Source organism: Streptomyces sp. NPDC091376 (assembly GCF_044757085.1).
Taxonomy (GTDB): Bacteria; Actinomycetota; Actinomycetes; order Streptomycetales; family Streptomycetaceae; genus Streptomyces; species Streptomyces pratisoli.
The window spans coordinates 57,672-113,290 of sequence record NZ_JBIVUF010000009.1 but is presented as its reverse complement, the minus strand read 5'-3'; the positions used below and the strand labels follow the sequence as shown (position 1 = coordinate 113,290).

Annotated in this window: 54 protein-coding genes, 1 tRNA gene and 1 riboswitch (2 of these 56 cut by a window edge); of the genes, 31 read left to right on the top strand and 24 right to left on the bottom strand. The window is 71.2% G+C overall.

The genetic code is table 11. The annotated features are described in order from the left end of the window. A riboswitch (cyclic di-AMP (ydaO/yuaA leader) is annotated at positions 1 to 37 on the top strand (it extends 128 nt beyond the left edge of the window). Between the two features lie 3 nt (positions 38 to 40). From ACIQMR_RS20865 to ACIQMR_RS20835, 7 genes are all read left to right on the top strand, one after another. Then, positions 41 to 694: a transglycosylase family protein gene (locus tag ACIQMR_RS20865; RefSeq protein WP_401389162.1), complete on the top strand. Its 654-nt coding sequence runs from the start codon at positions 41 to 43 to the stop codon at positions 692 to 694. A 222-nt stretch (positions 695 to 916) separates the two neighbouring features. After that, on the top strand, positions 917 to 2,203 hold the full coding sequence (eno, locus tag ACIQMR_RS20860; protein WP_401389159.1) for a phosphopyruvate hydratase: 1,287 nt from the start codon (positions 917 to 919) through the stop codon (positions 2,201 to 2,203). Between the two features lie 86 nt (positions 2,204 to 2,289). After that, the gene (locus ACIQMR_RS20855; protein WP_401389156.1) at positions 2,290 to 2,754 is read left to right on the top strand and encodes a septum formation initiator family protein; all 465 of its coding nucleotides are present in this window, start codon (positions 2,290 to 2,292) and stop codon (positions 2,752 to 2,754) included. A gap of 47 nt (positions 2,755 to 2,801) precedes the next feature. After that, positions 2,802 to 3,380: a DUF501 domain-containing protein gene (locus tag ACIQMR_RS20850; protein WP_401389153.1), complete on the top strand. Its 579-nt coding sequence runs from the start codon at positions 2,802 to 2,804 to the stop codon at positions 3,378 to 3,380. After that, positions 3,377 to 4,291 (top strand): exopolyphosphatase, encoded by a 915-nt coding sequence (locus tag ACIQMR_RS20845; RefSeq protein ID WP_401389150.1) that lies wholly within the window; start codon positions 3,377 to 3,379, stop codon positions 4,289 to 4,291. Before ACIQMR_RS20850 ends, ACIQMR_RS20845 begins: the two co-directional genes overlap by 4 nt. 409 nt (positions 4,292 to 4,700) lie before the next feature. After that, positions 4,701 to 6,080: an NAD(P)/FAD-dependent oxidoreductase gene (locus ACIQMR_RS20840; RefSeq protein WP_401389147.1), complete on the top strand. Its 1,380-nt coding sequence runs from the start codon at positions 4,701 to 4,703 to the stop codon at positions 6,078 to 6,080. A 209-nt stretch (positions 6,081 to 6,289) separates the two neighbouring features. Beyond that, positions 6,290 to 7,603 carry a class I SAM-dependent methyltransferase gene (locus ACIQMR_RS20835; protein ID WP_401389144.1) on the top strand — a complete coding sequence of 438 codons (1,314 nt, stop codon included), beginning with the start codon at positions 6,290 to 6,292 and terminating at the stop codon, positions 7,601 to 7,603. Positions 7,604 to 7,669: 66 nt separating this feature from the next. Here the strand turns inward: ACIQMR_RS20835 and ACIQMR_RS20830 are convergent, their stop codons facing one another. Both ACIQMR_RS20830 and ACIQMR_RS20825 read right to left on the bottom strand, forming a co-directional pair. Next, positions 7,670 to 10,201: an ABC transporter permease gene (locus ACIQMR_RS20830; protein WP_401389141.1), complete on the bottom strand. Its 2,532-nt coding sequence runs from the start codon at positions 10,199 to 10,201 to the stop codon at positions 7,670 to 7,672. 53 nt (positions 10,202 to 10,254) lie between these two features. After that, the gene (locus ACIQMR_RS20825; RefSeq protein WP_401389139.1) at positions 10,255 to 11,025 is read right to left on the bottom strand and encodes an ABC transporter ATP-binding protein; all 771 of its coding nucleotides are present in this window, start codon (positions 11,023 to 11,025) and stop codon (positions 10,255 to 10,257) included. A gap of 414 nt (positions 11,026 to 11,439) precedes the next feature. Between ACIQMR_RS20825 and ACIQMR_RS20820 the strand changes: the two genes are divergently transcribed. Then, positions 11,440 to 11,521 (top strand) — tRNA-Leu (locus ACIQMR_RS20820). 347 nt (positions 11,522 to 11,868) lie between these two features. Next, a complete protein-coding gene (locus ACIQMR_RS20815; protein ID WP_401389136.1) occupies positions 11,869 to 12,756 on the top strand; it encodes a Bax inhibitor-1/YccA family protein in 888 nt (295 codons plus the stop codon). A 91-nt stretch (positions 12,757 to 12,847) separates the two neighbouring features. Here the strand turns inward: ACIQMR_RS20815 and ACIQMR_RS20810 are convergent, their stop codons facing one another. After that, a complete protein-coding gene (locus ACIQMR_RS20810; RefSeq protein ID WP_401389133.1) occupies positions 12,848 to 13,078 on the bottom strand; it encodes a DUF4287 domain-containing protein in 231 nt (76 codons plus the stop codon). Between the two features lie 99 nt (positions 13,079 to 13,177). On the opposite strand from ACIQMR_RS20810, the gene ACIQMR_RS20805 reads away from it, so the two are divergent. After that, entirely contained in the window at positions 13,178 to 13,501 is a 324-nt protein-coding gene (locus tag ACIQMR_RS20805; RefSeq protein WP_401389130.1) for a hypothetical protein, read from the top strand. Between the two features lie 18 nt (positions 13,502 to 13,519). Here the strand turns inward: ACIQMR_RS20805 and ACIQMR_RS20800 are convergent, their stop codons facing one another. The 3 genes from ACIQMR_RS20800 to ACIQMR_RS20790 form a co-directional block, all read right to left on the bottom strand. After that, positions 13,520 to 14,398: a hypothetical protein gene (locus ACIQMR_RS20800; RefSeq protein WP_401389127.1), complete on the bottom strand. Its 879-nt coding sequence runs from the start codon at positions 14,396 to 14,398 to the stop codon at positions 13,520 to 13,522. Between the two features lie 275 nt (positions 14,399 to 14,673). Further along, the gene (locus tag ACIQMR_RS20795; protein WP_401389124.1) at positions 14,674 to 15,894 is read right to left on the bottom strand and encodes an acetyl-CoA C-acetyltransferase; all 1,221 of its coding nucleotides are present in this window, start codon (positions 15,892 to 15,894) and stop codon (positions 14,674 to 14,676) included. A gap of 111 nt (positions 15,895 to 16,005) precedes the next feature. Further along, positions 16,006 to 17,046 carry an SGNH/GDSL hydrolase family protein gene (locus tag ACIQMR_RS20790; protein WP_401389121.1) on the bottom strand — a complete coding sequence of 347 codons (1,041 nt, stop codon included), beginning with the start codon at positions 17,044 to 17,046 and terminating at the stop codon, positions 16,006 to 16,008. Between the two features lie 128 nt (positions 17,047 to 17,174). Between ACIQMR_RS20790 and ACIQMR_RS20785 the strand changes: the two genes are divergently transcribed. Then, positions 17,175 to 18,563 (top strand): cystathionine beta-synthase, encoded by a 1,389-nt coding sequence (locus tag ACIQMR_RS20785; protein WP_401389118.1) that lies wholly within the window; start codon positions 17,175 to 17,177, stop codon positions 18,561 to 18,563. Between the two features lie 376 nt (positions 18,564 to 18,939). On the opposite strand, the gene ACIQMR_RS20780 is transcribed toward ACIQMR_RS20785, so the two are convergent. Genes ACIQMR_RS20780 through ACIQMR_RS20755 form a run of 6 tightly spaced genes read right to left on the bottom strand, consistent with a single transcriptional unit; the run spans position 18,940 to position 24,257 of the window. Further along, positions 18,940 to 19,356 (bottom strand): hypothetical protein, encoded by a 417-nt coding sequence (locus tag ACIQMR_RS20780; protein ID WP_401389115.1) that lies wholly within the window; start codon positions 19,354 to 19,356, stop codon positions 18,940 to 18,942. Then, positions 19,343 to 20,761, bottom strand: a complete 1,419-nt coding sequence (locus ACIQMR_RS20775) for a purine-cytosine permease family protein (RefSeq protein WP_401389112.1) — start codon at positions 20,759 to 20,761, stop codon at positions 19,343 to 19,345. Before ACIQMR_RS20775 ends, ACIQMR_RS20780 begins: the two co-directional genes overlap by 14 nt. Before the next feature lie 4 nt (positions 20,762 to 20,765). Continuing rightward, positions 20,766 to 21,707 (bottom strand): ABC transporter substrate-binding protein, encoded by a 942-nt coding sequence (locus tag ACIQMR_RS20770; RefSeq protein WP_385479074.1) that lies wholly within the window; start codon positions 21,705 to 21,707, stop codon positions 20,766 to 20,768. 9 nt (positions 21,708 to 21,716) lie between these two features. Then, entirely contained in the window at positions 21,717 to 22,418 is a 702-nt protein-coding gene (locus ACIQMR_RS20765) for an ABC transporter permease (protein ID WP_401389109.1), read from the bottom strand. 1 nt (position 22,419) lies between these two features. After that, the gene (locus ACIQMR_RS20760; RefSeq protein WP_401389106.1) at positions 22,420 to 23,061 is read right to left on the bottom strand and encodes an ABC transporter permease; all 642 of its coding nucleotides are present in this window, start codon (positions 23,059 to 23,061) and stop codon (positions 22,420 to 22,422) included. Beyond that, on the bottom strand, positions 23,058 to 24,257 hold the full coding sequence (locus tag ACIQMR_RS20755) for an ABC transporter ATP-binding protein (RefSeq protein WP_401389103.1): 1,200 nt from the start codon (positions 24,255 to 24,257) through the stop codon (positions 23,058 to 23,060). The genes ACIQMR_RS20760 and ACIQMR_RS20755 overlap by 4 nt, the downstream gene beginning before the upstream one ends. 142 nt (positions 24,258 to 24,399) lie before the next feature. Between ACIQMR_RS20755 and ACIQMR_RS20750 the strand changes: the two genes are divergently transcribed. Both ACIQMR_RS20750 and ACIQMR_RS20745 read left to right on the top strand, forming a co-directional pair. Next, complete coding sequence (locus ACIQMR_RS20750; protein WP_401389587.1) at positions 24,400 to 25,989, top strand: aromatic amino acid ammonia-lyase; 1,590 nt, start codon at positions 24,400 to 24,402, stop codon at positions 25,987 to 25,989. Then, positions 25,986 to 26,825, top strand: coding sequence for a MurR/RpiR family transcriptional regulator (locus tag ACIQMR_RS20745; RefSeq protein WP_401389100.1), 840 nt, complete (start codon positions 25,986 to 25,988; stop codon positions 26,823 to 26,825). Before ACIQMR_RS20750 ends, ACIQMR_RS20745 begins: the two co-directional genes overlap by 4 nt. Before the next feature lie 138 nt (positions 26,826 to 26,963). Here ACIQMR_RS20745 and ACIQMR_RS20740 read toward each other — a convergent pair whose 3' ends face one another. From ACIQMR_RS20740 to ACIQMR_RS20710, 7 genes are all read right to left on the bottom strand, one after another. Further along, entirely contained in the window at positions 26,964 to 27,338 is a 375-nt protein-coding gene (locus tag ACIQMR_RS20740; protein WP_401389097.1) for a hypothetical protein, read from the bottom strand. A gap of 50 nt (positions 27,339 to 27,388) precedes the next feature. After that, a complete protein-coding gene (locus tag ACIQMR_RS20735) occupies positions 27,389 to 27,772 on the bottom strand; it encodes a roadblock/LC7 domain-containing protein (RefSeq protein WP_266378592.1) in 384 nt (127 codons plus the stop codon). A 38-nt stretch (positions 27,773 to 27,810) separates the two neighbouring features. Next, positions 27,811 to 28,563 carry a transcriptional regulator gene (locus tag ACIQMR_RS20730; protein ID WP_401389585.1) on the bottom strand — a complete coding sequence of 251 codons (753 nt, stop codon included), beginning with the start codon at positions 28,561 to 28,563 and terminating at the stop codon, positions 27,811 to 27,813. Positions 28,564 to 28,574: 11 nt separating this feature from the next. Continuing rightward, positions 28,575 to 28,979, bottom strand: coding sequence for a hypothetical protein (locus ACIQMR_RS20725; protein ID WP_401389094.1), 405 nt, complete (start codon positions 28,977 to 28,979; stop codon positions 28,575 to 28,577). A gap of 167 nt (positions 28,980 to 29,146) precedes the next feature. Next, positions 29,147 to 30,514, bottom strand: coding sequence for an APC family permease (locus tag ACIQMR_RS20720; RefSeq protein WP_401389091.1), 1,368 nt, complete (start codon positions 30,512 to 30,514; stop codon positions 29,147 to 29,149). A 183-nt stretch (positions 30,515 to 30,697) separates the two neighbouring features. Then, on the bottom strand, positions 30,698 to 31,162 hold the full coding sequence (locus tag ACIQMR_RS20715; protein WP_401389088.1) for an SRPBCC family protein: 465 nt from the start codon (positions 31,160 to 31,162) through the stop codon (positions 30,698 to 30,700). A 36-nt stretch (positions 31,163 to 31,198) separates the two neighbouring features. Further along, positions 31,199 to 32,518, bottom strand: coding sequence for a diaminopimelate decarboxylase (locus ACIQMR_RS20710; RefSeq protein WP_401389085.1), 1,320 nt, complete (start codon positions 32,516 to 32,518; stop codon positions 31,199 to 31,201). A gap of 107 nt (positions 32,519 to 32,625) precedes the next feature. Between ACIQMR_RS20710 and hutU the strand changes: the two genes are divergently transcribed. The 6 genes from hutU (at position 32,626) to ACIQMR_RS20680 (ending at position 37,867) form a co-directional block, all read left to right on the top strand. Further along, a complete protein-coding gene (hutU, locus tag ACIQMR_RS20705) occupies positions 32,626 to 34,284 on the top strand; it encodes a urocanate hydratase (RefSeq protein ID WP_401389082.1) in 1,659 nt (552 codons plus the stop codon). A gap of 74 nt (positions 34,285 to 34,358) precedes the next feature. Further along, positions 34,359 to 35,576, top strand: coding sequence for an allantoate amidohydrolase (locus ACIQMR_RS20700; RefSeq protein WP_401389582.1), 1,218 nt, complete (start codon positions 34,359 to 34,361; stop codon positions 35,574 to 35,576). Then, on the top strand, positions 35,567 to 36,904 hold the full coding sequence (locus tag ACIQMR_RS20695; RefSeq protein ID WP_401389080.1) for a formimidoylglutamate deiminase: 1,338 nt from the start codon (positions 35,567 to 35,569) through the stop codon (positions 36,902 to 36,904). Before ACIQMR_RS20700 ends, ACIQMR_RS20695 begins: the two co-directional genes overlap by 10 nt. A gap of 61 nt (positions 36,905 to 36,965) precedes the next feature. Further along, on the top strand, positions 36,966 to 37,202 hold the full coding sequence (locus ACIQMR_RS20690) for a hypothetical protein (RefSeq protein WP_401389077.1): 237 nt from the start codon (positions 36,966 to 36,968) through the stop codon (positions 37,200 to 37,202). Positions 37,203 to 37,232: 30 nt separating this feature from the next. Further along, on the top strand, positions 37,233 to 37,586 hold the full coding sequence (locus tag ACIQMR_RS20685) for a DUF6247 family protein (protein ID WP_401389074.1): 354 nt from the start codon (positions 37,233 to 37,235) through the stop codon (positions 37,584 to 37,586). Then, positions 37,583 to 37,867, top strand: a complete 285-nt coding sequence (locus ACIQMR_RS20680) for a hypothetical protein (RefSeq protein WP_401389071.1) — start codon at positions 37,583 to 37,585, stop codon at positions 37,865 to 37,867. The genes ACIQMR_RS20685 and ACIQMR_RS20680 overlap by 4 nt, the downstream gene beginning before the upstream one ends. 161 nt (positions 37,868 to 38,028) lie before the next feature. Here ACIQMR_RS20680 and ACIQMR_RS20675 read toward each other — a convergent pair whose 3' ends face one another. Next, positions 38,029 to 38,397, bottom strand: coding sequence for a VOC family protein (locus ACIQMR_RS20675; RefSeq protein ID WP_401389068.1), 369 nt, complete (start codon positions 38,395 to 38,397; stop codon positions 38,029 to 38,031). Positions 38,398 to 38,558: 161 nt separating this feature from the next. Between ACIQMR_RS20675 and ACIQMR_RS20670 the strand changes: the two genes are divergently transcribed. Beyond that, a complete protein-coding gene (locus ACIQMR_RS20670) occupies positions 38,559 to 38,930 on the top strand; it encodes an STAS domain-containing protein (protein ID WP_401389065.1) in 372 nt (123 codons plus the stop codon). 50 nt (positions 38,931 to 38,980) lie between these two features. On the opposite strand, the gene ACIQMR_RS20665 is transcribed toward ACIQMR_RS20670, so the two are convergent. After that, entirely contained in the window at positions 38,981 to 39,439 is a 459-nt protein-coding gene (locus ACIQMR_RS20665) for an ATP-binding protein (RefSeq protein WP_401389062.1), read from the bottom strand. Positions 39,440 to 39,599: 160 nt separating this feature from the next. On the opposite strand from ACIQMR_RS20665, the gene ACIQMR_RS20660 reads away from it, so the two are divergent. The 10 genes from ACIQMR_RS20660 to ACIQMR_RS20615 all read left to right on the top strand — a co-directional run bounded on the left by ACIQMR_RS20660 (position 39,600) and on the right by ACIQMR_RS20615 (position 50,748). Then, positions 39,600 to 40,463 carry a helix-turn-helix domain-containing protein gene (locus ACIQMR_RS20660; protein ID WP_401389059.1) on the top strand — a complete coding sequence of 288 codons (864 nt, stop codon included), beginning with the start codon at positions 39,600 to 39,602 and terminating at the stop codon, positions 40,461 to 40,463. Next, positions 40,460 to 40,729 (top strand): DUF397 domain-containing protein, encoded by a 270-nt coding sequence (locus ACIQMR_RS20655; protein ID WP_401389056.1) that lies wholly within the window; start codon positions 40,460 to 40,462, stop codon positions 40,727 to 40,729. Before ACIQMR_RS20660 ends, ACIQMR_RS20655 begins: the two co-directional genes overlap by 4 nt. Before the next feature lie 62 nt (positions 40,730 to 40,791). After that, entirely contained in the window at positions 40,792 to 41,964 is a 1,173-nt protein-coding gene (hutI, locus tag ACIQMR_RS20650) for an imidazolonepropionase (RefSeq protein ID WP_401389053.1), read from the top strand. Positions 41,965 to 42,149: 185 nt separating this feature from the next. Then, positions 42,150 to 43,496: a hypothetical protein gene (locus ACIQMR_RS20645; RefSeq protein ID WP_401389050.1), complete on the top strand. Its 1,347-nt coding sequence runs from the start codon at positions 42,150 to 42,152 to the stop codon at positions 43,494 to 43,496. Between the two features lie 335 nt (positions 43,497 to 43,831). Then, entirely contained in the window at positions 43,832 to 44,908 is a 1,077-nt protein-coding gene (locus tag ACIQMR_RS20640) for a GNAT family N-acetyltransferase (RefSeq protein ID WP_401389047.1), read from the top strand. A gap of 77 nt (positions 44,909 to 44,985) precedes the next feature. Continuing rightward, positions 44,986 to 46,299, top strand: a complete 1,314-nt coding sequence (locus tag ACIQMR_RS20635; protein WP_401389579.1) for a glycosyltransferase — start codon at positions 44,986 to 44,988, stop codon at positions 46,297 to 46,299. After that, positions 46,296 to 47,120, top strand: coding sequence for a polysaccharide deacetylase family protein (locus ACIQMR_RS20630; protein ID WP_401389044.1), 825 nt, complete (start codon positions 46,296 to 46,298; stop codon positions 47,118 to 47,120). The genes ACIQMR_RS20635 and ACIQMR_RS20630 overlap by 4 nt, the downstream gene beginning before the upstream one ends. A 134-nt stretch (positions 47,121 to 47,254) precedes the next feature. Then, positions 47,255 to 49,168 (top strand): hypothetical protein, encoded by a 1,914-nt coding sequence (locus ACIQMR_RS20625; RefSeq protein WP_401389041.1) that lies wholly within the window; start codon positions 47,255 to 47,257, stop codon positions 49,166 to 49,168. 75 nt (positions 49,169 to 49,243) lie between these two features. Further along, on the top strand, positions 49,244 to 49,642 hold the full coding sequence (locus ACIQMR_RS20620) for a hypothetical protein (protein ID WP_266378539.1): 399 nt from the start codon (positions 49,244 to 49,246) through the stop codon (positions 49,640 to 49,642). After that, the gene (locus ACIQMR_RS20615; RefSeq protein ID WP_401389038.1) at positions 49,639 to 50,748 is read left to right on the top strand and encodes a glycosyl hydrolase; all 1,110 of its coding nucleotides are present in this window, start codon (positions 49,639 to 49,641) and stop codon (positions 50,746 to 50,748) included. Before ACIQMR_RS20620 ends, ACIQMR_RS20615 begins: the two co-directional genes overlap by 4 nt. Here ACIQMR_RS20615 and ACIQMR_RS20610 read toward each other — a convergent pair. From ACIQMR_RS20610 to ACIQMR_RS20600, 3 genes are all read right to left on the bottom strand, one after another. Continuing rightward, positions 50,723 to 52,912: a lipopolysaccharide biosynthesis protein gene (locus ACIQMR_RS20610; RefSeq protein ID WP_401389035.1), complete on the bottom strand. Its 2,190-nt coding sequence runs from the start codon at positions 52,910 to 52,912 to the stop codon at positions 50,723 to 50,725. The genes ACIQMR_RS20615 and ACIQMR_RS20610 overlap by 26 nt on opposite strands. Continuing rightward, positions 52,905 to 54,071, bottom strand: coding sequence for a DegT/DnrJ/EryC1/StrS family aminotransferase (locus ACIQMR_RS20605; RefSeq protein ID WP_401389032.1), 1,167 nt, complete (start codon positions 54,069 to 54,071; stop codon positions 52,905 to 52,907). The genes ACIQMR_RS20610 and ACIQMR_RS20605 overlap by 8 nt, the downstream gene beginning before the upstream one ends. 144 nt (positions 54,072 to 54,215) lie before the next feature. Beyond that, the gene (locus ACIQMR_RS20600; protein ID WP_401389030.1) at positions 54,216 to 55,187 is read right to left on the bottom strand and encodes an RNA polymerase sigma factor SigF; all 972 of its coding nucleotides are present in this window, start codon (positions 55,185 to 55,187) and stop codon (positions 54,216 to 54,218) included. Positions 55,188 to 55,415: 228 nt separating this feature from the next. On the opposite strand from ACIQMR_RS20600, the gene ACIQMR_RS20595 reads away from it, so the two are divergent. Continuing rightward, positions 55,416 to 55,619: the 5' portion of an STAS domain-containing protein gene (locus ACIQMR_RS20595; RefSeq protein ID WP_266378529.1), read on the top strand. Its footprint extends 165 nt past the window's final position; only the first 204 of its 369 coding nucleotides appear in the window; it begins with the start codon at positions 55,416 to 55,418; the stop codon falls past the right edge of the window.

Below are 55,619 nucleotides of genomic sequence, written 5' to 3'. Positions count from 1 at the left end.
CCGACAGCTCACCTCGCAGGCGTCGGTGAGGAGAAGTTCCATGCTGCTTTCCGGCAAGGGCAAGCACCGTCGCCCGTCCAAGGCCACTCGTATCGCCACGCTCGCCGGTGTCACCGGTGCGGCCATCGCCGCCCCGCTGATGGCCTCCGGTACGGCGTCCGCCGCCACCGCCTCCGAGTGGGACGCCGTCGCCCAGTGCGAGTCCGGCGGCAACTGGTCGATCAACACCGGCAACGGCTACTACGGCGGCCTGCAGTTCTCGGCCTCCACCTGGGCCGCGTACGGCGGCACCGCCTACGCCCAGACCGCCGCCCAGGCCTCGAAGGCCCAGCAGATCGAGATAGCCGAGAAGGTCCTCGACGGCCAGGGCAAGGGTGCCTGGCCGCACTGTGGCGTGGGCCTGTCCGACGCCGCGTACAACGGTGCCGCCCCGGCCGCCCCGAAGGCCGCCGAGCCCAAGGCCAAGGCCCCCGCCCCGAAGCGCGCCGAGGTCCCGACCACCCGCTCCGAGCGCCCCGCCGCCCCGGTCAAGAAGGGCGACGGCGAGTACACGGTCAAGGCCGGCGACACCCTCAGCAAGATCGCCGAGGCCGAGAAGGCCAAGGGCGGCTGGCAGAAGCTGTTCGAGCTGAACAAGGACATCGTCGAGGACGCGAACGTCATTCACCCCGGCCAGAAGCTCCACCTGAGCTGACGGGTCCGCACCCCCGTCCCCCCGGCTCCCCGGCCCGGCGCGCCATCCCCCGTACGCGCCGGGCCGGGGTTTCTGTCTGTTTGTTCCCCTTTTTCGTCCCACGGGGCGGGCAGCGGCAGGCCGATGCGCGTGGGGCGGTTAGGCTCTTGTCGCAAGGCCAAAGAGACCCTGCACTGACCCTGCTCCGCATGCGTCACATTCAGCGTCACATCCCAGAAGGAGATGCTCGTGCCGTCCATCGACGTCGTCGTAGCCCGGGAAATCCTGGACTCCCGAGGCAACCCCACGGTCGAGGTCGAGGTCGGCCTCGACGACGGCAGCACCGGCCGTGCTGCCGTTCCGTCCGGTGCGTCCACCGGTGCGTTCGAGGCCCTCGAGCTCCGCGACGGTGACCAGAACCGCTACATGGGCAAGGGTGTCGAGAAGGCCGTCCTCGCCGTCATCGAGCAGATCGGCCCGGAGCTCGTCGGGTACGACGCCACCGAGCAGCGCCTGATCGACCAGGCGATGTTCGACCTGGACGCCACCCCGGACAAGTCCTCCCTCGGCGCCAACGCCATCCTCGGTGTCTCCCTCGCCGTCGCGCACGCCGCGTCCGAGGCCTCCGACCTCCCGCTGTTCCGCTACCTCGGCGGCCCGAACGCGCACCTGCTGCCCGTTCCGATGATGAACATCCTGAACGGCGGCTCGCACGCCGACTCCAACGTGGACATCCAGGAGTTCATGATCGCGCCCGTCGGCGCGGAGTCCTTCTCCGAGGCCCTGCGCTGGGGCACCGAGGTCTACCACACCCTGAAGAAGGTGCTGAAGGAGAAGGGCCTGTCGACCGGCCTCGGCGACGAGGGCGGCTTCGCCCCGAACCTCGGCTCCAACCGCGAGGCCCTCGACCTCATCCTCGAGGCCATCAAGCAGGCCGGCTACGCGCCCGGCAGGGACATCGCGCTCGCGCTCGACGTCGCCGCCTCCGAGTTCTACAAGGACGGCTCCTACGAGTTCGAGGGCAAGTCCCGCTCGGCCGCGGAGATGACCGAGTACTACGAGGAGCTCGTCGCCGCCTACCCGCTGGTCTCCATCGAGGACCCGCTGTTCGAGGACGACTGGGCCGGCTGGAAGGTCATCACCGACAAGCTCGGCTCCAAGGTGCAGCTGGTCGGCGACGACCTGTTCGTCACCAACCCGGAGCGCCTCGCCCGCGGCATCGAGGACGGCGCCGCCAACGCGCTCCTGGTCAAGGTCAACCAGATCGGTTCGCTGACCGAGACCCTGGACGCCGTCGAGCTGGCCCAGCGCAGCGGCTTCAAGTGCATGATGTCCCACCGCTCCGGCGAGACCGAGGACGTCACCATCGCCGACCTGGCCGTCGCCACCAACTGCGGCCAGATCAAGACCGGCGCCCCGGCCCGCTCCGAGCGCGTCGCCAAGTACAACCAGCTGCTGCGCATCGAGGAGATCCTCGACGACGCGGCGGAGTACGCCGGCCGCAGCGCGTTCCCGCGTTTCAAGGGCTGAGCCCGCAGACCGGTAGATACGTACGTCCCCGCACGCGGTCCCGTACCGTGTGCGGGGACGTACGCACGTAATGGGGAGGCGCACACATGGCCCGGGACCGGTTCTCCACCGCGACCAGGCTGCGGCTGCTCGGCGAGCAGACCGCCGCCCGCGTCTACCGCTCGCAGACCCGTCGCCAGGCCCGGCGCTCGCGGCTCACCGGCCGGGCGGCCTTCCTCGCGCTCGTCCTCTGCTCGATGATCGTCGCGCTCGCGTATCCGATGCGGCAGTACGTGTCGCAGCAGAACGAGATCGCCGAGCAGGAGCGGCTCGCGGCCGCGGCCCGCGAGCGTGTGGAACGGCTGCGTGACGAGAGGGCCCGTCTCCGGGACGACGCGTACGTCATGCGGCTGGCCCGCGAGCACCTGCACATGGTCAGGCCGGGCGAGACCGGCTACATCGTGGTCGATCCGCGGGCCGGCCAGAAGCCCAGGACGGACGAGGACGGGGTCAGCAGGCCCTGGTACTCGAACGTCTGGGACGGTGTCGACCGGGCCGACGCGCCACGCTAGCCCAGCCCCGGCCAAGCCACAGATCGAACGAAGAGACAGACACATCCATGCAAACGCCCCCGCCGACCACCGAGCACACCCCGCCCACCGCGGCGGACATCGCCGCGTTCCAGGAGCAGCTCGGCCGCCCGCCGCGCGGTCTGCGCGCGATCGCCCACCGCTGCCCGTGCGGCAATCCGGACGTGGTGGAGACGGCGCCGCGGCTTGAGGACGGTACGCCGTTCCCGACGCTGTACTACCTGACGTGCCCGCGTGCGGCCTCGGCCATCGGCACGCTGGAGGCGAACGGCGTCATGAAGGAGATGACCGAGCGCCTGGCGGCCGACCCCGAGCTGTCGGCGGCGTACCGGGAGGCGCACGAGGACTACATCGCGCGCCGTGACGCGATCGAGGAGCTGAAGGGCTTCCCGAGCGCCGGCGGGATGCCTGACCGGGTGAAGTGCCTGCACGTCCTGGTCGGCCACTCGCTGGCGGCCGGCCCCGGGGTGAACCCGCTGGGCGACGAGGCGATCGCGATGCTGCCGGAGTGGTGGGCGAAGGGCCCCTGTGTGAGTCCGGTGACGGACGGGACGCGGGAGTCCGGTGCCGACGGCGGCTCCGGCGATGTCCGGGGGGACGAGCAGTGACCCGGGTCGCCGCCGTCGACTGCGGCACGAACTCGATCCGTCTGCTCATCGCCGACATCGACCCGTCCACTGGCGAACTGACGGAGCTGGACCGGCGGATGACCATCGTCCGGCTCGGTCAGGGCGTCGACCGCACCGGCCGCCTCGCCCCCGAGGCGCTGGAGCGCACCTTCGCCGCCTGCCGGGAGTACGCGCAGATCATGAAGACCCACGGTGTGGAGAGGATCCGCTTCGTGGCCACCTCCGCCTCCCGGGACGCCGAGAACCGCGACGACTTCGTGAACGGCGTGGTCGGCATCCTCGGGGTCGAGCCCGAGGTGATCAGCGGGGACCAGGAGGCCGGGTTCTCCTTCAACGGCGCCACCAAGGAACTGCCCGGCCACGAGGAGCGGCTGGTCGTGGACATCGGCGGCGGCTCGACCGAGTTCGTCATCGGCCATGGGCAGGTCGAGGCGGCCCGGTCGGTCGACATCGGCTGCGTACGGCTGACCGAGCGGCACGTCCGCCAGGATCCGCCGTCGCCGGACGAGATCGCGGCGATCCGCGCGGACATCGAGGCCGCGCTGGACCTCGCCGAGGAGACGGTGCCGATCCGCGAGGCGAGCACCCTGGTCGGCCTGGCCGGCTCAGTGACCACCGTGGCAGGGATCGCGCTCGGTCTCGACGCGTACGACTCCGAGGCCATCCACCACTCCCGGATCTCCCGCGACCAGGTCGCGGGGATCACCCGGCGGCTGCTCGCCTCGACGCACGACGAGCGCGCGGCGATCCCGGTGATGCATCCGGGACGCGTGGACGTGATCGCCGCCGGTGCCCTCGTGCTGCTGGCGATCATGGAGCGCGCCGGGGTCGAGGAGGTCGTCGTCTCGGAGCACGACATCCTCGACGGGATCGCCCTTTCCCTCGTCTGAAGCCCCTGATGCGCTCCTGAAGCCCGCTGAAACACCCCTGGAGCACCCCGCTGAGGGTGCGCCGCGAGAAACTTCGTGAAGTTCTTCACAAGGATTTGGGCCCGGTCGGCCGTCGAAACTGCTCTCAGACGGCCCTCCGGGCCTGTTTTTCTGCCCAACTCGGCCTGTGCATCCGCACTCCGGCAGGTTCCCGTCGCGTTACGGCCATGTGAATCGGGTCAGTGGTTCATCTTTCCGATGCAGCGTGGGGCCAGCTCAGGAGGCCTTGACAACGTCTCCCGTCACACGGTGGTTCCCTGTGTGTGTCATGACCTCGGTCACGTGGGCCGCGGAGTGTAGCAGAGGGTCCGAAGGTGCTTGTGAAGGGGCTCACGAGCGACCCCCCTGAGGGGGGTGGATACTCGATGGCATGAGCACCACGGAGCGTCCCAGGATCCTCGTAGTAGGCGGTGGGTACGTAGGCCTGTACGCAGCTCGTCGCATTCTGAAGAAGATGCGGTACGGGGAGGCGACCGTCACGGTCGTCGACCCGCGGTCGTACATGACGTACCAGCCCTTCCTCCCCGAAGCCGCCGCCGGCAGCATCTCGCCGCGGCACGTCGTCGTCCCGCTGCGACGCGTGCTGCCCAAGGCCGAGGTACTCACCGGCCGGGTCACCACCATCGATCAGGACCGCAAGGTCGCCACGGTCGCGCCGCTCGTCGGCGAGGCCTACGAGCTGCCCTTCGACTACCTGGTCATCGCGCTCGGCGCGGTCTCCCGCACCTTCCCGATCCCCGGCCTCGCCGAACAGGGCATCGGGATGAAGGGCATCGAGGAGGCCATCGGCCTGCGCAACCACGTTCTCGAGCAGCTGGACAAGGCTGACTCGACGACCGACGAGGAGGTCCGCCGCAAGGCGCTGACCTTCGTCTTCGTGGGCGGCGGCTTCGCCGGCGCGGAGACCATAGGCGAGGTCGAGGACCTGGCCCGTGACGCGGTCAAGTACTACAAGAGCGTCAAGCGCGAGGACATGCGCTTCGTCCTCGTCGACGCCGCCGACAAGATCCTTCCCGAGGTCGGCCCGAAGCTCGGCAAGTACGGCAAGGAGCACCTCGAGGCCCGGGGTATCGAGATCTACCTCAACACCTCGATGGACTCCTGCGTCGACGGCCACGTGGTGCTGAAGAACGGCCTGGAGGTCGACTCCAACACCATCGTGTGGACCGCCGGCGTGAAGCCGAACCCGGCGCTCGCCCGCTACGGTCTGCCGCTCGGCCCGCGCGGCCACGTGGACACCCAGCCGACCCTCCAGGTCCAGGGCACGGACTACATCTGGGCCGCCGGCGACAACGCCCAGGTGCCGGACCTCGCCGCGCGCAAGGCGGGCGTCGAGAACGCCTGGTGCCCGCCGAACGCCCAGCACGCGCTGCGCCAGGCCAAGCTCCTCGGCGACAACGTCATCTCCGGGATGCGCGGCTTCCCGCAGAAGGACTACGAGCACGCGAACAAGGGTGCGGTCGCCGGTCTCGGCCTGCACAAGGGCGTCGCGATGATCGTCATGGGCAAGGTCAAGATCAAGCTCAAGGGCCGGCTCGCCTGGTACATGCACCGTGGCTACCACGGCATGGCCATGCCGACCTGGAACCGCAAGATCCGCGTCTTCGCCGACTGGACGCTCGCGATGTTCCTCAAGCGCGAGGTCGTCTCGCTCGGCGCGATCGAGTCGCCGCGCGAGGAGTTCTACGAGGCCGCCAAGCCGGCCCCGGCGGCGGCCGCGCCCGCCCCGGAGAAGGCCAAGGCGTCCTGACCTCGCCGTAGTACCCGCAGTACCCCCGAAGGGGCCGTCCGCCATCCGTGGTGCGGACGGCCCCTTCGGCGTACCCGCTGCCGCCGGAGAACGGCGAAAGCGTCTGTTTTGCCGTCCATTTGCGTGTTAAGGGGACTGCTTTCGGGCGCCGAGGATGTTTACGTGGTGTTGGGCATTTCCGTCAAACCGTGATCACGGAGGTGTGCGCCATGGCCGATGCCGCTACGCGGCTCACCACTCTTGCCGAAGAACTGCTGGGAACTCCGCCTCCGGTCCGTCTCCGGGCCTGGGACGGCAGCGAGTCGGGTCCTCCCGACGGGCCCGTCGTCGTCGTCCGGCACCGACGTGCCCTGCGCAGGCTGCTCTGGAAACCGGGCGAACTCGGGCTGGCCCGCGCCTGGGTGGCCGGGGAGATCGACGTCGAGGGGGATCTGTACGAAGCCCTCGGCCGGCTCGCGGGGTTCCTCTGGGAGCGCCCCCGCGACGGCTCCGGGTCCGGCGGCCACTGGGTCCGGGACCCGCGGCTGCGCGCGGCCGCCCGGGACCTGCTCCGGCTCGCCGGCTCCCGTGCCTGGCTGGCGCCGCCGCCGCCCGCCGAGGAGGTCCGCAGACGGCACGGCCCGCTGCACACCAAGGTGCGCGACCGGCAGGCGATCAGCCATCACTACGACGTCGGCAACGACTTCTACCAGCAGGTGCTCGGCCCGTCCATGGTCTACTCGTGCGCCTACTGGGAGGCGGACGGGACCCTGGAGGACGCCCAGCGCGACAAGCTCGATCTGGTCTGCCGCAAGCTCGCCCTGCGGGCCGGCGACCGGCTGCTGGACGTGGGCTGCGGCTGGGGCTCGATGGCGATCCACGCGGCCAGTGAGTACGGCGCCCAGGTCACCGGGGTCACGCTCTCGCGCGAGCAGGCCGCGTTCGCCCGTAAGCGGATCGCCGAGGAGGGTCTGACGGACCGGATCGAGATCCGCGTCCAGGACTACCGGGACGTCAAGGACGGCCCCTACGACGCGATCTCGTCCATCGGCATGGCCGAGCACGTCGGTGCCGTGCGTTACCGGGAGTACGCCGATGTGCTGTACGGACTGCTGAAGCCCGGCGGCAGGCTGCTCAACCACCAGATCGCACGCCGCCCGGAGCAGGACGAGACGGCTTACCGGGTGGACGACTTCATCGACGCGTACGTCTTCCCCGACGGGGAGCTGGCGCCGCTCGGGTCGACCCTGTCGATCCTGGAGGAGGCCGGCTTCGAGGCCCGGGACGTCGAGTCGATCCGCGAGCACTACGCCCGCACCCTGCGCGTCTGGGTGGCGAACCTGGAGGCGGACTGGAAGCAGGCGGTACGCCGCACCTCACCGGGCCGGGCACGGATCTGGCGGCTCTACATGGCCGCGTGCGCGCTCGCCTTCGAGCGCAACAGGATCGGGGTCAACCAGATCCTCGCCGTGAAGACCCCGGAAGGCGGCGCCTCGGGGTTGCCGCTGAGGGCGCGCACATGGGTCGAGCCCGAACGGCGTTGATCCGTACGCACGAGGCCGGGCTCCCCGCCATGGGGAACCCGGCCTCTGTGTGTGTCCGCGGCGCGGCTACTCGGTCTTGATGGCGTTCAGCATGTTGAGCCTCGCGGCGCTGCGGGCCGGCCACAGCGAGGCGAGCACGCCGACCAGTCCGGCGAGCGCCAGGAAGATCCCGATCCGGTCCCAGGGCAGGACCAGCGCGTACCCGGGGATCTTGTCCCGGAAGGTCTCGCCGATCGCCCAGCCGAGGAAGGAGCCGAGGCCGATGCCGACCACCGCGCCGAAGAGGGAGATGACGACGGCTTCCAGCCGCACCATCCGCTTCACCCGGCGCCGGTCGAGACCGATCGCGCGCAGCATGCCGATCTCCTGCTGCCGTTCGAAGACGGACATCGCGAGGGTGTTGACCACACCCAGTACCGCGATGATCAGGGCCATCGCGAGCAGGCCGTACATGATGTTCAGCATGGTGTTGATCACGCCGCCGAACTCGTCACGGATGTCCTGGCGGTCCATCACCTTGATGGCGGGGTTGTCACCCAGGGCGTCGATCAGCGCCTGCTCGTTCGCCGAGGTCTGACCGCCGTCCGCCTTCACGAAGATCTGCGGGATGTACGGCTTCGCCTCGTGGGCGTTCGCGACCTTCGTGCTCACGAGCACGGGCGAGAGGAACTCGCTGTCCTTGTAGACGGCGCCGACCGTCAGGGTGCCCTTCTTCTTGTCGCTGAAGGTGACGGGGAGGCTGTCGCCGACCTTCCAGCCCTTCTTCTTCGCCGAGTTCTCGGCGACCGCGATCCGCCCCTCGGCGAGGGTGTCCAGGCTGCCGGACACGACGTCGACGGTCAGGACCTTCTCGATCGCGCCCGGCGTCACCGCCGAGGCGGACGCGTAGTCGCCCTTGACCTGGAAGTAGACGGACTGCTGGGGCGACACCGCGGAGACGCCCGGTGCCTTCTCCAGCGCGGTCAGCGCGGACTGGTCGAGGTCCCCGCCGTTCGCCATCGTGACCATGTAGTCGGCCTTGATGTTGTCCGTGGTCATCTTGTCGATGGCCGTGCCGACCGTGACACCGAGCACCGACAGACCGGTCACCAGCGTCAGTCCGATCGCCAGGGCCGAGGCCGTGGCGCCGGTACGGCGCGGATTGCGGACCGCGTTCTGCCCGGCGAGCTTGCCGGCCACCGCGAAGACACCGACGAGCAGCGGACGTACGAGCGCGATGACGGGCCGGGAGAGCTGCGGGATCAGGACGATCACACCGATCAGCGCGAGGAACGCGCCCGCGCCGATCAGCATCCGCCCCGTGTCGCCGGCGGCGCCGGCGCCCCACACGATCCCGGCCGCGCCGAGGCCGGTGAGGACGCCGCCGATGGAGTTGCGCAGCACCAGCGACTTGGTGGTGGCCACCGCGTGGACGCTGCTCATCGCCGCGACCGGCGGGATCTTGGCGGCCCGGCGGCCGGGCAGCCAGGCGGCGAACATGGTGACGAGGACACCGACGGCGAACGCGGCCACGACCGGCGTCGCCGAGATCACCAGCGGGCCGTCGGGCACCTTCATCCCGAACGCGGCCATCCCGGAGCGCAGTCCGATGGTGAGCCCGATGCCGAGGACGAAACCTACCGCGGAGGCGACCGCGCCGACGACCGCCGCCTCGATGAGCACCGAGCGGGTGATCTGCTTGCGGGAGGCGCCGACGGCGCGCATCAGCGCGAGTTCCCTCGTGCGCTGGGCGACCAGCATCGTGAAGGTGTTGGAGATCAGGAAGATGCCGACGAAGAGCGCGATGCCGGCGAAGCCCAGCAGGACCTGCTTGAGGGTGCCGAGGCCCTCCTCGATCTGCCGGGCCTGCTCGTCGGCGAGTGCCTGGCCGGTCTGTGCCTCGGCGTGCTCCGGGAGCAGCGGCTTGATCGCGTCGAGGATCTTCGCGTCGTCCGCGCCGGGCGCGGCGGTGACGGTGAGGCCCTCGAAGTAGCCCGGGGCGAGGTAGAGCTTCTGGGCGGCCGCGGTGTCGAAGAGGACGAGGCTGCCGCCGGCGTTCACGGCGCCGTCCTTGGTGCTGAAGACACCGCTGAGGGTGTACTCCTTCACCGGCCCGTTGGTGGCGACCCGGACCCGGTCGCCGACCTTGTACCTGCCCTTCTCGGCGCTGTCCCGGTCCAGGGCGATCTGCGTGTCCTTCTGCGGGCCACTGCCGTCGACGAAGGTGTAGGCGGGGTCCTTGCCGTCCTTGCCGGGGGCGAAGTTGGAGCCCTTGTTGGACCAGCCGACGCCGATCAGCTTGCCGTCGGGGTCGGCGACCCCGGCGAAGCCGTTGACCCGGCCGTACACGGCGGCGACGCCGTCCAGCGCGCCGACCTTGTCGAGGGTCTTCGCCGACAGGCCGGGCTCCTGCTCGGCGTCGTTCTCGTCCGCGTACGAGGTGACGGCGACGGCGACGTCGTCGTAGCTCTTGGCGGACTGGTTGCGGAAGGCGTTGGAGAGGGTGTCGGCGAAGACCAGGGTGCCGGAGACGAACGCCACGCCGAGCATCACGGCGAGTACGGTCATCAGCAGCCTGGCCTTGTGCGCGAGCACATTGCGCAAGGCGGTACGGAACATGGTGTGAGTCAGTCCTGAGGTGAGGGCCGGAAGTCTGCGGTGGAGCCGTCGGGTCAGCTGGTCCGGCCCTTGGCGTCGAACTCCTTCATGCGGTCCAGCACGCCGTCGGCGGTCGGGGCGATCATCTCGTCCACGACCCGCCCGTCCGCGAGGAAGACGACGCGGTCCGCGTACGAGGCGGCCACCGGGTCGTGCGTCACCATGACGACGGTCTGGCCCAGTTCCCGCACCGAGTTGCGCAGGAAGCCCAGGACCTCGGAGCCGGAGCGGGAGTCGAGGTTTCCGGTCGGCTCGTCGCCGAAGATGATCTCGGGCCGGGAGGCGAGCGCCCGGCCGACGGCGACGCGCTGCTGCTGACCGCCGGACAGCTGGGCCGGGCGGTGGCCGAGGCGTCCGGAGAGCCCCAGCATGTCGATCACCAGCTGGAGCCACTGCTTGTCGGGCTTGCGGCCCGCGATGTCCATCGGGAGGGTGATGTTCTCCAGCGCCGTCAGCGTCGGCAGCAGGTTGAACGCCTGGAAGATGAAGCCGATCTTGTCGCGGCGCAGCTGGGTCAGCTGCTTGTCCTTGAGCGAGCCGAGCTCCGTCTCGCCGATCCGCACGGAGCCGCCGCTGAAGCTGTCGAGGCCGGCGACACAGTGCATCAGCGTCGACTTGCCCGAGCCGGACGGGCCCATGATCGCGGTGAACTCTCCCTGGCGGAAGTCCACGGAGACCTGGTCGAGGGCGACCACCTGGGTCTCGCCCTGTCCGTAGACCTTGGACAGATCCAGGGCGCGGGCTGCCACCGCGGTGGCGCGGGCGGCGGTGGGTGTGGTGGTCACGAGAGGACTCTCCTGTCACGGCGTTTCGAGGACCACACCATCGTGCGGCCCGGGACCGTGCCGGATCGTCCGTCCCGATGCCCGTTCCCGGGGCCGACTCGGGTCTGACGGCGAGGCTCGCCCGTCCTCCTTTGGTATGACGCTGTCCCGGGGGTCTCCTCCGGGTCTCCTACGCCGTGCCCGTGGGCCGCCCGGACCGGTACCGGGGCGGCGACTTTCCGTCATTCCCTTGGACGGGTCCGGCTGCGCAAGGGCCGGGGCGGGGCAGGTGCAAACGGCCGCCGACCAGTGCTGACACACCCTCAAGCGTCAATAAAATAAGACAACATCGAGTCGGTGTTCCGCTGTTGGAGGGACCCGTCCGGATAGGCTCATGTGCAAACGCAGAGCCGCGTGCGCAGGACCGCGTACCCAGCCCGGATGGTGGAATGCAGACACGGCGAGCTTAAACCTCGCTGGCCTTCGGGCCGTGCCGGTTCGAGTCCGGCTCCGGGCACGTCACGCCGTCCGCGCGCGAGCGGGGAATCGTTGAACCCTTGAATGCTTGCCGCGTCTTCAGAGTGGCTCCTCCTTGCCGCCGGCGTCAACGTCGAAGCGTCGCACTGGTGCCCGTGCAGCGGCCGAGGCCCGATGGGCTCGGTGATCCGGTTGAACCGGCGCACCTCGGGAACAAATGAGTCCGTTCTCCGACTGTAGTCAGGAAATGAGCGGAAACGGCGAGGCCCGGCGGAGTGACCGATCCGTCACGATCGAGGAAAGATCCTCCCTCAGCACTAGGCCGATGTCTTTGCCCCCGCATTACTCTTGTGTCAAGGCCACGCAGGGTGGCCATGGAGGAGTGAGATGAGGAGCAGCAACCCGGTCTTCTCGCGACGGGGGTTCAGCCGCGACAACGGCTACGCGGGCTTCAACACCGCGCCGCAGGCCGGGGGCCCCGCCGTCGGAGGCAACCCCTACGCCCAGGGCACCGGCAACCCGTACGCCACCAACCCCTACGCGCCGGCGGACGCCCAGCTGGGCGCCCCGCCGCAGGCACCCGCCCGCACCAACGTGATGACGATCGACGACGTCGTGGCGCGCACCGCCATGACGCTCGGTACGGTCGTGCTCACCGCGGTCCTGTCCTGGGTGCTGCTGCCGGTCGACCAGGCCAACATCGGCAAGTCGTACGGCATCGCCATCGGCGCCGCCCTGGTGGCCCTGGTGCTGGCGCTGGTCCAGTCCTTCAAGCGCAAGGCGTCGCCCGCGCTGATCCTGTCGTACGCCGCGTTCGAGGGCGTCTTCCTCGGCGTGATCTCCAGCGCCGTCTCCACGTACATCGCGAACGGCGTGGTCGCCCAGGCCGTGCTCGGCACGATGGCGGTCTTCGCCGGTGTGCTGATCGCGTACAAGATGCGCTGGATCCGCGTCACCCGCCGTTTCTACGGCTTCGTGATGGCGGCCGCGATGGGCTTCCTGCTGCTGATGGCGGCCAACCTGCTGTTCGCCGTCTTCGGCGGCGGTGACGGTCTCGGCTTCCGCAGCGGCGGCCTCGGCATCCTGTTCGGCGTCATCGGCATCATCCTCGGTGCCTGCTTCCTCGCCCTGGACTTCAAGCAGGTCGAGGACGGCGTCACCTACGGCGCTCCGCGCGAGGAGTCCTGGCTGGCGGCCTTCGGCCTCACCATGACCCTGGTGTGGATCTACCTGGAGATGCTGCGTCTGCTGTCGATCCTGCAGGGCGACGACTGACACCCGTGACCGCGTGCACACGCGGTCACGACGAAGGGCCCGTTCCGGCATCGGCCGGGCGGGCCCTTCGGTCGTCCCAGAGCCTTTCGTCCTAGAGCAGCTTCCGCGCTGCCCGCCTCAGGTCGTACTCATGAATGATCGCTTTCGCATGTCCGTACGCGAGGTTGTGTTCGCTCCGGAGCCAGCTGACCTTCTCCTCGAATCGGAAGAGGGAGGGGCCATCCTCAACGGTGCGCAACCAGTCGGCGACTTCACGACCGGTGCAGTGGGGGATGCGGGAGAGCAGATTGCGGTGGGTCTCTTCGGAGAAGACTTGGGACATCGGCGCCTCCGGACGCTTTGCGCGTGTGGTCCTTCACGTCACCGTGCCTCAGCGTTCGCGTATTGGCAACAGTCCCGCACCGGCGCATAGGGTCGTGTTGTGCTTGATACGACACCTCTGACGGCAGCCGTGGAGCGATTCGCCGACCGGTTGAGGGCCGCCCCGCAGAGCCGGCTCCAGCGTGGCGCAGCGGCCGAAGGGCTCGCGCTGGCCAGGGAGTTGGCGAGGCGCGCGCAGCTGATCGAGACCCCGGGAGCGGAGCCGGGGATCATGCCGGACGCGGGCATCTTCGCGGTCGCGGACCAATTGTCGGTCGCGGGGACGGATTTGGCCGAAGCCATGCGCACGGGAACGGCCTCGCCGGAGGAACTGGGCGAGGCCGTGGAATGTGTCGAGGGGGCGGCTCGGCGGGCGCTGCTCTGAGCACGCCCGCCGGGAGCTTCAGAGCGAGGCGATGACGCGGTCCGCGAGGATGTAGACGTTCTCCCCGCCGCCGCAGGAGAAGGTCAGGGCGTACGCGCCGGACACACCGGAGCCGCCGAGCAGGACCGGCGTCTCGCCGGTGCGCAGCGCCTCGGCGAGCCGCTCCGCGGTCTCCCGGTGGCCGGGGGTCATGCAGAGCGTCGTGCCGTCGGCGAAGACGTACACGTCGAGGGTGCCCAGCGGGCCGGGGCGGACGTCGGTGAGGGCGGTCGCCGTCTCGGCGAGCTCCTCCAGGCGGGACACGGTGCGCTCATGGTCGGTGACGACGGGTGTCTGGACCGGGACGAAGTCGGGGTGTGAGGGGTGCCTGCGGCGGGCCGCGGCGAGTTCGGGGGAGTCGTCGGCGAACTCGGCGGGCGACTCGGTGAGTCCGGCCGTCTCCGCGAGCTCCGCGAGCTCGTCGAGCGCCTCGGCCGCCTCCAGGTCCATGGCCTCCAGCCCGACGAAGTCGGCCTGGCGGGGCACGTAGAGCGGGCCGTCCTCGCCGAGGCCGGCCAGCCCGCCGAGCATCGTCATCGGCGACTCGCCGGCGTAGTGCGGGGCGTCGGCGGCCTCACGGGCCTCCTGTGCGGCCCAGAAGGCCCGCGCCTCGGCCAGCTCGCGCTCGCGCTCCTCGGCGAGGGCCTCGGCGACGGCGGCGCGTATCTCGGTGGCGGGTGCGGTGCGGGCCTGCGGCACGGATCCGAAGGGGCCGCTGCCGTGACGGCTCGCGGCGGCCAGCTCCGTGCGCAGGGCGGTGACCTGCTTGCGCAGCCCAAGAGTGGTGTGCAGGGCAGCGGCGCCCACGGCCGTGGCGGCGGCCGTGGTCAGCAGCAGGGCGAGGGACATGGCGCTCACTGACAGACTCCCGGTTTCTGAGGATTCCCCGACTTACTACATCAGCTTGGCGTGGGTCGACGCCTGCTGTCAGTGCATTACGTCACGAAATGGACAGGACTTTGGGCCGGATGTTTCGGTGCGTGATGCACCTGACCTGGGGAAATGTATCTCCCCCAGGAGATTGGTCACATCCTGGGGGAGATTCGGTCACGGCTCGGACGCGACGCGGTTGGGAAAGCCCTTGCAGAGGGAGGGGGAGGAGCCCTTCAGGGCCCCTCCCGGCCGGCGTCGGGTCAGCTCAGGCGCTCGATGACCATGGCCATGCCCTGGCCGCCGCCCACGCACATCGTCTCCAGGCCGAACTGCTTGTCGTGGAACTGGAGCGAGTTGATCAGCGTGCCGGTGATGCGCGCGCCGGTCATGCCGAAGGGGTGGCCCACCGCGATCGCGCCGCCGTTGACGTTCAGCTTCTCCAGCGGGATGCCCAGGTCCCGGTAGGACGGGATGACCTGGGCCGCGAAGGCCTCGTTGATCTCGACCAGGTCGATGTCGTCGATGGTCAGCCCCGCGCGCCCCAGCGCCTGCCGGCTCGCCTCGACCGGGCCGTAGCCCATGATCTCGGGGGAGAGGCCGGAGACGCCGGTGGAGACGATCCGGGCCAGCGGGGTCAGGCCCAGCTCGCGCGCCTTGGTGTCGGACATGATCACCAGCGCGGCGGCGCCGTCGTTCAGCGGGCAGCAGTTGCCCGCCGTCACCAGGCCGTCGGGGCGGAAGACCGGCTTCAGGCCCTGGACGCCCTCCAGGGTCACGCCGGCCCGCGGGCCGTCGTCCTTGCTCACGACCGTGCCGTCGGGGGTCGTCACCGGGGTGATCTCGCGCTCCCAGAAGCCGTTCTTGATGGCTTCCTCGGCGAGGTTCTGGGAGCGGACGCCGAACTCGTCCATGTCCTGGCGGGTGACGCCCTTGAGGCGCGCCAGGTTCTCCGCGGTCTGGCCCATCGCGATGTACGCGTCGGGGACCAGCCCGTCCTCGCGCGGGTCGTGCCAGCTCGTTCCCGCGCTCGCGGCGACGGCCGCGGTACGGGCCTCGGCCTCGGCGAAGACCGGGTTGTGGGTGTCGGGCAGACCGTCGGAGGTGCCCTTCACGGAACGGGAGACCATCTCGACACCGGCCGAGATGAAGACATCGCCCTCGCCGGCCTTGATGGCGTGCAGCGCCATGCGGGAGGTCTGCAGCGAGGACGAGCAGTAGCGGGTGATGGTGCAGCCGGGGAGGTGGTCCATCCCCATCTGCACGGCGACGATCCGGCCCAGGTTGTGGCCCTGCTCGCCGCCGGGGAGGCCGCAGCCGAGCATCAGGTCGTCGATGTCCTTCGGGTCCAGCTCGGGGACCTTGGCGAGCGCGGCCTGGATGATCGTCGCGGTCAGGTCGTCCGGCCGCAGGTCCTTCAGCGAGCCCTTGAAGGCCCGTCCGATGGGGGAGCGGGCAGCAGAGACGATTACGGCTTCGGGCATCACGGCTCCAGACAGAAGGGTGCGCGGGGCGTCTGTTGGGAAGTTACCCCTACGTATCGCGCGGGTCACCGTACGGACCGTGTGATGCGGGCCTCTTTTCTAAGCGCTCGCTTACGGCCGGTCCGCCCGGTCCGGCCGGTGAATCTCGGCCCGCTCCCCCGCCGTCGCCGCCGTGGGCTCCTGGGCCGTCGGCACCGGCAGCCGCCGCCGCCTGCGGTGCTTGAGCAGGGCCCACGGGGCACGGGCGCCCGTGACCTCCGTACCGGCCTCGCTCGCGGCCTCCACCGCCGCCTTGGCCACCGGCAGCATGCCCTCGCGCCGGTCCGCGTCCAGCCGGTCCGTCTCCGGCCACAGGCCCAGCACCGCGCACAGGGTCGGCAGCATGGCCATCGCCGCCGTCGCGTACCCCTCCGCCGAGGGGTGGTAGTTGTCCGCGCCGAACATCTCGCGCGGGTTCGCCTCGAACTCCGGCCCCAGCAGGTCACCCAGCGAGACCGTACGGCCGCCCTGCTCCACCGCGCCGATCGTCTGCGCCGCCGCGAGCTGCCGGGAGACCCGGCGGGCGAGCCAGCGCAGCGGCTGGTAGACCGGCTCGATGGTGCCGAGATCCGGGCACGTGCCCACCACCACCTCGGCGCCCGCCGTACGCAGCCGGCGCACCGCGGCCGACAGGTACCGCACCGACTGGGTCGGCGGCATCCGGCGCGTCACATCGTTCGCACCGATCATGATCACGCAGACGTCCGGGGGCTGGTCCGGGTCCCGCAGCGCCTGGCCGACCTGCCGTTCCAGGTCGTCGGACATCGCGCCGGGCTGTGCCACGTTCCGAAGCTCCACCGGGCGCTCGGCCACCGCCGCGAGTCCCGAGGCCAGCAGCGCCCCCGGGGTCTGGCCCGCCCGGCGCACGCCCTGGCCGGCCGCCGTCGAGTCGCCCAGGAGCACCAGCCGCAGCGGGCCCGAGAGCCCGAAGGCCGTGCCGTACAGTCCATCCGCGCCGGGCGGATAGGGCGCCGTGCCGCCCCCCACCGATCTCTTCGCCAGCTGCACCTCGGCCAGCAGGACCGTCACCGCCGCGGCTCCCAGCAGGCCGATGCTCCCGCCGCCGTATGCCGCGCCCGCCGCGATGCGCCGCGCAACCCTCGCCCTCGACACAGTCCCAGCCACCTCCTCGTAGCCGTGCAGCCGTACTAGAGCTAACTGCCCCGTAACCGCCGTCGCCCAATCTCGACCCGGATGCGCATACGCTGACGGAACCACTACGGAGATCCCGGAGACTTACGGTGCAATTCCACGACTCGATGATCAGTCTGGTTGGCAATACCCCGCTGGTGAAGCTGAACAGCGTTACGGCGGGCATTCAGGCGACGGTTCTCGCCAAGGTCGAGTACTTCAACCCCGGCGGATCGGTGAAGGACCGTATCGCCGTACGCATGATCGAGGCCGCCGAGGAGAGCGGGGCGCTCAAGCCGGGCGGCACGATCGTCGAGCCGACCAGCGGCAACACCGGTGTCGGCCTTGCGATCGTGGCCCAGCGGAAGGGCTACAAGTGCATCTTCGTCTGCCCTGACAAGGTGTCCACGGACAAGATCAACGTGCTGCGCGCCTACGGGGCCGAGGTCGTCGTCTGCCCGACAGCAGTCGATCCCGATCACCCGGACTCGTACTACAACGTCTCGGACCGGCTGGTGCGGGAGACGCCGGGCGCCTGGAAGCCCGACCAGTACTCCAACCCGAACAACCCGCGCTCGCATTACGAGACGACCGGTCCCGAGCTGTGGGAACAGACCGAGGGAAAGATCACCCATTTCGTCGCGGGCGTCGGCACGGGCGGCACGATTTCCGGCACCGGTCGCTATCTGAAGGAGATCAGCGACGACAAGGTCCGGATCGTCGGCGCGGACCCCGAGGGATCCGTGTACTCCGGCGGCTCCGGCCGGCCCTACCTCATCGAGGGTGTCGGTGAGGACTTCTGGCCCACCGCCTACGACCCGAACGTCACCGACGAGATCGTCGCGGTGTCCGACAAGGACGCCTTCCAGATGACGCGCCGCCTCGCCAAGGAGGAGGGCCTCCTGGTCGGCGGCTCCTGCGGCATGGCCGTCGTCGCGGCGCTGCGCGTGGCCGAGGGCCTCGGCCCGGACGATGTCGTCGTCGTGCTGCTCCCGGACAGCGGGCGCGGCTACCTCTCGAAGATCTTCAACGACGAGTGGATGAACGACTACGGCTTCCTGGAGCAGGCGGGCGACGCACCGCGGGTCGCCGACGTGCTGCAGCACAAGGAGGGCGCGCTGCCCTCGCTCGTGCACATGCACCCCGAGGAGACGGTCGGTCAGGCCATCGACGTCCTGCGCGAGTACGGCGTCTCCCAGATGCCGATCGTCAAGCCGGGCGCCGGACACCCGGACGTCATGGCCGCCGAGGTCATCGGCTCGGTCGTGGAGCGGGAGCTGCTGGACGCGCTCTTCACCCAGCGGGCGTCGCTGGGCGACCCGCTGGAGAAGCACATGAGCGCACCGCTGCCGCAGGTCGGCTCCGGTGAGCCGGTCGGCGACCTGATGTCGGTGCTCGGCACCGCCGACGCGGCGATCGTGCTGGTCGAGGGCAAGCCCACCGGTGTGGTGAGCCGCCAGGACCTGCTGTCGTTCCTGGCCAGGGCCGGCGGCAAGTAGCGGTACGGGCACCTCTGGGCCGTGTCCGGCACGGACCTGAGGCGGGCCCTTGCGGAATGTGGGGTGCGGTGCGCGGGGACCGCCGCACCCCCGGTGACCCGGGGGGCGGGACGACGGCGGTCCCCGCGAGGGACGCGTTCCGGGTCAGGGCCGGGCTCGCGTCCGGGCGTCCATGGAGGTCCGGGAGCCGCTCCGGAGGTCCTTGACGCCGACACCCCTCAATGTGCCGGACGCGTGTTAAGCGAGTGCTGCGCCAACGTGTCGCGCTCGTACCACTTCTGCGAAGCCACGGGCTGCGAAGCCACGGCCGGGTGGCCACGGGCGGGGCGGCCACGGGCCGGGTGGTGGCACCGCGGGTCCGGGCCGTTCGGGAGGGTCACTCCTCCCAGTCGGACTCCGCCTTCTCGCGTCGGCCGAGGACACCTCTGCCGCGGAAGGCGTACACGGCGTTGACGCCGACGATGCCGGCCCACGTGACGAACAGGCCCTCGATGCCGGCGTTCGCCGCGCCGATCGCCGAGAGCGGGATCGCGAGGACCAGCGTGATGATCCCGAGGCCGAAGCGCTCGCCGAAGTTCTCCGCGGAGCGCCCGGGGCGTGCTCCCCGGGCGACGGTCATCCGCTGCTCGGCCAGATGCCGCCGGACCCGGCGGTCGACCGTGGCGTCCATGCGCTGCTCGACCTTCTCCAGGAACGACTCGATCAGCGCCGGCTCGTACTCCCCACCCAGCTCGCGGCGGGCGTGAAGGGTGGCGTCGAGCTCCTTCGTGAGCTCATGGTCACGGGCTTCCATGCTCCACAGGGTAGGGAGTGGGCACCGGGGTGTCAGTGGGGCTAACCCCCGTGTCCCGGGAGTTCCGCGCGAGCAGCCAGTACAGCAGCGCGGGTACGGCGAGACCGACGATCCAGGAGATGTCGGCGCCGCCCAGCGGTGCCACGAGCGGCCCGGTGTAGAAGTGCGTCACCAGGAACGGCAGCTGCGCGAGCAGCCCGATGCCGTAGACGGCGAGTGCGTCCCAGCGCCAGCCGCCGTAGCGCCCGAGCGGATCGGAGAGCGCCGGGATGTCGTAGCGCTCGCGCGAGATCAGGTAGTAGTCGACCAGGTTGATCGCCGACCAGGGAGTGAAGAACGTCAGCAGGAAGAGCAGGAAGTCCTTGAACGAGGCGAGGAAGCTGTCCTTGCCGAGCAGGGCAACGGCGGTGCCAGCGATCATGATGGCCGCGATGTAGAGGGCCCGTCCGCGCGGCGAGAGGGTCCGCTGCCCCCGGAACCCGCTGACGCTGGTGACCATCGACATGAAGCCGCCGTAGGTGTTGAGCACGTTGACGGTCAGCTTGCCCAGCGCGATCACGAAGTAGAGGACCGACGCGATCAGCCCGGTGCCGCCGAGGGCGACGACGTAGCCGACCTGGCCCGAAAGGAACGCTTCCCCGGCGGTCGCGGCGACCAGCACGCCGAAGGCCATCGACCACTGGGACCCGAGCGCCGAGCCCGCGAGCGTCCACCAGAAGGTGGCGCGGGCGCTGGTCGTACGGGGCAGGTAGCGCGAGTAGTCGGCGACGTACGGGCCGAAGGCCAGCTGCCAGGACGCCGACAGCGACACGGCGAGCAGGAACATCGGCAGGTCGAAGGCGCGGTCGGCGAGGATGGCGCCCAGGTCGGCACGGTCCAGCAGCCGGACGCCGAGATAGACGAAGGCGAGGGCGCACACCACGCTCGCCACCCGGCCGAGGGCGTGGATGACGCGATAGCCGACCGTCGCCGTCGCTCCGGTGACCAGGGCGAAGATGATGATGCCGGGAGTCTCGCCGAGGTGGGTGAGTTCACCGACGGCCTGTCCCGCGAGCACGCTGCCGCTGGCGAAGAAGCCGATGTACATCACGATCACCAGAAGCAGCGGGACGACCGCGCCCTTCACACCGAACTGGGCGCGTGAGGAGATCATCTGCGGCAGTCCGAGGCGCGGGCCCTGCGCGGAGTGCAGGGCCATGACCGCCCCGCCGAGCACATTGCCGAGCGCCAGGCCGAGGAGCGACCAGAAGGCGCCGCCGCCGAAGACCACGGCGAGGGCGCCGGTCACGACGGCGGTGATCTGGAGGTTCGCGCCCAGCCACAGCGTGAACTGGGAGAAGGCGGTGCCGTGCCGTTCGCTGTCCGGTACGACGTCGATGGAGCGCAGCTCGACGAGTCCTGGCACGACGTCAGGCCCCCTTCTTCGTCAGGCCGTTGGCCGCGGCCCAGGCGTTCGCGACGTCCTCCGGGTCCTTCTTGTCCTTGTCGACCTGGCGGTTGAGCTCGGTGAGGGCCTCGGTGGTGAGCGCGTTGCCGAGCCGGGCGAGGGCCTTGCGTACGGTGGAGTCGGCCTTGCGGTCGGCGATCAGCGGCACGACGTGCTGGCCGGGGACGAGGTTCTTGGGATCCTCCAGGACGACCCAGCCCTCGGCCTTGATGTCGGTGTCGGTGGTGAAGAGGTTCGCGACGTCCACGTCGCCCTTCTTCAGCGCGCCCTTGACCAGAGGCCCGGAGGAGTCCAGGGACTTGAACTCCCGGAACTCGACGCCGTACACGTCCTTCAGTCCGATGACGCCGACGACGCGCTTCTTCACCTCGGGTGCGGCGCCGATGACCAGTCTGCCGTTCTGCTTAGCCAGGTCGCCGAGGGTCCTCAGGCCGTATCTGGCGGCTGTCTCACGGGTGACGGCGAAGGCGTCGGAGTCCTCCGCGGCGCCGTACGGCAGGACCTGGAGGCCCGCGGGCAGGGCGGCGGCGAGGGCGTTCTGCATCTCGCCCTCCTCGGTGGCCTCGGCCTTCGGGTCGAGGTAGTGGAGCAGGGCGCCCTGGTACTCGGGCAGCAGGTCGATGTCGCCGCCCTTGAGGGCGGGGATGAGGATCTCGCGGGTGCCGAGGTTGGGGCGGACGGTCGTCTTCACCCCGGCCGCGCCGAGCACGGCGGCGTAGAGGAAGCCGAGTATCTGGTTCTCGGTGAAGTTGGCAGTGCCGATGGTGAGTCCGTCCTTGCTGGACCCACCGCCGCCGAGGGACCCGCCCTCGCCTTCGAGGGAGGTGATGCCGCTGCTGCAGGCGGCGAGCGCGGGGACGGCCGCGGCGGCGAGCAGTCCGCCGAGCAGGGTGCGTCGGTTCATGAGGTGTCCTTACGCGGTCGTGCGGGGCGGTCGGGAGGTCGCCCTGCGCCCTGCGGGGCGCAGGGGGAAGAGGGCGCGGTGCAGGGCGGCGAGCGCCAGGTCGAGGACGACGGCGACGACCGCGACGAGGACGGCACCACCGAGCACCTGCACGAGATCGCGCTGGGCGAGGCCGTCGAAGACGTACCGGCCGAGGCCGCCGAAGCTGACGTACGCGGCGATGGTGGCCGTGGCCACGACCTGGATGAGCGCGAGCCGCAGCCCGGTCATGATCAACGGCATCGCGAGCGGGATCTCGACCTGGAGGAGGACCTGGTGGCCGCGCATGCCCTGGCCGCGGGCCGCGTCCTTCACCTCCGGGTCCACGGCGGTCATGCCCGCGTAGGTGTTGGTGACGATCGCCGGGACGGCGAGGGCCACCAGGGCCACGTACACCGGGGTCATGGACAGTCCGCCGGCCAGGAAGACGAGGACGACCAGTCCGACGGTGGGCAGTGCGCGGCCGAAGGAGGAGAGGTTGATGGCGAGGAAGGCGCCGCGGCCGGTGTGCCCGATGAGCAGCCCGACGGGCAGGGCGATCGCGGCCGCGATGAGGGTGGCGAGCAGCGAGTACTGGAGGTGCTCGGCGAGCCGGTGCCCGATGCCGTCCGGGCCCGACCACTGGGCGCCGCTGACGAGCCAGCCGCCGAGGTCCTTGAAGAGTTCGTACATGTCAGGCCCGCTTCCTTCGCCAGGGGGTGAGCACGTACTGCACGGCGACCAGCAGCGCGTCCGCGGCCAGCGCGAGGAGCAGGGTGAGGACGATCCCGGCGATGACGGGCGTCGGGAAGCCGCGCTGGAAGCCGTCGGTGAAGAGCTGTCCGAGGCCGCCGTCGCCGATGTACGTGGCGACGCTGACGAGGGAGATGGACATGACCGTCGCGATCCGCACCCCCGCCATGATCACGGGCAGGGCGAGCGGCAGCTCCACGGTGAGCAGGGTGCGCAGCGGGCGCGTCCCCATGGCCCTGGCGGCTTCCTTGGTCCGCGCCGGGACCGAGTCGAGGCCCTCGACGGTGTTCCGCAGCAGTACGACCAGGGTGTAGATCGTCAGCCCGATGACGGTGGTGGTGCGGGTGAGCCCGGAGACCGGGAGCAGCAGCACGAACACGGCGATCGAGGGGATGGTGAACAGGACGTTCGACATCCCGAGCAGGAATCCGCGCAGCGGCCGGATCCGGTGTGCGACGACGGCGAGCGGCAGCGAGATCAGCAGCCCGAACAACACGGCGGACAGGGCTGCTTGAAGGTGCGAGACGGTGAGCGCGGTGAGATCGCCGGTGTGGTCGGCGAGCCAGCTCCAGTCGATGCTCACGCGGCCCCGCCTCCGTGCTGCCCGGCGTGCTTCGCCGGGGCGACGGCGTCGGCCGACGCTTCCGACGCGGAGTCCGACGCGGAGTCCGACGCGGAGTCCGACGCGGCGTCCGGTGCGGGGCTTCCGGTGGCCCCGGTCGCCGGGACGCCGAGGGCGGTGCCCGCCGCACGGTGCGCCGCGGCGGCGTGGTCGTGGATGTCGTCGCGGGACGAGACGCCGGTGAGGACGCCGTCCGCGTCGACGCGGGCCACGACGCCGGTCGGCGAGGCGACCGACTCGTCGAGGGCCGCGAGGAGGGAGTCCGTGTCGCGCAGCGCACGGACCGGCAGCAGCGGGGCGTCGTCCCTGGCATCGTTGTCGCGCCAGCCGAGCGGGCTGCGCGACCCGTCCAGGACGAGCCGCCAGCGGCCGCCTTCGGGGACCGGAGCCTGCGGCACACCCGTGAGCGTGCTCAGCGACAGCAGCTTCAGGCCCCGCTCCGCGCCGAGGAAGTCCGCGACGAAGGCGTCCGCCGGGCGGGCCAGCAGCTCCGCGGGCTCGGCGTACTGGACGAGATGGCCGCCGGTGCGGAACACGGCGATGCGGTCGCCGAGGCGTACGGCCTCGTCGACGTCATGGGTGACGAAGACGATCGTCTTGTTCAGCTCGCGCTGCAGGCGCAGCAGTTCGTCCTGGAGCTGGGTCCTGACGACCGGGTCGACCGCGCCGAACGGCTCGTCCATCAGCAGCACCGGCGGATCCGCGGCCAGCGCCCGCGCCACCCCGACCCGCTGCTGCTGACCGCCGGAGAGCTGGTGCGGGTAGCGCTTGCCGGTGTCGGCGGCGAGGCCGACGGTCTCCAGCAGCTCCGCCGCCCGCGCCCTGGCCTTGCGGCGGCCCCAGCCGAGCAGCAGCGGCACGGTGGCGACGTTGTCGAGGATCGTGCGGTGCGGGAAGAGGCCCGCCTGCTGGATCACGTAGCCGATGGAGCGCCGCAGCTCGGCCGCGTCCTGGGACCGTATGTCCGTGCCGCCGACGTGGATCGTGCCGGAGGTCGGCTCCACCATTCGGTTGATCATGCGGAGAGTGGTGGTCTTGCCGCATCCCGAGGAGCCGACGAGGACGGTGATACCGCCCTCCGGCATCTCCATGGTGAGTCGGCTGACCGCCGTCGTGCCGTTGGGGAAGCGCTTGTCCACTGCGTCGAATCTGATCATCAGTCGTCCCTTGCCCGGCCTGCATATGGTCATGCACAGTTCTGGGTGACTGAATAAGTTGTCAATGCCCTCGGGTAAATCCCTGGTGACGAATGCTCGTACGACAAGGCGAGCTGTCCGGAAAAGGAGGCGTACGCGCATGATGTCGTCCCACATGGTGGACGGTCCGGCCGACATCGTCGTCCTCGACGGACAGAGCCTTCCGGTCGCGGACATCGTCCGGCTCGCCGACGGCGCCGTCCGGCCCGTGCCCGGCACCGAGGCCATGAAACGCGTCGAGTACGCCTGGGACACCGCCCGCGAACTCGCCGCCTCGGGCCGGGTGTACGGACGCTCCACGGGCGTCGGCGCCAACCGCAGCGAGGACATCCCCACCGAGGCGGCCGCCGACCACGGCCTGCGGCTGCTGCGCAGCCACGCCGGTGCCATCGGTGAGCCGCTGCCGGCCCGCGAGGTCCGCGCCATGCTCGCCGTCCGCGCCAACCAGCTCCTCGCCGGCGGCGCCGGACTGCGCCCCACCGTGATCAGCGCGCTCTGCGAGGCGCTGGAGACCGGTGCGCACCCCGTCGTCCACGAGTACGGCTCCGTCGGCACCGGCGACATCGCGGCGCTCGCGCAGATGGGCCTCGCGCTGGCCGGTGAGCACCCCTGGCAGGGGCCCGGTTCCGCCCCCGCCGCCCAGCCGCTCGACAACAACGACGCCCTCGCCCTGATCAGCAGCAACGCGCTCACCCTCGGCCAGTCCGCGCTCGCCCTGGACGAACTGCGCCGGCTGGTCACCGCCACCGAACTCGTCGCCGCGCTCTCCCTGCTCGCCGTCGACGGCTCCTACGAGGCGTATGCCGAGCCCGTCCACGCGGCCCGCCCGCACCCGGGCTCCACCACCGTCGCCGCGCGGATGCGCGGGGTGCTGGGCGCGCCCGCCCGTCCGACGCCTCCGCTCGGCCGGATCCAGGACCCGTACGGCTTCCGCTGTGTGCCGCAGATACACGGACCCGCGCACGACGCGGCGGACGCGCTGGAGCGGTCCCTCACCGTCGAGATCAACGCCGCAGCCGAGAACCCGCTGATCCGCCCCGAGGAGCACGCCGCCTATCACCACGGCGGCTTCTACCTCGCGGGACTCGCCCTGGACCTCGACCATTTCAGGCTCTCGCTCACCCAGGTCGCCCGGCTCTCCACCTCCCGGCTCTCCGCGCTCAACGAGCCCGCCTACACCAGGCTGCGGCCGTTCCTCGCGGACACCGAGCCCGCGTCGTCGGGGGTGATGATCCTCGAGTACGCCGCCGGGGCCGCCCTCGGCGATCTTCGTGCCTGTTCCGCCCCCGCGTCCCTCGGCCACGCGGTACTGTCCCGGGGCGTCGAGGAGCAGGCCAGCTTCGCCTCGCTCGCCGCCCGCCAGACCCTTCGGGCGAGCGGCCCCTACCGGCTCGTCGTCGGCTGTGAACTCGTCGCCGCCGTACGGGCCCTGCGCCAGCGAGGGCTGCGCCCCGACCCGGATCTGCCGGTCGGGCGGGCGTTCGCGCTGGCCGAGGCGGTGCTCGACGAGGAGCACACCGACCGGCCGCTGACCGACGACGTGACCGCGGCGGCCGCGCTGCTCGACACCTTCGGCGCGAGCAGCACCATGACCGGCGGCGCGAGCAGCACCATGACCAGCACGACCGACAGCACGACCGGGACGACCGGCGCGTCCGGCACGTTCGGTGAGACGACCTGGGGGACGGTATGAACGACAGCAGCCCTGCCGCACGACTGCAGCAGCTCTTCGAGGGGCACCGGCTCACCCCCACCCAGCGCCGTATCGCCCACTGCATGGTGCGCCGGGCCGCCGACGTGCCGTTCCTGTCCAGCGTCGAACTGGCCGAACTCGCCGGGGTCAGCCAGCCCTCCGTGACCCGCTTCGCGGTCGCGCTCGGCTTCGACGGCTACCCGGCGCTGCGCAGACACCTGCGCGAGGTCGCGCCCACCGAACCGGCCGGGGACGACGACGGGTTCACCGAGTACCAGCAGGCCGTGCACGCCGAGATCGAGAACCTGCGGCATCTGGCCGCCATGCTCGCCGACCCGGCACCCGTCGAACGGGCCGGCCGGCGGCTCGCCGCCTCCCGCCCCCTCCTCGTGCTCGGTCTGCGTGCCGCCTCCTCCCAGGCCCGCGGCTTCGCGTACTTCGCGGCGAAGGTCCACCCGGACGTACGCCTCCTCGACGAGGGCGGCACGATGCTCGCCGACCGGATCGACGCCGCCCGCCGTGCGGGTGCGAGCGCACTGCTCTGCTTCGCCCTGCCCCGCCATCCGAAAGAGGTCGTGGAGGCGCTGGCGTACGCCCGGTCGGCCGGGCTGAGCGTCGTGACGGTCGCCGATTCGGCGTTCGCGCCCGTCGCCGCCCACAGCGATCTGCTGATCCCGGCCGCGGTCGGCACGGGCCTGGCCTTCGACACGGCGTGCGCGCCGATGATGCTGGGCCGGGTGCTGCTGGAGGCGATGTGCGACGATCTGCCGGACGCACAGGCCCGGTTGGAGGACTTCGACACCCGGGCCGCGGAGCGCGGGCTGTTCACGGAATGATGCGGCCGCCGCCTCTCAGCGCGCGGCACGCCCGCCGCGCCGAGGTGTCGGGCCACCGCACGACCGGCCCCGCCGCCGGGGACGCCGCCCCGGGCGGGGCGCGGCGCCGCTGAGCGGTCGGCGGGGCGCCGGCGGGGGTCAGACCTCCAGTGTCGCCTCGATCTTGCGCAGCTGGTGCCGGGCCATCGCCAGGTTGGCGCGCTTGGTGTCCAGGGCCATGTACAGGAACAGCCCGTTGCCGCCTCGTGCCTTGAGCAGGCGGATCAGGTGGTACTGCGAGCTCAGGGTGATGAGGATGTCCTCGATGTCGTCCTGCAGGCCGAGCATCTCCATGGTGCGGAGCTTCGCCCGCACCACGTCGGTGTTGCCCGCGGCCGCGACGTTCAGGTCGAGCTGCTTGCCGCCACCCATCGTGCCGAGCGCCATGCCGCTGGTGTAGTCGACGAGCGCGACGCCGATCGCGCCGTCGATCGTGGCCATCGCTTCCTTGAGAGCGGTCTCGGTGTTCGCCATGGTGATGCCTTTCCTAGTCGTTGAACTCATGGGATTGGTGTGCTGTTCGGTCAGGGACGTTCGAGTGCGCCGTCGACGAGTTCGGCTATGCGGGCCCCGGCCCTGCGGGCTTCGAGGTGCAGCCGCCCGACGTTGACGCGCGGCTCGGCGGTGACGGTGAGCACGGCGGCCGACCCCGCCGCGTAGGTCGCCACATAGCCGCTCTCACCGCGGACGAGCAGTTCGCGGAAGCCTCCTTGGCCGGTCGCCTCGGTGAGCCGCACCGCCACGCCGAGTGCCGCGGCGGTCAGCGCGGCGACCGTCTCCGCCTCCGTGTCCGGGGTGTCCCTGGCCAGTACGAGACCGTCCACGCTGGCCGCGAGGGCGCCGGTGAGCTGCGGTAACCGGGTCCTCAACCGGTGGAGTTCGTCGAGGACTCCGGTACTCGCCGTCATCAGCTGTCTCCTCTCGGCGCGCTGTCTCATCGCGCGCATCACAGCGTTGCCTCCAGGGCGTCACGGAGCCGGCGGAGCAGGGCGACGTCCGGATCTGCGGACGTGCCCATCACACGGACGACATCGGGTGGCGGTAGCGGCGCGGTGGCGCCGGTGTCGGTTCGCGGGGTCTCGACGAGCCCGGCCGCGGCCAGCCGGCGCACGTCGACCAGCGTGTGGAACGCGGGGCGGCCGAGGGCCAGGGCGATGTCGGCGGGGGTGCGCACCCCGTCGGCCAGGTCGAGCACGGCGCGCTGGCGCGGGGCGGCCCGTGACCCGGCGGAGCGGCGCACGGGCACGACGGGCGAGGTGTCCGTCTCGGGGTGCGCCCAGAGCCGGTCGAGCAGTGTTCTGCGCCGTAAGGTCTCCCGCTCGACGGCCTCGGCCGCCACGGGCCGTACGGGGCCTATCCAGTGGGCCACCCCGTAGCGGAAGCGGGAGGGGCCGCTGCCGGGCGCGAGTGCGAAGTACGCGGCGTCGTACAGCGCTCCGAGATGGCAGATCTCCAGCTCGCCGTCGCTGAGCCGGCCGCTGTCGACGAGATGGCGGCCGACCCGGCCCTGCGCCCCGGCCTCACGGAGCGCCTCCTGCCAGCCGTCGGCGCGCAGCCGCCCGCCGGCGGTCAGCAGGACCTCGATACCGGGCGCGGCCGGGCTCTCGGCGTGCACCACCTGGCCGTCGACGAGGTAGAGCGTCCCCCGGTCGCGTAACAGCGCGCCTGTGGCCCGCTCCGCGGCGAGCCGCAGCAGCATCGGTGAGACGGTCACTCCAGCACCAGCCGCTCGGTCAGGTCTCTCATCCGCAGCCTGGCGAGGGCGAGATTGCCCTCGGCGCGGTCGAGCCAGAGGTGGAGCAGGACGCTGCTGTCGAAACTCGTCTCGACGAAGCGTAGGACGTGATAGCAGGTACGGGTGGTGACGACGAGGTCCTCGACCGGAGGGTTCTTGCCGAGGTCCGTGTCCTCGGCGAGCCCCACGGGGGCGAAGGTGGGGTGTTCCGCCGCCATGCGCGCCAGCTCCGCGGTCTCCGCCGCCGCCGTCTCGTGGTCGGCGCCCGCCGCGTCCCCGACCGTGCCGAGGGCGAGTCCGCTGGTCCAGTCGACGAGGGCGGCGCCGCGCACTCCGGGCAGCCGCATGGCGTGCAGCAGACACTCGTCGATTCCGGGCACGCGGAAATCCCCCTCCAGCACGTGTGCGAACGGCTCGGACGTACGTCCGTAGCCGTGACGTTACGCAACGGAGTGTCGGCAGGTGGGAGTTCTGGCATTTTCCATCGGAACATGCAGCCGGTCCGATAAGGTCCGCCCCACCCCATTCGGCCCTCGGCTGCTTGTTCTCAGCCTCTGGCTGCCTCTTCCTCGTGCCGTACCTTCATCCACACCTTGTTGACGGCCCACAGGGCGATCCCGATGGCGACGAGCACGCCGGCCCTGATGTAGACGTCGGACCCGCGCTCCGAGAGCGGGCTGGCCAGGATGACCGAGGTGATCGCCCCCAGCACGGGCAGGATCGTCGGCGTACGGAAGTGGCTGTGCTCGACGGGGTCCTTGCGGAGCACCAGCACCGCCACGTTGACCACCGTGAAGACGCAGAGCAGCAGGAACGCGGTGGTGTCGCCGAGCCCTTCGATCTCGCCCGTCGAGACGAGGCCGATGGCGATCACGGTGACGAAGATGATGCCGTTGACGGGCGTACGGCGCTTGGGGAGCACCCGGCCCATGCCGCGCGGCAGCACCTTCTCGTTGGCGAGTCCGTAGCAGAGCCGCGAGGCCATCATGATGTTGATCAGCGCGGAGTTGGTGACCGCGAAGAGCGCGATCAGCGCGAAGAGCTTCGGCGGGAAGTCGACCCCGCCGGCCTTGACGACCTCCAGCAGCGGCCCGCTCGACGTCTCCAGTACCCGGTAGTCCACGAGCAGCGAGGACACCAGTGCCACCAGCACGTAGATCGTGCCGGTCACGCCGACGCCGAGGAAGATCGCTCGCGGGAAGGTGCGGACCGGATCCTTGGTCTCCTCCGCCATGTTGACCGAGTCCTCGAAGCCGACGAACGCGAAGAAGCCCAGCGCCGTGGCGCCCAGAATGCTCGTCATCAGCGCGAAGCCGGTGCCGGAGGCCTGGAACTCGCCCAGCCGGGACGGCTCTCCGGAGCCGGTGAAGATCGCCGACGCCCCGATCGCGAGGATGATCACCAGACCGGTCAGCTCGACGATGGTCAGCACCACGTTGGTCTTCACGGACTCCGACACGCCGCGCAGCGCGAGCGCGGCCAGCGCCAGGATGAAGAGGATCGCGATGAGGGTGGGCGGGACGGCGTCCGTGAACTCCTGGAAGTAGTCGCCGCTGAAGGCGCGGGCGGCGGCGCTCGCGGACGACAGCCCGGAGCACATCACCATGAAGGCGATGATGAAGGTCAGGAAGGGCAGCCGGAACGCCTTCTGGGTGTAGAGGGCGGCGCCGGCGGCCTTGGGGTACTTGCCGACGAGCTCCACGTACGACGCCGCCGTCATGACCGCCACGATGAAGCCGATCAGGAACGGCAGCCACAGCGCGCCGCCCACCTTGCCCGCGACCTTCCCGGTCGTGGCGTAGATGCCCGTACCGAGGATGTCGCCGATCACGAAGAGGATCAGCAGCTTCGGGCCGATGGCGCGTTTGAGTGAAGGTTGCTGCTCAGGTTGCTCCGTGGAAGTGGATGTGGCCATGAGACACCTCTCCCGTTCCCGCTTACCGGTGGGAAGGTACCTGCCCGTCACCCCTCCCGTGATGCCTGCCGCGCGGCGGTTGGGCCGTACGGGGCCGAACGGGGGTGCGGGGGCCGCGGCGGACCGGGCCGGCAGTCCTGGTTCGGGCGGCCGGCGCCGCGCGAGAGGCGATCGGATCCGGCGTCAGCCGCGCCCTGACTCCACCGCCGACGCGACATCGGCGAGGTCCCGCTCGATGGCCTTGACCACGGCACGCTCGCCGAGCGGCCCCAGCACCTTGGTGAGCAGGCCCATGAAGCCTCCGGGAGGTGTCGCCGAGAACGTCATCCGCACCGTGGTCGTCTCCGGCCCGTCGGCCCGCAGCGACCACTCGGACACGTAATGGGCGCCGTGATTGTCCGCCTCGACGACGAAACGCTCCGGCGGCTCGCTCACCGTCACGTACATCTCCTCGGTGGCTTCCTTGCCGAGCATCCGTCTCGTCTCGCGCCAACGGGTGCCGACGCCGAAGCCGCCCTCCGTGAGGACCTCGATCCGCTCCACCCCGCTGAGCACGCGCTGCGAGCCCTCCAGGTCGGTCAGGGCCTCCCAGATCCGCCCGGCGGGCGCGGCGACCCTGCGCTCTACGACGACACCTTTGCTGCTCATGGCTCCATGGAACCACCGGGGTATGACAACCGCCCGCTACAGCAGCGCGTCCGCCGAGCCGCCGCCCGCCTCCGTCACGATCTCCTCCAGGCTCTGCGCGGCCCGGACGGTCACGAACCCGACCCCGTCCCCGTCGGCCCGGAAGCCGTGGATCCCGGGCCTGGCGAGGCTGTTGTACGCGTAGTGGCTGCTGAAGTAGTACGCGCCGGTGTCCAGTGCCGCGACCACGTCGCCCGGCTCCAGCAGCGGCAGCGCCCGCGCCTCGGCCAGCAGGTCGCCGGCGAAGCAGGCCGGCCCCGCGATGTCCTGCACGACGGTGTCACCGGTCCTGGGCACGCCCTTCGCGTCGTACACCGCGATCCGCAGCGGCCATGAGACGGGGTCGTAGATGGTGCGGGTGGCGATCTGGACGCCCGCATGGGTGACGGCGATGGGCCGGGCGCCGGTGGTCTTCGTGTACTCGACCCGGGTGAGGACCGTGCCGTGCTTGGCCAGCAGCGACCTGCCGAACTCGGTGACCAGCCCGTACCGCCCGTCGAACAGTCCGGGGACCTCCTCCCGCAGCGCCCGGGCGTAGGCGGCGAAGGTCGGAGTCTCCTCGTCGGAGGTGAAGTTGACCGGGAGCCCGCCGCCGATGTCGATCGTGCCGATCTGCTGCCGCCCGGCGGCCGCGTTGATCTCCTCGGCCAGCTCGTACACGGCCCGTACGCCCTCGGCCATCAGTTCCAGGGTCAGCCCCTGCGAGCCGGAGTGCGTGTGCAGCCGGGTCAGCCACGGCCGGTCGAGACAGGACCGGACGACCCGCTCGCGGGCGCCCTCGTCGCGCAGCGCGACCCCGAACTTCGAGGTCTTCGTGGCGGTCGACAGCGCCCCGATCGCGCCGGCGCCGATCTGGGCGTTGACCCGCAGTCCGAGCGGGGAGCGGCTGGGTTCCCGGCCGACCAGGTCGTCGATCCGGTCGAGTTCCTGGAGGTTGTCGGCGTTGACGGCGATCCCGAGGCCGAGTGCCTCGCGCAGCTCGGGGAGGGTCTTGGCGGGGGAGTCGAGGACGATGTTCTCCGGCCGGATGCCGGCGGCGCGGGCCAGCGCCAGCTCGCCGGGGCTGGCGACCTCCGCGCCGATGCCCTCCGAGCCCAGCAGGCGCAGCACGGGCACCAGTGGCGCGGCCTTGACGGCGAAGGCGTGCAGGACGGGGGCGTCGGTGATCTCGGCGAAGGCGGCTGTGAGTGCGGCGGCGGAGGCGCGGATCCCGGCGATGTCGAGCAGGGCGGTGACGGGCTCGCTCCCGTTGAGGAGGCCTTGTTCCACGGCCGCTCGGACGGCCTGATCACGACGGTCTGAAGCCAGATGAGCCATGTGTACCAGTCAATCATCCGGACCCGGCCCGCGCCGCCCTGTTGACTGGAATTATTCAGGAGGCCAGGATGTGAATGGAAGAATCACTGTCGCGAGGAGGCATCGGCATGTCTGGACCCCGCCCGGTCAGGGCACCGCGTGGTACGGAACTGAGCGCCCTTGGATGGCAGCAGGAAGCCGCGCTGCGCATGCTCCAGAACAACCTCGACCCGGAGGTCGCCGAGCACCCCGACAAGCTCGTCGTCTACGGCGGCACCGGGAAGGCCGCCCGCGACTGGCGCTCCTTCGACGCGATGGTGCGCACGCTGCGGACCCTGAAGCAGGACGAGACGATGCTCGTCCAGTCCGGCCGCCCGGTCGGCGTCATGCAGACCCACGAGTGGGCGCCGCGCGTGCTCATCGCCAACTCCAACCTGGTCGGCGACTGGGCGAACTGGGAGGAGTTCCGGCGCCTGGAGGCCCTCGGTCTCACCATGTACGGCCAGATGACGGCCGGCTCCTGGATCTACATCGGCACCCAGGGCATCCTCCAGGGCACGTACGAGACCTTCGCGGCCGTGGCGGCGAAGAAGTTCGGCGGCACCCTGGCCGGCACGATCACGCTCACGGCCGGTCTCGGCGGAATGGGCGGCGCCCAGCCGCTCGCCGTGACCATGAACGACGGCGTCGCGATCTGCGTCGACGTCGACCCGCGCGCGATCGAGCGCCGGATCGAGCACCGCTACCTGGACGTGAAGGCCGACAACCTCGCCCACGCCCTCCAGCTCGCGGTGGAGGCCCGGGACGCCCGCCGCCCGCTGTCGATCGGCCTGCTCGGCAACGCGGCGGAGCTGCTGCCGCAGATGCTCGCGGAAAGCGCCCCGATCGACATCGTGACCGACCAGACGTCGGCCCACGACCCGCTGTCCTACCTCCCCGTGGGCGTCGACTTCGACGACATGGCGTCCTACGCGGCGAAGGACCCGGCCGGGTTCACGACCCGGGCCCGCGAGTCGATGGCCCGCCATGTGGAAGCCATGGTCGGCTTCATGGACGCGGGCGCCGAGGTCTTCGACTACGGCAACTCCATCCGCGGCGAGGCGCAGCTGGCCGGTTACGACCGGGCGTTCGCGTTCCCCGGCTTCGTACCGGCGTACATCCGGCCCCTCTTCTGCGAGGGCAAGGGCCCCTTCCGCTGGGCGGCGCTCTCGGGCGAGGCGTCGGACATCGCGAAGACCGACAAGGCGATGCTGGATCTCTTCCCCGAGAACGAGTCCCTGGCCCGCTGGATCAAGCTGGCCGGTGAGCGCGTCCACTTCCAGGGCCTCCCGGCACGCATCTGCTGGCTGGGCTACGGCGAGCGCGACCGCGCGGGCGAGCGCTTCAACGACATGGTGGCGAGCGGCGAGCTGGCGGCCCCGCTGGCCATCGGCCGCGACCACCTCGACTGCGGATCGGTCGCCTCCCCGTACCGCGAGACCGAGGCGATGCTCGACGGCTCGGACGCGATCGCCGACTGGCCGCTGCTCAACGCCATGGTCAACGTCGCCTCCGGCGCGTCGTGGGTGTCCATCCACCACGGCGGCGGCGTCGGCATGGGCCGCTCCCTCCACGCCGGCCAGGTCACGGTCGCCGACGGCACGAAGCTCGCGGGCGAGAAGATCCGCCGCGTGCTGACGAACGACCCGGGCATGGGCGTGATCCGTCACGTGGACGCGGGCTACGACATCGCGGAGTCGGTCGCCGGGGACCGCGGCGTCCGCATCCCGATGCGGGAGGACTCGTGAGCGACCCCGACCGGGTTGTGCCCGCCCCTTCCGCCGCGGCGGAACGTACGCCCACACCCCCCTCGTTCCACGAGATGTGGGCGGACCTCGCGACCATCGGGCGCGACGCCGACTCGGGCGGCTACCGCCGCTATGCCTGGACCGGCGCCGACGCCGACTGCCGCACCTGGTTCCAGGAGCAGGCCGAGGCCCGCGGCCTCACCTGCGAAACCGACCGCAACGGCAACCAGTGGGCCTGGCTCGGCGACCCTCCTCCCGCCTCCGGCGGAGGGAGCCCCACCGCGGGTGACGCCGTCGTCACCGGCTCCCACCTGGACTCCGTGCCCGACGGCGGCGCCTTCGACGGCCCCCTCGGCGTCGTGTCCTCCTTCGCCGCGCTCGACGAACTCCGCCGCAGGGGAGCGACGTTCACCAAGCCCTTCGCCATCACCAACTTCGGCGACGAGGAGGGCGCACGCTTCGGCCTCGCCTGCGTCGGCTCCCGGCTCACCGCCGGCCGGCTGACCAAGGCGCAGGCGTACGAACTCCGGGACGGGGACGGCGTGAGCCTCCCGCAGGCCATGGAGGCGGCCGGTTTCGACCCCGGCATCATCGGCCCCGACCCCGAACGCCTCGCCCGCATCGGCGCGTTCGTCGAACTCCACGTCGAACAGGGCCGGGCCCTCGACCTGTCCGGCGACCCCGTCGGCATCGCGAGCGCCATCTGGCCGCACGGCCGCTGGCGGTTCGACTTCCGCGGCGAGGCCAACCACGCCGGCACCACCCGCCTCGCGGACCGCCGCGACCCGATGCTGACGTACGCCGAGACCGTCCTCGCCGCCCGCCGCGAGGCGGAGCTGGCGGGCGCCGTCGCGACCTTCGGCAAGGTCTCCGTCGAGCCGAACGGCGTCAACGCCATCCCGTCGCTCGTCCGCGGCTGGCTCGACTCGCGGGCGCCGGAACAGTCGGCCCTGGACGTCGTCACCGCCGCGATCGAGGCGGCCGCCCGCGAGCACGCCGAGCGCAACGGCATCGACCTCACCGTCGTACGGGAGTCGTTCACGCCCGTCGTCGAGTTCGAGCACGCACTGCGCGACGAGCTCGGCAAGATCCTCGGCGGGCGGGCCCCGCTGCTCGGCACCGGCGCGGGACACGACGCGGGAATCCTCTCGGAGTCCATCCCGACCGCCATGCTGTTCGTACGGAATCCGACGGGTGTCTCGCACTCCCCGGCCGAGTACGCGGCCGAGGACGACTGCCTCGCCGGCGTCATCGCACTGGCCGACGTACTGGAGGGACTCGCGTGCAGCTGACGACGTACTGGCTGGAACACGCCTGGCTCGGCACCCATGTCGAGCCGGGCGTGGCGCTGGAGGTGCGCGACGGCCGGATCACGGCGGTCCTGACCGGGGCCGAGACCCCGCCGCCGGGCGCCGAGGTGCTGCGCGGTCTCACCGTCCCCGGTCTCGCGAACGCCCACAGCCACGCCTTCCACCGGGCCCTGCGCGGCCTCGTCCAGGTCGGCTCGGGGACGTTCTGGACCTGGCGCGACTTCATGTACAAGGTGGCTGCGCGGCTGACGCCGGAGTCGTACCACGCGCTGGCGCGGGCGGTGTACGCGGAGATGGCGCTGGCCGGGATCACGGCGGTGGGCGAGTTCCACTACGTCCACCACGCCCCGGACGGCACGCCGTACGCCGACCCCAACGCCATGGGCGAGGCGCTGATCGCCGCGGCGGCGGACGCGGGCATCCGGATCACGCTGCTCGACACGGTGTATCTGTCGGCGGGCTTCGGCGAACCTCCCACGGCGCACCAGCGCCGCTTCTCCGACGGCACGGCCGACGCGTGGGCGCAGCGGGTGTCGCTCCTCAAGGACCAGGAGTGGGCGCGCATCGGCGCGGCGATCCACTCCGTACGGGCCGTCCCGGCGGCGCAGCTGTCGACGGTGGCCGAATGGGCGGCGTCCCGTGAGGCGCCCCTCCATGTGCACCTCTCCGAGCAGACCGCCGAGAACGACGCCTGCCTCGCCGCCCACGGCCGCACCCCGGCACGGCTGCTCGCCGACAACGGTGTGCTGGGCCCGCGCACGACCGGCGTCCACAGCACCCATCTCACGGACGACGACATCGCGCTGCTCGGCGGCAGCACGACCGGCACCTGCATGTGCCCCACGACCGAACGGGACCTGGCCGACGGCATCGGCCCCGCACAGGCCCTCCAGCGCGCGGGTTCCCCGCTCTCCCTCGGCAGTGACAGCCACGCGGTGATCGACCTCCTGGAGGAGGCGCGCGCGATGGAACTGAACGAGCGCCTGCGCAGCCGCACCCGCGGCCACTGGACGGCGGCGGCACTGCTGCGTGCCGCCACGGAGGACGGCCACGCGTCCCTGGGCTGGCCCGACGCGGGCCGCCTGGAAGCGGGCGCCCTCGCCGACTTCACCACGGTCGCCCTCGACACGGTCCGCACGGCGGGCCCGCTGCCGAGGCTGGGCGCGGAGACGGCGGTCTTCGCGGCCACGTCGGCGGACATCCGCCACACGGTCGTCGCGGGCCGGCACGTCGTGCGGGACGGGGCACACACGCTGGTCCCGGACGTGCCGTCGGCCCTGACGGAGGCGATCGCGGCGCTGCGGGGCTGAGACAGGACGTCGAATGAATCGGCCGTTGCATTCGGCCGATCATTTCGGCGATCCTGGGGCCATGTCCCGACCTGCCACGCACGACGATCCCCGTATACGACGCCTGGAGCGCGCCACGAAGCGCCTGGCGGACGCCGAGAAGGAGTTCGGGGCGGCACTGATGGACCTCCTGGAGCACGGACCTCGAGGAGCACAGGCAGCAGCGACCCGCATCACGGGAATGAACCGCGACACCCTGCGCCGACGGCACCGGGACCACGAGGGCCGGAGGAAGAGCGAAGCGACGAATGCCGCCTGACCGAGCCATTTCCCCACCCAGGAGCCTGAGATGACGTCGCAGTCCACTGAGCCGGCCGGCGAACCGCTCATCCGCATGCCCGCGAAGACCCCGGCAGCCCTGCGTGTCGCTGTCGCGCGAATCGATCCCGATGTCCTCCCGCGCTTCGATGCCGACTGGGCCACCGCCATGAACCAGGCCCGTGACGAGTACAGCCTTCTCCCCGGGCGTCATTTCACAGAGCACTGGTGGGCCTGGGTCGCCGTCACGCGCTGGCCCGCCCGCGCCGCTCGGCTCCGCGAATGCGAGCAGATCGTCGCCACCTCTGACGACCGTGCAGCTCGCCGTGCCGCCGCTGCGGAGATCGGCCGTATCCTCGCGGACGCGGAGGGGACCGCCGCGTGAGTGACTGGACCTGGGAGTACCTTCCTGACGCCGCGCATGTCGTCGGGGGACTCACCCCGGAACAGCGCAACGACATCGAGAATGTCGCACAGCGCGTCTCCGAAGCGGTCGGTGTCCGCCGCATCGGCCGCCCTTTCGACATCACCGAATCAGCCTCCGGCGTCCTCAGCCACGGGGACGGGCCGGTGATGCTCTGGTACCAGGAGGACTACCGCGACGACGTGGTGTTGATCCTGCGCGCTCACCACTTCAACGCCGACACCCTCACCGAGGGCGAGTGACTACGGCCATGGGGGCGCCGGAGCCGTGCTGCTGGTCCCGGACGTCCCGTCGACTCTGACGGCGTCGATCGCGGCGCTGCGGGGTGACCCGCCCGGAGGGCCTGTCATGGGAAAGGGTCCTCGGGGGCGCGGATCACGGTGCACGGGTTTCCGGCCTTCGGTCAGCCGTGGGCGGTGTCGATGACACAGAAGCGGTTGCTGTCGGGATCGGCGAGTACGACGAAGTCGGCGTCGGCCGGGTAGAGGCCCCAGTCGACGCGCCGAGCGCCCAGGGACACCAGCCGCTCGACCTCGGCGGCCTGATCCGCCGCGTCCCCCGCGTACAGGTCCAGATGGATCCGCGGACGCTCCTGCGCCGGCGTCTCGCTCAGGCCGAGCGACAGCTGGACCCCGGCCCCTTCCGCCGGTACGAGCACCACCCAGTCCTCTTCCATCTCCTCGCGCGGGACGTATCGCAGCGCCTTCATCCAGAACGCGGCAGCACGCGGCACATCCGAGACGCCCAGCACCACGGATCCGATTCTCAGCATGCGCCGATTCTGGCGCCCCGCCGCACACCCGCCGGTGCCGACAGCCGAATGTATGGAGCCGCTCCACTGAGAGTAGTTTTCCTCTTGAGAATGAAGCAGTACTCTCTTCGCTAGAGTCCCACTCTGATGAAGAGGGGTCCTTCTCCGAGGGGTCGAGCACGATGATGCACCTGACGGTTTCCTCCCATCGCCGAGACGGCTGGTCGGTCGTCACGGTTGCGGGCGAGCTGGACATCGCGACCGCCGGCCTGCTGGGCGACCACCTTCAGGACGTGAGCGCGGCTCACGACCCGGTCAGACTCATCGTGGACCTGTCCGCGCTGGCCTTCTGTGACGCGAGTGGTCTGCGCGTACTTGCGGGCGCCCATGACGCCGCCCGCCGACGCTGCGGCGAGCTGCGCCTCGTGTGCCCGGACGGGATGATCACGTATCTGCTGCGGATCACCGGCCTGATCGACGTGATCCCGGTCCACGCCACCCTCCCCGAGGCCCTGGCGGCAGCGCCGTCGGGCCTGAGTGTGCACCGGGCCTGAGCGTGCGCCGGGCCTGAGTGCGCGGACCGCCCGCCGGCGGGATCCTCTGGTCACTCCGGCCGTGCGTGCTGTGTGGGCCGTGCGGGCCGTACGAGGTCGATCTCCGCCCAGACCGTCTTGCACGGGACCGGGCCGGAGCGGACGCCCCAGCGGGTGGCGAGCGCCTCCACGAGGAGCAGCCCACGGCCCGACTCACGGTCGGGCGCCGCGGGTTGCGGAGCGGGGAGGCGGTCACCGCGTGTGTCCGTCACCTCGATACGGAGCGTGTGCGGCGTCGCGGACAGCCTCAGGCGGAAGTCGCGGCCGGAAACACGGCCGTGGAGCGCCGCGTTGGCGGCGAGTTCGGCGATGACCTGGACGGCGGCGTCCGAGGCCGCACCGCTCACACCCCAGGAACGCAGCTGCTCCGCGGCGAGGAGGCGGGCGAGGCGTGCACCGCGGCGGGTGGAGGAGGGCCGGACGCTGAACTGGGCCGCAGCGGCGAGGGGTTGGGCGATTTGCTGATTCATGTCACTCAGCGTGGCGGTGCGTGCCTACTCTGAACAGTGATGCGGCCTGTACGTACAGTGACTGTCCCGGCGCTGTCCTGTCTTGTCCCGGCTGTATCGCGTGACGAGTGGGTACGGCGGGCGTTGGACACGACCGGCGCGGCGAAGACGGGGGTGCGGGATGGACAGTGCGACGGACGTGAACGGCGGGGTGGACGAGCCCGGCTGGGACGTCGATCCGGACGACGAGATCGCGCCGGTGGTGGAGATGGCGGGCGGCCAGCTCCGGCTCTGGCGCGAGGGCGCGGGGCTGCGGGTCACGGAGTTCGGGCAGCGCATCGGGTACAGCGAGGACCTGATCCGCAAGGTGGAGCGCGGGGCGCGGATCCCGAGGCCGGAGTACCTGGAGAAGGTGGACCAGGTGCTGGGGGCGGGCGGCAAGGTCGCGGCCATGAAGAAGTTGCTGGCGGAGGCGCGGTACCCGAAGAAGGTCCGGGAGCTGGCGAAGCTGGAGGCACAGGCGGTCCAGCTTGAGGCGTACCGCACCCACAATCTCCACGGCCTGCTACAGACGGAGGAGTACGCGCGGGCGTTGATTCGGACGCGGCGACCTGCTCACCCCGAGGATGAGGTCGAGCGGATGGTGGCGGCTCGGGTGGCTCGGCAATCGATCTTCGAACGGGTGCCCGCTCCCGAGCTCAGCTTCGTCCAGGAAGAGGTGACGCTGCGCCGCCCGATCGGAGGCAGAATGGTGCTACGTCGACAGCTCGAACATCTGCTGGAGATCGGTCGGTTGTGCAACGTTGAGATTCAGGTGATGCCGACCGACCACGAAGGCCATGCGGGAATGGCTGGTGTGATCGAAGTGCTGAAGTTCAGTGACGGCACGGCTATTGGCCGCGCGGAGGGCGTATTCAGCAGCCGCCCGGTGTCCGAACTGAAACAGCTCCGGATCATCGAACTGCGCTATGGCATCATCCGGGCTCAGGCTCTCTCGCCACGAGAGTCGCTGGCCTTCATCGAGCAAGTGCTGGGAGAGACATGACCCTCAAGCCCTCCGCCGCGGATGGCCCGCTGCTGCAGTGGTTCAAGAGCAGCTACAGCGACAGCAGCGAAGGTGACGACTGCGTCGAGGTCGCCTGGACCAAGAGCAACTACAGCGACAGCAGCGATGGCAATGACTGCGTCGAGGTCGCCTCCAGCCCTTCCTGCCCCACCATCCACATCCGCGACTCCAAGAACCCCGACGGCCCCCGGCTCACCGTCGGCCCCGCCGCCTGGACAGGCTTCCTCGCGTACGCCTCCGAGTAGTACCGCCGCCGGTAGCAGGGCCGAGCGGGCGCCCGTGGGCCGCTGTGGAAACATGAGGAAGCATGAGCACCACGACCCTCATCACCAACATCGGCAGCCTCGTCACCAACGACCCCGCCGCAGGTGACGGCCCCCTCGGACTGATCGAGGACGCCGCGCTCGTCCTCGACGGCGACACGGTCGCCTGGACCGGCCGGTCGGCGGACGCGCCCGCCGCCGACGAGGTGCACGACGCCGGCGGCCGGGCCGTCATCCCCGGGTTCGTGGACTCGCACTCGCACCTGGTCTTCGCCGGGGACCGCACGCAGGAGTTCAACGCCCGCATGTCGGGTCGCGCCTACTCCGCGGGCGGCATCCGGACCACCGTCGCCGCGACCCGCGCCGCCACCGACGACGAGCTGGAAGCGAACCTGACCCGCTACCTCGACGAGGCCCTCCGTCAGGGGACCACGACGTTCGAGACGAAGTCCGGGTACGGGCTGACCACGCACGACGAGGAGCGGGCGCTGCGGATCGCCGCGCGGCACACGGACGAGGTCACCTACCTCGGCGCGCACGTCGTGTCCCCGGACTTCGCCGACGACCCCGCCGCCTACGTCGCCCTCGTCACCGGCGAGATGCTCGACGCCTGCGCGCCGCACGCCCGCTGGGTGGACGTGTTCTGCGAGAAGGGCGCCTTCGACGGTGACCAGGCCCGTGCGGTCCTCACCGCCGGCATGGCGAAGGGCCTCACCCCGCGTGTCCACGCCAACCAGCTCACGTACGGCCCGGGCGTTCAGCTCGCCGTCGAGCTGGACGCGGCGTCCGCCGACCACTGCACCCACCTCACGGACGCGGACGTCGACGCGCTCGCGAGCGGCAACACCGTCGCGACCCTTCTGCCCGGCGCCGAGTTCTCCACCCGCGCCCAGTGGCCCGACGCCCGCCGCCTGATCGACGCGGGTGTGACGGTCGCGCTGTCCACGGACTGCAACCCGGGCTCGTCGTTCACCTCTTCCGTTCCGTTCTGCATCGCGCTCGCCGTGCGTGACATGGGAATGACGCCCGACGAGGCCCTCTGGTCCGCCACGGCGGGCGGTGCGGCGGCCCTGCGCCGTACCGACATCGGCCGCCTCGCTCCCGGCGCCCGTGCCGATCTCGCGGTCCTCGACGCCCCGTCGCACGTCCACCTGGCGTACCGCCCGGGCGTACCGCTGGTCTCCGCCGTGTGGCGCCGGGGCACCCAGCTGGTCTGAGGCGGTCACCGGGGGCGCCTCGGTGGCGCTCCGGTGGCGCGTCCGGGTGCTGGGCCAGGGCCTTACGGCTGGTGTAGGGGCGGCATCGGTGTGGCGCCCGCCCCTGAGGGGTGTGTTGCGCCGTGTCCTGCTCCAGGGGTGCCTACTTTGCGGTGGGCCGGTCCTCCCTCACCCCTGGAGCTGCCATGAGATTCGTCCCGCGAGCGGGTGGCGCCACCGCCCTGGCCCTGGGCCTCGCCCTCGTCCCGGTCGCCCCTGCGCAGGCGGTGGCCCCGTCGGATTCACCGCCCGCCATCCCCTGCTCCGTCGCCGCACTGATCGACGCCATCGACGCGGCCAACGCCGCGGGCGGCGGGACGATCCAGCTGGCCCGCAAGTGCGTCTACCGGCTGGTCGAGGTGAACAACGTCGGCCCCAGCGGGGACCCCAATGGCCTGCCCGTCATCATCACGCCCATCACCATCAAGGGCGGCAAGGACAGCGTCATCGAACGCTCCTCGGCCGTGGGCGTCCCCGACTTCCGCATCTTCGAGGTCGCCGACCCGGCCGGGGCCCTCACCCTCGACGGCGAAGGACGCGGGCGTGACGGCTGGGGCACGGCGGCCATGGCGAACGAAGTCCTCGCCCAGCACGGCATCGACGGGGGCCGAGGGGATTCCGAACTCGTCGTCCGCAACGGCTCCTCGACCGATGAGGGGGGCGCCGTGTTCGTCGGCGAAGGCCGCAGTCTCACCCTCAAGTCGACCGTTCTGACGCGCAATCACGCCGACGACGCCGGTGGCGCGGTCTTCGCCGCCGACGGTTCGACCGTCGTCGCCTCCCGCAGCAGCGTGGACAAGAACACCGCCGACGGAGCGGGCGGGGGCATTGCCGCGTCGGAGACCGAGGTCCGACTGAACTCCAGCAGTGTGGACAGGAACATCGGCGAGCTCGGCGGGGCCATCGCCACCGAGGGGGGAACCCTCTCCCTCCGCTCCACCACCGTGAACAAGAACAGGGCGACCGACGACGTGGGCGGAGTCTTCACCAACAACACCCCGGCGACGTTCATCCGCAGCGAGATCAACGAGAACGTCGCTGTCGGTGAAGCCGGCGGCCTGTTCATCGTCGCCGACCCCGGCATCGTCACGAACTTCGACCGCGTCGAGGTGAAGGGGAACGTCGCCGCCAACGCGGGCGGTCTCGTCACCAGCGGCATCACCACCATCGAGAACAGCAGCATCACCAAGAACACGGCCAACGACGACGGAGGCGTCGGCGGCGGCATCGTCAACCTCGCGACCCTCAACGTCGAGAACACCGTCATCAAGGAGAACAAGGCCACCGCCGCGGATTCCCAGGGCGGCGGCCTGTACAACGACGACGGCACCGCGACGCTGACCGACTCCAAGGTCGTACGGAACAGGGCTGGGGACGGCGGCGGCATCTTCGAAGAGCCCGGCAGCACCGTCGACCTCATCCGGACGAAGGTCAAGGACAACGAGGTCAACAACTGCGCCCCGGCCGGAGCCGTGCCCGGCTGCATCGGCTGACCTCCGAGTGCTGAACCGCAACTGCTGAACCGCAACTGCTGAACCGCTCGCCGCCCTGAGCCGCACCACCGGTCCGGGGCGCACCGACCCGGCCGCCGCCGGGCGGGGGCCGCGCCGTCCATCCGACCTCCCGCACGGGAGGGACGGCGCCCGGACCACCCCCGCCCGTCGGCGGCCGCACCACGTCCCATTCGCCCCACCCTTCACAGAGCTTCACGCTTCTTCACGTATTGGTCACAGCTTGACCTTCGCGCCCTGTCCCGGGGCTGTGCCGGCCGGTACCGTCCTGTCCCGGGGAAGCTCAAGGGGGAGACCGGGGGGTCGAGTTGAGCGGTGTGCGCATTCGCGTCGTGAAGCCCGGGGAGCTGGACGAGGGGGAGACCGAGTCCTGGCGTGAACTGCGCGCCAAGTCCGGATCGCCGGCCAGCCCCTTCATGGAACCCGAGTTCACCCTGGCCGTCGCCGGGGTGCGGCCGGGCGCCAGGGTCGCGGTCATCGAGGAGGACGGGATCCCGGCCGGATTCTTCCCGTACGAGAAAGGGCCGTTCGGGCACGGCCGGGCCGTCGGGCTGGGAGTGTCCGACTGCCAGGGGGCCGTGCTGCGGCCGGGACTGCGCCTCGGTGCGCGCGAACTGCTGCGGGCCTGTTCGCTGTCCGCCTGGGAGTTCGACAACCTGGAGGCCGGACAGGGCCTCTTCGCCCCGGACGGCGCCGAGGAGTTCGCCTCGCCCGTGATCGACGTCGGCGAGGGCTACGCCGTCTACGAGGAACGGCTGCGCGAGCGGTCTCCCAAGTTCTTCCGCACCACCATGGCCAAGGAGCGCAAACTTGCCCGTCAGGCGGGCGAGGTGAGGTTCGTCTTCGACGAACGCGACCCCGAGGCGCTGCGCACGCTCATGGACTGGAAGTCCGCCCAGTACCGCAGGACCGGCCGCCGCGACCGCTTCGCCCAGGACTGGATCAGCACGCTCGTGCGCCGGCTGCACGAGACCCGTGCGCCCGACTGCTCCGGCGTGCTCTCCGTGTTGTACGCCGCGGACCGGCCCGTCGCCGCGCACTTCGGACTGCGCTCGCGCACCGTGCTGTCCTGCTGGTTCCCTGCGTACGACACCGCCTACGCCAAGTACTCGCCCGGGCTGGTCCTCCATCTGCGGATGGCCGAGGCCGCGGCCGCCGAAGGCATCGGCATGCTCGACCTCGGCCGGGGCGCCGCCGAGTACAAGGACGCCCTCAAGACCGGCGAACTCCACGTCCACGAAGGCTCGTCGACCCGGCCCGGGGCCCGTGCCGCGCTCTACTGGCTCGGCCGCGAGCCCGCCCGGCGCGCGCACAGCTACGTACGCAGCCGGCCACGACTGGCCGGATACGCGCAGAAGACGCTCAACCGGATAGGCCGGCTTCGGGGCGAATGACCCGCCGGACAGCTCGGAACGACACCACTCCCGGGGGGACGACACCCATGCCGCGCACACCGCGACCGATCCGCGCCATGCAGGTCGCCGAGCTGGACCTCGACGCCCTCGCCCCGCCCGGCACCGACACCACCGATGCCGCCGACACCACCGGTCCCGGCCCCCGATCCGGCCACGGCGTGCTCGCGCTGCGGCCCGGCCCTGGCGGGGCGCCCGTCGGGCCCGGCGACGTGTTCGTGCTCGTACGGCACCGTGGCCGGCCCGTCGGCACCGTCACCGGGACCGTGCCCGAGGGCGCCGACCCGGCCGGGACGCTCGCCGCGCTCGCCCGGGAGCGTCTCGGCCCGGTCCCGGCGCCCGAGCCCGAACCCCACGGCGATCTGCCCCGCACCAGCGTCGTCGTCGCCACCCGGGAGCGCGCCGACCTGCTCGCCCGCGCGCTGGACTCGCTGCTCGCGCAGGACCATCCGGACTTCGGGATCGTCGTCGTCGACAACGCTCCGGTCACCGGCGCCACCCGCGAACTGGTCGAGCGCAAGTACTCCGACCGCTCCGACCGCGTCCGGTACGTGCACGAGCCCGTGCCCGGGCTGGCCGTCGCCCACAACCGCGGTGTCGCGGCCGCCGACGGCGCCGTGATCGCCTTCACCGACGACGACGTCGTCGCCGACCCGCACTGGCTCACCGCGCTCACCGCGCCGTTCGCCGGTGACCCGCGCATCGGCTGCGTCACGGGGCTCATCCTCCCCGCGCGGCTCGGCACGCCCGCGCAGATCCTGCTGGAGAGCCACGGCGGCTTCGCCAAGGGCTTCGCGCCCCGCACCTACGACCCCGCACGGCCGCCCGCCGACGAGCCGCTGTTCCCGTTCACCGCGGGCCGCTTCGGCTCCGGCGCCAACATGGCGTTCCGTACCCGCGCGCTGAAGGCAGTCGGCGGCTTCGACCCGGCGACCGGCACTGGCACCGCGGCCCGCGGCGGTGACGACCTGTACGCCTTCGTGCGGATCCTCGCCGACGGCCACAGGTTGCGGTACACACCCGACGCGCTGGTCTGGCACCACCACCGTGAGACCCCGCAGGACCTGCGCAACCAGGCGTACGGCTACGGCGCCGGCCTCACCGCCTACCTCACCGCGCTGATCACACGCCGCCCGGACCTCCTCCCGGCGCTGCTCGCCCGGCTGCCCCGCGGCCTCGCCCACGCCCGCGCGATGACCGCCCACCGGGACGGCGGCCCCGACGGTGTGCCCGGCGAGCACGGCACCGACAGCCACCCCTGGCCGCGCAGTCTCTCCAGGCTGGAGCGGCGCGGCATGCTGGCAGGCCCGATCGGGTACGCCAAGGCCCGCAGACGCGTACGCGGACTGCCGCTCCCCTGGGAGAACAGATGACGACACCACGGACGTCTCCCCGGACGCCACCGCTCATTCCCGTTCTGCTCTACCACGCGGTCATGGACGACCCGCCCGACTGGATCGCCGAATTCACCGTCACGCCCAAGGAGTTCGGCGCCCAGCTCGACGCCGTCGCCGCCAGCGGCCGTACACCGGTCAGGATCAGCGACCTCGCCGACCACCTGGCCGGCAGGGGCGCGCCCCTGCCGCCCCGGCCCGTCGTCCTCACCTTCGACGACGGCTTCGCCGATCTGCCGGGACCCACCGCCGAGGCGCTCGCCTCCCGCGGCCTTCCCGCCACCGCGTATCTCACCACCGGCGCCATCACACCGGGCCTGCGCAGCCTGCTGCCGCCCGCCCCGATGATGACGCTCGCGCAGGCGCCGCTCCTGGAGCGGTCCGGGATGGAGGTCGGCGCGCACACCGTCACCCACCCGCAGCTGGACACGCTCGGCACGCGCCGACTGCGCTACGAACTGCGCCACTCCAAGGCGGTCCTGGAGGACACACTCGGCCATGAGGTGCGTCATCTCGCCTATCCGCACGGCTACAACAGCCGTGCCGTCCGCCGTGCCGCGCACGCCGCGGGCTACGACTCCGCCGTGGCCGTACGCCACGCGCTCAGCTCGGAGACGGACGAGGCGTACCGGATCGCCCGGCTCATCCTGCGCCGCGGCCACACGGTCGCCGACATCGAGGCGTGGATGGACGGCACCGGCGCGCGGGCCGCGCCCTACCCGGACTCGCTGCCCACGATGGGCTGGCGGCTCTACCGAAGAGCGCGGGCGGTCGTGAAGGGCCCCGAGTTCGCCGGGTGAGGACCGTGGGCAGCGGGGCGGGACGACGGGTGAATCTGGTCGAGAGCCGCCCAAAAACGAATCAGGTTCCTATACTTCGCTGATGGGGACAGCGGCGTGACGGCCGCGCCCACCTCTGTGGGGGGAGTCGCACGGTGCAGCAACGCGTGCCCACACCGGTCGCCGGGAGCAGCGCGCTGCCGCCCGTGAAGCCTGCCGCGGACCACGAACCACCGGCCGACGACACCGCCCGGCCGCGAAGACGGCTCTCCCTGCCCGACCTCACCTGGCTGCCGCTGCTCCTCGGCCTCGGCCTGTGGGCGTACGCGCTGCCGCGCATCGGCTTCCGCACCATGGGCGACTACGGCCTCCTCGACCGGCTGCCCGCCGTCTACTACGTCTCGCTGCTGGTCCTGACCGGTGGCTTCCTGCTTGGTCTGCGCCGCGCGGGCACCGCGCCCTGGTGGCCCGCCGCGTACTGCGTGGGGCTGCTGTTCGCCCTCAAGGCCCCACCCGCCGTGCTGTACGACTCGGTGCGCTACCCGTGGGCCTCCAAGCACGACGCCGTCATCGACATGCTCCTCGCCAACGGCGAACTGCGGCCGAACGCGGCCCTGTCCGGCAACATGTCGGCGTACGACCAGTGGCCCGGCTTCTTCGGTCTCAACGCCGCGCTCGTGCGCGCCTTCGGCGTCGACAGCGCGGCCTCGTACCTCAACTGGGCGCCGGTCGTGCTCGGTCTGCTGTTGATGCCGGTCCTCGTCCTGCTCTACCGCACCTTCACCGAGGACTGGCGGCTGGTGTGGACCGCCGTCTGGATCTTCCAGCTCGCCAACTGGGTCGGCCAGGACTATCTGGCCCCGCAGGGATTCGCCTACATCCTGCATCTGACCGTACTGGCCGTGGTGCTGCGCCATTTCGTGCTGCCCGGCTCGGCCGGAAGGCTGCGCGATCGTACGTGGCTCGATCCGGCCGCGGCCACCGTGCCGCCGCCCACCGGACGGCGCCAGCGGGCGGTCTGCGTGCTGATCCTCGCCCCGCTGATCGTCGCGATCAACGCCGCGCACCAGCTCACCCCGGTCATGCTGTGCGCCTCGCTGTTCGCGCTCTCCCTCACCCGCCGCTACCGCAACTACGGGCTCCTCGTCGTCGCCGGGCTGCTGATGCTGACCTGGGACCTGACCATGGGGCGGCCGCTGTTCACCGAGACCCTCAGCACCCTGCGCGAGTCGATCGGCGAACTGACCCGGAACTCCCGTGCCGGCTACGCGGGGCAGCTCACCGGACCCGGCCCCGAACTCGGCGGCCAGGCAAGCGTGTTGATGGTGCTCGCGATCGCCGTACTGGCCGCGGTCGCCGTGTTCGCCCGCAGGCGGCTCACCCGCAGCGCGCTGCCGCTGCTGCTGGTGTCGGTGGCGCCGCTGCCGCTGTTCGCCGTCAACGACTACGGCGGCGAAATGCTCTTCCGCGTCTATCTGTTCGGGCTGCCCGGAGCCGCGTTCTTCGCCGCCGCCGCTCTCGTCCCCGCCACAGGCGCCATTCGCGGCACCAAGGGCACCAAGGGCACCTCGGCGCGGGCGAAGGCCGTGCGCCGGCGCATCGCCGCGGTCGCCCTGCCCGTGGCACTGGTCGCCCTCGCCGCCGGGTTCCTGCCCTCGTACTACGGCAAGGAGAAGATGTACTACACCGCGCCCGTCGAGACCGCGATGGTCACCCGGGCCATCGACCGGGCCCCGGACGGGGCGCTGATCCTCGCCGCCACCGGGTCCTTCCCGCGCGCCCTGCACCGCTACGACCAGCTCGAGCACTGGTTCTTCGCCGAGCAGGAGCTCCCCGAGAACGAGAAGATGCTCGCCGACCCGGCCCGCTATCTGGCCGACGGCATCCCGCCGGGGACACGGGCGTACGTCGTCCTCACCCGCACCCAGGACATCTACACGGCGGGTGAGGGCCTCCTGCCGCCGGGCGGCTTCTCCGCACTGCGCAGCAGGCTGTCCGCGTCGCCGCTCTTCACCGTCGTCGAGGAACACCCGTACGGCGTCGTTCTCGCCTACCGGCAGCGGCCCTGACCGCGACGGCGACATCGACATCGATACCGACACCGACACCGACAGCCGTACCGATCACCAGTGAGGTGAGATCTGATGCCGAAGCCGAAAGAGATCCAGCTCAGAGCCGCCATGGCGCTGTCCGGCTGGGTGGCGCTCGCGGCCACCCTGCTGCCCGGCGGATCGCCACTGAGATGGATACCGGTGCTCCTGTTCGTGTGCTTCGGGCCGGGCCTCGCGCTGCTCCACCCACAACCGGGCGGTCTGCGCCCCGCCGCCCGACTGGAGGCGTTCGCGCTCGCCGCACCGATCAGCCTCGCCCTCGGCGTGCTCACCGCCACCTCGCTGTTCCTGGTCGAGGGCTTCTCGGCGACCGCCTTCCTGCTGCCGCTCGCCGCCTTCGCGACGATCGTGTCCGCGCTCCCCGGACTGCCGCTGCCGGCCGCGACACGAGGAGCGGTCGAACGCCATAAACCCAGGGCCGGTGGCCTATGAACGCGCATCACCCCGGCCCGCAGCGGCGCGCCTACGCCGGCGTCGTCCTCGCCGCGATCGCCGCCCTGCTCGCCGGATTAGGGATCTGGGCCACCGCGGGCGACGGCACCGCGGACGAGGGCCTGCCGGACAACGCCGTCTCGGGCGAACCCCTCACCGGGCCGTGTGCGCCGGACGCCGCGCTCGTCCCGCGCTGCGGCGCCTGGTGGGGCGCGTACATCCCGTACGACTCGAACAGCTCGCTCACCGCACCGGTGTACGCGTTCGAGAAGAAGATCGGGCGCAGGCTCGACCTCGTGTACACGTACCACGACATGTCGGGGAACACGCTCGACGGCCAGCTGCTCACCCCCGACGAGCAGGAGCTCGGCAGGGACCGGCTGCTGATGCTCGCCTGGGAGTCCACCGTGTGGAAGGAACCGCACCACGCGAACTGGACCGAGACCCAGCTCGGCTGGCGGAACATCGCGTCGGGGCGCCACGACACCGAGATCATCGACCCGCAGATCCGTCGCATCAAGGCGTACGGGAAGCGGGTCTTCCTCTCCTTCGACCAGGAGGTCGACGCCCGTATCAAGGAGGGCGCGGGAACGCCCGAGGAGTACGTCGCCGCCTACCGCCATCTGCGGGACCGCTTCGAGAAGCTCGGCGCCCGCAACGTCGTGTGGGTGTGGACGGTCTCCGGTTATCTGGGCAGCGCGGAGGAGATGAAGCGGCTCTACCCGGGCGACGACTACGTCGACTGGCTCGCCATGGACCAGTACAACTACTTCACCTGCCACAACACGACGGACTGGAAGGACTTCGACCGCAGCCAGCGGCCCAGCCACGACTGGCTGATCGCGAACATCTCCGACGAGAAGCCGCTGATGATGGCGGAGTTCGCGACCGTCCCCGATCCGGCCGACCCCGACCGGCAGCGCGACTGGTACACGGCCGTCCCCGAGGTCGTCCGCACCATGCCGAAGGTGAGGGCGATGGTCCACTGGAACCGTGCGGTACCGGGCGAGGGCTGTGACCTGACCGTCAACGACGGCCCGGGGCTGGAGGGTTACCGGATCGCCGGCCAGGACGACTACTTCAAGCAGCCCGTCCCGAACCGCTGACACGCCGGTACGCCAGCGCCGCCACCGCCGCCGCGAAGAAGCCCGTGAGCACGGGCAGCGCGGCCGCGGCGAAGGCGTCCTGGGCGGCCCAGCCCGCCACCGCCAGCACCCACACCGCGCCCGCCGTGACCCGGTCGGGCACGGCGAGGGCACGGAGCGCGGTGGTGGCCAGGGCCAGGCAGAGGAGCTGGAGCACGGCCGGGAGGACCGCGAGGACGCCGGCCGTGCCGTCCAGCCCGGCCGCCTCCGCGAACAGATCCGCGAGCGCCGCGTGCCCCGGGCCGGCGGCGGGGTGCGGCCGGACGCCCAGCAGCAGCGGCGCGGTGTGCAGCGCGGCGACGGTGGTGAGCAGCCCGGCCGCGAGCAGCCCGGGCCGCAGGCGCCGCAGTGACACGGCCGCGCTGCACACGACCACCAGCAGCACGCCGGCCGTCACCGTGACCGGCGGCAGGGCGTGCAGCAGTTCCGTGCCCGACAGATGTCCGGCCGGGACGTCCTGAGCCCGGGACAGCGGGATCCAGAACAACCCGGCGGCGAGGCCGAGCAGCAGCCACAGCCAGGTGACCGTCCAGGACTCGTCGCGCCGCCCGTCCCGGGGCGGCTCCGGCGCCGCGTACACGGAGATCCCGAACGCCGGGGTCGCCGCCTCGTGGACCCCCCGCAGATACACGGTCTCCCGCGTCCACTCGGGGTCCTGCGACGCCGCCGCGGTACCCCTCCGCTCGGCCGCCGTGCGCGCCCACGTGGTGCCGAACTCCTCGGCGACGGACCGGCTCCGGCGCCGGAGCCGCCGGGCGGCCCGGGGCGGCGGCCCCGGCTCCCGCCCCGACAGCGCCGCCCGGATCCCCGGCGCCGAGACGAGCGCCATCAGCGCCATGGACAGCAGCATCGCCAGGCCGGCGCCGGAGATCCCGACCAGGCCGAGCAGCACGGCCGCACTGCCCAGCACCAGCGTGCACATGGCGCCCTGGAGCACCGCGAGCACGCCCGTACGCCCCTGGACGCGCAGCACGCCGATGTACAGCTCGACGACGACCCGGGGCAGTGCGGCGACGGCCAGCAGCCGCAGCACGGTCGTGCCGTGCTCCGCGTAGTCGGAGCCGAAGGGGGCGAGGATCTGCGGGGCGAAGACGACGAGGACGGCGACGACCGGGACGAGCAGGAACGCCATCCGCCGCAGCGCCCCGCGCACTCCTTCGGCGAGGCTGTCCGGGCTGTGCGAGGCGTGCGCGGTGAGCGACGAGGCCATGTTGATGGCCATGAACTCCATCGTGCCGCCCACGGTGTACGCGATGTAGAAGAAGCCGTTGTGCGCCGCGTCGAAGCGGACGGCGACCATCACCGGCAGCAGATTGATCATCGCGAGGGAGAACAGCGCACCGACGGAGTCCCCGGCCAGGAACCGCCCGATCTCCCGCATGCGCGGCGGTTCGCGGTCGCGGTCGGCGGCGGCCTGGCGGGGGATCAGCCGGCGGAACACCAGCCAGCCGAGCGGCAGTACGGACAGGGCGATCGCCGCCGCCCAGGACACGAAGACGCCGAGTACGGGCAGGGCGGTGGCGAACACGACGAGCAGCAGCAGCTTGCCCATGGAGAACACGGCGTTGCCGACCGGCACCCACACCGCCTTGCGCAGCCCGGTCAGCACTCCGTCCTGGAGGGTGAGCAGCGCCCAGGCGACGCAGGCGGCGGTGAAGACGAGCCCGGCGGTGACGCCCTGCAGCGGCGCGTAGGAAGGCCCCCACAGATCGAGCGTGACCAGGAAGCCCGCACAGGCCACGCACACGACGGCCGAACTCACCGCGTACGTCCGCCACACCAGCGGCCCGGTGGCCCGTCCGGCCCTCGGCACATACCGCACGACCGCGCCGATCATCGTGGTCGCGGTGATCGACGCGAGCAGCCGCATCGCGGCGATCGCGGCCGAGCCCTGTCCCACGGCCTCCTCCGTGTAGTACCGCGCGGCCACGAGCCAGAAGCCGAGCCCCAGCGCGGCGGAGACGCCGGTGGACAGCATCAGGGCATAGGCGTTGCGGAACATGGAGTCCCCGCCCGCGGACTCCGGCGGTGCCGGCGGCCCCTGTCCGCCGGCCGGCGGCACCGCGTCCTCGGGCGTCCCCTCGCCGTCGGTGCCGGTCTTGCGCAGGCGTGTCGTATCAGCCACCGCGCGGCGCCTTCGCCGGGCGCACGCCCGACTCCCGCAGGACCGTGATGATCCGGTCGGCCTTGAGCGGGTCCGCCGGGAGGGCGTGGCGGGCGAACCAGCGTGCCGGTTCGGGGGAGGGGGAGACGTCCGTGAACAGCTCGCCGGCGTAGTCGTCGAGCGGCGGGTCGTAGAGATAGCCGGTGGTGATGCGGTGCCGGGCCAGTGCGGCGATCGCCGCGTCACGGTCGGCGACCAGGAGCGGAACGCGGAACAGCGGCTGGAGGGGGCCCGGGCCCGGCGCGCCCCAGGGGCTCGCCAGCAGTCGGCGGGTGCCGTCGAGATGCGCGTCCAGACGGTCGTCGAGCCGGTCCAGGAGACGGCCGGTGCGTCTGAGCCGGGCCCGCCCCGGGGCGATCCGGTAGTCGTGCATGTCGACCCTCACCCAGGAGTTGAACGGCCGCAGCGCGGGCGCCGCCGCCAGCGCCTGCTTCAGCTCGTCCGCGCGCAGCGGCATCCGGATCTCCTCGCGCTCCTCCATGCCGAGCAGCCGCATCACGGCCCGCGCCGCCCGCACGAGCCGCAGACCGCGCACACCGGCCTCCGCGTACGGCCGTAAGGCGTAGGCGAGTTCGGAGGACAGCCGGGACGGGACGAGGAGATCGTCGCGGGCCTCCGCGAGCGCACGCCGCAGCGCCGGGTCGGCGACCGTGAGGAAGCCACCGGTCTTCGCGGCCGTGTGCTTGGACAGGCTGAACACGGACGCGTCCCCGTACGACCCGACCGGGCGTCCGTCCACCCGGGAACCGATCGCGTGCGCCGCGTCCTCGAGCAGCGGGATGCCCAACGCGTCGCAGCGGGCGCGTAGTTCGGGTGCCGGATCGGGATTGCCGTACAGATTCGTCGTGATGACCGCGGACAGACCCGGCCACACCGAGGCGGGAACGGCCGCCGTGTCGAGGGAGCCGTCGCGTGGATCGAGCGGCGCCTGGACGGGACGGAGTCCGGCGGCGAGCACCACGAAGAGGATGACGTCGTCGTTGACCGGCGACATCAGCACCCGGCCGCCCGGCCTGCACCAGTGGCGCAGCGCCACGTACAGCCCGAGCCGGCACGACGGCACGTACAGGCATTCCCTGCCGAGGCGGTCGCGCATCCGCGCTTCCAGCGCCTCCCCCATGGCCACACCGTCCCCCCAGATCCCCGGGCTCAATGTGGCCCATACCGGACCGCACCGTCAATAAGGCGGAAGGGCCCGTCCCTTGACGGAACGGGCCCTTCGGACGGCCTCGGGGCCGATGCCTTCGTGCGCGGTGGTGCGGGGTCACTCCTCGACGGTGAGCCCCTTCCTGAGTCTGTTCAGGGTGCGGGCGAGCAGCCGGGACACATGCATCTGCGAGATGCCGAGCTCGTCCCCGATCTCCGACTGGGTCATGCCCGCGACGAAGCGCAAGGACAGGATCTGGCGGTCGCGCGGCGGCAGCGAGGCGATGAGCGGCTTCAGCGACTCGATGTACTCGATGCCCTCGAGGCCGTGGTCCTCGTAGCCGATGCGGTCCGCGAGGGCGCCCTCGGTCTCGTCCTCCTCGGGCTGCGCGTCGAGCGAGCTGGCGGTGTACGCGTTGCTCGCGGCCATGCCCTCGACGACCTCGTCGTTGCTGATGCCGAGGCGCTCGGCGAGTTCGGCCACCGTGGGCGAGCGGTCGAGCTTCTGGGCCAGCTCGTCGCCGGCCTTGGCCAGGTCGAGCCGGAGCTCCTGGAGGCGTCGCGGGACGCGCACGGACCAGGACGTGTCGCGGAAGAAGCGCTTGATCTCGCCGACGATCGTCGGCATCGCGAAGGTGGGGAACTCGACGCCTCGGCTGAGTTCGAAGCGGTCGATGGCCTTGATGAGGCCGATCGTGCCCACCTGGATGATGTCCTCCATCGGTTCGCTGCGGGAGCGGAACCGGGAGGCGGCGAACTTGACCAGCGCGAGGTTGAGTTCGACCAGGGTGTTGCGCACGTACGCGTACTCGTGGGTGCCTTCCTCGAGGACTTCGAGGCGGGCGAAGAGCGTCTTCGACAGCGCCCGCGCGTCCACCGCTGCGACCTCGTCGAACGGCGGGAGCGCCGGGAGTTCGAGGTCGTCGGGCCGCCCGGGGTGGGGGTGGTGCGGGTCGTACCCGTCGTGCGTGTCGTCGCCGTGCGCGGGGCGCCCGACGAACTCGGGGGACTCGAGGTGATCGTGTTGAGCTGTCGACGGCGCGTGCGGGGTCCGCGTTTCGTCGAGCCGGGGTGACATGGTCTCCTCCATCGTTCTCGGCGTATGGCTGCCGATGCCCTTTCCTGGTGCTGCGGTGTTCGGCGCCTCCAAAGCCGGCCGTGTTCGTCGGTGTCCCTACTAGCCCTACCCGCTCTTTGCCTCACCTCGCAAGTGTCGTATGTCATATATGTCTGATTTGGTGGGGAGTTCGGCTACCGATCGGCGTACGGAAGGCGTAATGTTCTGCGGACGTCAACGTCATCGGCGAAGAGGACGGGCATGGACCGCGTGACGGTCGGCAGTGCGAATCGAGGCCGCCTTCAGGTCGAGGTCAGGACCGAAGGCCAGAGTGAAGTCGTGACACCGGCGGGTGAGCTGGATCACCACACCGCCGATCTGTTGCGTGCGCCACTCGAAGACGCTCTGGATCAAGGCCGTGTGCGCTTGGTGGTCGACTGCTCACACCTCGAATTCTGTGATTCG

What these genes read in the sequence shown, in the direction of transcription:
- ACIQMR_RS20865 (WP_401389162.1), top strand. Translation starts at nt 41, where the DNA reads ATGCTGCTTTCCGGCAAGGGCAAGCACCGTCGCCCGTCCAAGGCCACT.
- eno (WP_401389159.1), top strand. Translation starts at nt 917, where the DNA reads ATGCTCGTGCCGTCCATCGACGTCGTCGTAGCCCGGGAAATCCTGGAC.
- ACIQMR_RS20855 (WP_401389156.1), top strand. Translation starts at nt 2,290, where the DNA reads ATGGCCCGGGACCGGTTCTCCACCGCGACCAGGCTGCGGCTGCTCGGC.
- ACIQMR_RS20850 (WP_401389153.1), top strand. Translation starts at nt 2,802, where the DNA reads ATGCAAACGCCCCCGCCGACCACCGAGCACACCCCGCCCACCGCGGCG.
- ACIQMR_RS20840 (WP_401389147.1), top strand. Translation starts at nt 4,701, where the DNA reads ATGAGCACCACGGAGCGTCCCAGGATCCTCGTAGTAGGCGGTGGGTAC.
- ACIQMR_RS20835 (WP_401389144.1), top strand. Translation starts at nt 6,290, where the DNA reads ATGGCCGATGCCGCTACGCGGCTCACCACTCTTGCCGAAGAACTGCTG.
- ACIQMR_RS20830 (WP_401389141.1), bottom strand. Translation starts at nt 10,201, where the DNA reads ATGTTCCGTACCGCCTTGCGCAATGTGCTCGCGCACAAGGCCAGGCTG.
- ACIQMR_RS20815 (WP_401389136.1), top strand. Translation starts at nt 11,869, where the DNA reads ATGAGGAGCAGCAACCCGGTCTTCTCGCGACGGGGGTTCAGCCGCGAC.
- ACIQMR_RS20810 (WP_401389133.1), bottom strand. Translation starts at nt 13,078, where the DNA reads ATGTCCCAAGTCTTCTCCGAAGAGACCCACCGCAATCTGCTCTCCCGC.
- ACIQMR_RS20795 (WP_401389124.1), bottom strand. Translation starts at nt 15,894, where the DNA reads ATGCCCGAAGCCGTAATCGTCTCTGCTGCCCGCTCCCCCATCGGACGG.
- ACIQMR_RS20780 (WP_401389115.1), bottom strand. Translation starts at nt 19,356, where the DNA reads ATGGAAGCCCGTGACCATGAGCTCACGAAGGAGCTCGACGCCACCCTT.
- ACIQMR_RS20770 (WP_385479074.1), bottom strand. Translation starts at nt 21,707, where the DNA reads ATGAACCGACGCACCCTGCTCGGCGGACTGCTCGCCGCCGCGGCCGTC.
- ACIQMR_RS20765 (WP_401389109.1), bottom strand. Translation starts at nt 22,418, where the DNA reads ATGTACGAACTCTTCAAGGACCTCGGCGGCTGGCTCGTCAGCGGCGCC.
- ACIQMR_RS20755 (WP_401389103.1), bottom strand. Translation starts at nt 24,257, where the DNA reads ATGATCAGATTCGACGCAGTGGACAAGCGCTTCCCCAACGGCACGACG.
- ACIQMR_RS20750 (WP_401389587.1), top strand. Translation starts at nt 24,400, where the DNA reads ATGTCGTCCCACATGGTGGACGGTCCGGCCGACATCGTCGTCCTCGAC.
- ACIQMR_RS20745 (WP_401389100.1), top strand. Translation starts at nt 25,986, where the DNA reads ATGAACGACAGCAGCCCTGCCGCACGACTGCAGCAGCTCTTCGAGGGG.
- ACIQMR_RS20740 (WP_401389097.1), bottom strand. Translation starts at nt 27,338, where the DNA reads ATGGCGAACACCGAGACCGCTCTCAAGGAAGCGATGGCCACGATCGAC.
- ACIQMR_RS20735 (WP_266378592.1), bottom strand. Translation starts at nt 27,772, where the DNA reads ATGACGGCGAGTACCGGAGTCCTCGACGAACTCCACCGGTTGAGGACC.
- ACIQMR_RS20730 (WP_401389585.1), bottom strand. Translation starts at nt 28,563, where the DNA reads ATGCTGCTGCGGCTCGCCGCGGAGCGGGCCACAGGCGCGCTGTTACGC.
- ACIQMR_RS20720 (WP_401389091.1), bottom strand. Translation starts at nt 30,514, where the DNA reads ATGGCCACATCCACTTCCACGGAGCAACCTGAGCAGCAACCTTCACTC.
- ACIQMR_RS20715 (WP_401389088.1), bottom strand. Translation starts at nt 31,162, where the DNA reads ATGAGCAGCAAAGGTGTCGTCGTAGAGCGCAGGGTCGCCGCGCCCGCC.
- ACIQMR_RS20710 (WP_401389085.1), bottom strand. Translation starts at nt 32,518, where the DNA reads ATGGCTCATCTGGCTTCAGACCGTCGTGATCAGGCCGTCCGAGCGGCC.
- hutU (WP_401389082.1), top strand. Translation starts at nt 32,626, where the DNA reads ATGTCTGGACCCCGCCCGGTCAGGGCACCGCGTGGTACGGAACTGAGC.
- ACIQMR_RS20700 (WP_401389582.1), top strand. Translation starts at nt 34,359, where the DNA reads ATGTGGGCGGACCTCGCGACCATCGGGCGCGACGCCGACTCGGGCGGC.
- ACIQMR_RS20690 (WP_401389077.1), top strand. Translation starts at nt 36,966, where the DNA reads ATGTCCCGACCTGCCACGCACGACGATCCCCGTATACGACGCCTGGAG.
- ACIQMR_RS20685 (WP_401389074.1), top strand. Translation starts at nt 37,233, where the DNA reads ATGACGTCGCAGTCCACTGAGCCGGCCGGCGAACCGCTCATCCGCATG.
- ACIQMR_RS20675 (WP_401389068.1), bottom strand. Translation starts at nt 38,397, where the DNA reads ATGCTGAGAATCGGATCCGTGGTGCTGGGCGTCTCGGATGTGCCGCGT.
- ACIQMR_RS20670 (WP_401389065.1), top strand. Translation starts at nt 38,559, where the DNA reads ATGATGCACCTGACGGTTTCCTCCCATCGCCGAGACGGCTGGTCGGTC.
- ACIQMR_RS20665 (WP_401389062.1), bottom strand. Translation starts at nt 39,439, where the DNA reads ATGAATCAGCAAATCGCCCAACCCCTCGCCGCTGCGGCCCAGTTCAGC.
- ACIQMR_RS20660 (WP_401389059.1), top strand. Translation starts at nt 39,600, where the DNA reads ATGGACAGTGCGACGGACGTGAACGGCGGGGTGGACGAGCCCGGCTGG.
- ACIQMR_RS20655 (WP_401389056.1), top strand. Translation starts at nt 40,460, where the DNA reads ATGACCCTCAAGCCCTCCGCCGCGGATGGCCCGCTGCTGCAGTGGTTC.
- hutI (WP_401389053.1), top strand. Translation starts at nt 40,792, where the DNA reads ATGAGCACCACGACCCTCATCACCAACATCGGCAGCCTCGTCACCAAC.
- ACIQMR_RS20645 (WP_401389050.1), top strand. Translation starts at nt 42,150, where the DNA reads ATGAGATTCGTCCCGCGAGCGGGTGGCGCCACCGCCCTGGCCCTGGGC.
- ACIQMR_RS20635 (WP_401389579.1), top strand. Translation starts at nt 44,986, where the DNA reads ATGCAGGTCGCCGAGCTGGACCTCGACGCCCTCGCCCCGCCCGGCACC.
- ACIQMR_RS20630 (WP_401389044.1), top strand. Translation starts at nt 46,296, where the DNA reads ATGACGACACCACGGACGTCTCCCCGGACGCCACCGCTCATTCCCGTT.
- ACIQMR_RS20620 (WP_266378539.1), top strand. Translation starts at nt 49,244, where the DNA reads ATGCCGAAGCCGAAAGAGATCCAGCTCAGAGCCGCCATGGCGCTGTCC.
- ACIQMR_RS20615 (WP_401389038.1), top strand. Translation starts at nt 49,639, where the DNA reads ATGAACGCGCATCACCCCGGCCCGCAGCGGCGCGCCTACGCCGGCGTC.
- ACIQMR_RS20605 (WP_401389032.1), bottom strand. Translation starts at nt 54,071, where the DNA reads ATGGGGGAGGCGCTGGAAGCGCGGATGCGCGACCGCCTCGGCAGGGAA.
- ACIQMR_RS20600 (WP_401389030.1), bottom strand. Translation starts at nt 55,187, where the DNA reads ATGGAGGAGACCATGTCACCCCGGCTCGACGAAACGCGGACCCCGCAC.